This window comes from Actinomadura terrae, from assembly GCF_022751215.1.
In the GTDB taxonomy this organism is placed as follows: domain Bacteria; phylum Actinomycetota; class Actinomycetes; order Streptosporangiales; family Streptosporangiaceae; genus Spirillospora; species Spirillospora terrae.
Genome location: NZ_JAICDG010000006.1, coordinates 398,564 through 454,594, shown reverse-complemented (window position 1 = coordinate 454,594; position 56,031 = coordinate 398,564). Strand labels below are relative to the sequence as shown.

Genomic DNA, 56,031 nt, shown 5'->3' with positions numbered 1-56,031 from the left:
GGCCGCGACCAGCACCACGACCGCCGCCAGCGGGACGTTGAGCAGGAACACCCAGCGCCAGCCCGCCGCCTCCACCAGCCAGCCGCCCGCGAACGGCCCGACCGCCCCCGCGACGCCGCCGAGCCCCGACCAGGCGCCGACCGCGCGGGGCCGGTCGTCGGCGGCGAAGGACGCCTGGATGATCGCCAGCGATCCCGGCGTCAGCAGCGCGCCGCCGACGCCCTGGAGCGCCCGCGCGGCCACCAGCATCCCGACGTCCTGCGCGGCGCCGCACAGCACCGAGGCCACCGCGAACCACACCACGCCGACCAGGAAGATCCGCCGCCGCCCGTACCGGTCGCCGAGCGAGCCGCCGAGCAGGATGAACCCGGCGAGCGTCAGCGTGTAGGCGTTCACCGTCCACTGGAGGCCCGCCATGTCGGCGCCGAGGTCGTCGGCGAGCCTCGGCAGCGCGACGTTCACGACGGTCGAGTCGAGCATCGCCACGCTCGACCCGAGCACGGTCGCCAGCAGGATCCAGCGCCCCGGGGCGGTGCCCAGCCGGACGTCGGGCATCAGACGATCAGCTCGTCCACGAAGCACCACCGCCAGTCCTCGCCCGGCTCGAACGACCGGACGACCGGGTGCCCCTCCTTCTCGAAGTGCGCGGACGCGTGCTTGTTCGGTGAGGAGTCGCAGCAGCCCACGTGCCCGCAGCCGAGGCACAGCCGCAGGTGCACCCAGCGGGCGCCCTCGGCGAGGCACTCCTCGCAGCCGTCCGGGGTGTTCGGGGCGGGGTCCTCCACCGGAAGGGACCGCACATGCTCACAAGTCGCCATGACAGCATCGTCGCACGTCGCCCCTGGAAGATCACCCGCGCGGGGGGCGGCTCACCAGTGGTCGGGGCCGGACGGCTCGTCCTCGGGGCGCGCGGACCCCGCCAGCATCCGCAGGTCCGACTCGACCATCATCGTCACCAGGCCCTCGAAGGTCACCTCGGGCTCCCAGCCGAGCTGCTCGCGGGCCCGCTTCGGGTCGGCGCACAGCAGGTCGACCTCGGCCGGACGGGTGTAGCGGGCGTCCAGGACGACGTGGTCCTCCCAGTCCAGGCCGGCCGAGCGGAACGCGAACGCCACCAGCTCCCGCACCGACCGGGTCTGGCCCGTCCCGATGACGTAGTCCTCGGGCGCGTCCTGGGCGAGCATCAGCCGCATCGCGCGGGCGTAGTCGCCGGCGTAGCCCCAGTCGCGCCGCGCGTCCAGGTTCCCCAGGCGCAGCTCGCTCGCCAGGCCCAGTTTGATGCGCGCCGCGCCCAGCGACACCTTCCGCGTGACGAACTCCGCGCCCCGGCGCGGCGACTCGTGGTTGAACAGGATGCCGCTCACCGCGAACATCCCGTACGACTCGCGGTAGTTCTGCGTGATGTAGTGCCCGTAGCTCTTGGCGACCCCGTACGGGCTGCGCGGATGGAACGGCGTCCGCTCGTTCTGCGGCGTCTCGCGCACCATCCCGAACATCTCCGAGGACGACGCCTGGTAGAAGCGGATCTGCTCGCGGCCGGGCGTCCGGGACGGGCTGATGCCCGACACCACCCGGATCGCCTCCAGCATCCGCAGCACGCCCATGCCCGTCACCTCGGCGGTCAGCTCCGCCTGCTGCCAGGACATCGGCACGTAGGAGATCGCGCCCAGGTTGTAGACCTCGTCGGGCTCCACCCGCTCCACCGCCGAGATCAGGCTGCCCTGGTCGAGCAGGTCCCCGGTGGTGATCCGCACGTCGCCGATGTGCTTGCGCAGCCGCGACACGTGCGGGTTCGCCTGCCCCCGCACGAGCCCCCACACCTCGTACCCCTGCTCCAGCAGATGCTCGGCCAGGTACGAGCCGTCCTGCCCGGTGATGCCGGTGATGAGTGCTCGCCTGGTCAGCGGATCCTCCTGGCCGAATCGGTCGGACGCGGGGCCGCCGCGGGCCGAGGCCCCGCGGTGGGCGTGGCCTCTGAGGTTAGCGACACCGCGCGACCGTGACGAGCGAGGGGCTCGGTTGAACCGAACCGGCTTCTGGTTCGCGGGGGAGGCCCCGGATGTGCGACGGTGTGGTTCGTCATGAGCCATCCACTCCAGGCCCCGCTGCGGCTGAACGGGGACGACGTCGGCCCGCGGGCGATCATGGCGGTGGTGAACCGCACGCCCGACTCGTTCTTCGACAGGGGCGCCACCTACGCCTTCGACGCCGCCCTCGACGCGGCCGGACGCGCCGTCGCGGACGGCGCCGACATCATCGACATCGGCGGCGTCAAGGCCGGGCCCGGCGAGGACGTCGGCGTCGCCGAGGAGCTGCGCCGCGTCGTCGACCTCGTCGCCGCCGTCCGCGAGCGGCACCCCGGCGTCGTGATCAGCGTGGACACCTGGCGCGCCGAGGTCGGCGAGGCCGTCGCGCGGGCGGGCGCCGACCTGCTGAACGACACCTGGGGCGGGCCCGACCCGGAGCTGGCCGCGGTCGCCGCCGCGCACGGCATCGGCCTGGTCTGCTCGCACGCCGGGGCGCTCGACCCCCGCACCCGCCCGCACCGCGTCGGCTACGACGACGTCATGGCGGACGTGATCGGGCACGTCACCGCCGAGGCCGAGCGGGCGGTCGCGCTCGGCGTGGCGCGGGACGCGATCCTCATCGACCCCGCCCACGACTTCGGCAAGAACACCCGGCACTCGCTGGAGATCAGCCGCCGGCTCGGCGAGATGACCGCGACCGGGTGGCCGGTGCTGGTCGCGGTGTCGAACAAGGACTTCATCGGGGAGACCCTCGGCCGTCCCGTGGACCGGCGCGGCGCGGGCACGCTCGCGGTCCTCGGCGTCTCGGCCTGGCTCGGCGCCCGCGTCTTCCGCGTCCACGACGTCGCCGCCGCCCGCCGCGCCCTCGCCGCCGTCGGCCACCTCACCACGACCGCCCGGGACGGTTGAGCGCGGGCCCAGTGGTCTAGCGCGGGCTCATCGGGGGGCTGGAGCGTGCTGCAAAGTGGCCTCAGCCGTCACGCGGGCGCGTTAGCTGACCGGTGGGGGCGACGCCGGAGGCGAGCCCCCACCGGGAAGATCGCGAAGCGATTCCGCGCCCGCCAAGGCACGGTCACGTCCCGAGCCGCCAGGCGAGGGACGTGGGCCGGGACTTTGAAATACCGCCTCGCGCTGGCGGGCGCGGTAGGCGGCGACGTGCATGCGGTTGCCGCAGGTGCGGCTGTCGCAGTAGCGGCGGCAGCGGTTGCGCGACAGGTCGACCAGGACGCGCGAGCAGTCCGGCGCCTCGCAGGTGCGCAGCCGGTCGAACTCGCCCTCGGCGACGACGTAGGCGAGCGCCATCCCGCAGTCGGCCGCCAGGTGCTCGCCCATGGGCGCGCCGGGCGCGAAGAAGTGCACGTGCCAGTCGTAGCCGTCGTGGTCGGTCAGGTGCGGGGTGGTGCGGACCCCGCCCACCACCTCGTTGATCAGCCGGACCGCCGCGGGCACGTCGGGCGCCCGGAACACCGCGTGGAACCGCTCGCGCAGCCCGAGGACCCGCGCGAGGTCGGCCTCGGTCAGCTCGCCCACGCCGCTGAAGTCGTTGCGCTCCACGAACGCGCGCAGGTCGGGCAGCCCGGCGAGCCCCTCCTCGCCGTCCGTCGCGGCACTGGTGTTGACCAGGTCGACGACGACCGCGAGCGCCTGCTCGGTGTCATGAGTGAAGATCACGGTGACTCCAGTCTCGGGGACCGGGGCCGGCGGCTCCTGTGATGGCACCCCCGGCCCCCGGCGCGGTACGGGGGGTCGTGCGCCCGGCACTGCCGCCGGGGCCCGAAACGCGGCCCGACCTCCACCATATGACGCCCGGAACCCTCGTCCGCGCACACGCCGCCCGGACGGTTCCGCGCGCCGCGAAAGGGACCGTTCCATCGATCCATGCGCCCGCACGCGTATACCGGCGGCATTCCCGGAGAAGATCACGGACGTGGCAGCGGACCGGCTCTTCGTCGTGTTCCTGGTCGTCGCCGTGGTGGTACTGCTGACCCGCGGGCTGGCCGGGCGGCTGCGCGTGCCCGACGCGATCCTGCTCGTCCTGCTCGGGATGGGCGCCGGGTTCGTGCCCGAGCTGCCGGAGGTCGTCGTCGCGCCCGAGCTGGTGCTGTTCGGCTTCCTGCCGCCGCTGGTCTACCACGCGGCGTTCTTCACCGCGCCGCGCGAGGCCCGCGCTGACCTCGCCGCGATCGTCACGCTGGCGTTCGGGCTCACCACCGTCACCACCGTCGCGGTCGCCGGGACGGTGCACGCGCTGCTCCCCGGGCTCGGCTGGGCCGCCGCGCTGGCCTTCGGCGCGGCCGTCTCGCCCACCGACCCGGTCGCGGCGACCTCGGTGATGCAGCGGCTCGGCGCCCCGCCCCGGATGGTGACGATCCTGGAGGGCGAGAGCCTCATCAACGACGGCGCGGCGCTGACCGTCTTCGCGCTCGCCGTCGAGTCGCTCGACGGCGGGTTCACCCCCGCCCACGGGGCCGTGCGGGCCGTGCAGGTCGTGGCCGGGGGAGTGGCCTACGGGCTGGTGCTCGGCATCGTGATCCGCCGCGTCCGGCGCTCGATCAAGGACCCGGTCAGCCAGATCATCGTGTCGCTGGTCACGCCCTACCTCGCGTTCGTCCCGGCCGAGAACCTCGGCGTGTCCGGGGTGCTCGCCACCGTCGTCGCCGGGTTCTCGATCGGCACCCACGGGGAGGGCGTGCTCCAGCCCGCGTCCCGGCTGGTCGGCAACACCTTCTGGCAGATCCTCACGTTCCTGCTGGAGTCGGCGCTGTTCGTCCTGCTCGGCCTGGAGATCCGCGAGGTGCTCCGCCACCCCGGCGGGCACACCTGGGGCGAGATCGCGGTGACCACGCTCGCGGTGTCGGGCGTCGTGATCGGCGTCCGGCTGCTGTGGCAGCTCGGCGCCGGGCCCCTCGCCCGGCTGGCGCCCGGCGGGCGGGAGGAGCTCGGCATCCGCCAGCGCACCGTGATCGGGCTCGGCGGCATGCGCGGCGCGATCTCGCTCGCGATCGCGCTGTCGCTGCCCGCCGCCGTCGGGCCCGAGCGCGGCCCCCTCGTCCTGCTCACCGCGCTCGTGGTGCTGATCACGCTGATCGGCCAGGCGCCGCTGCTGCCGCTGCTGCTGCGCCGGTTCGGGCTGGTGGAGTCCGGCCGGCGCAGGCGCGAGTCGATGGTCGCGCGCAAGGCCGGGCTGAAGGCCGCGCTCGCGCGGCTGGAGGAGCTGGCCGAGGAGGACGAGGTGGACGAGCAGACCGCCGAGGCGTTCCGGCAGATGCTGGAGGTCCGGCTGGAGCGCGTCCGCTACCTCATCGACCGCGAGGGCGGGAGGGAGAAGGAGGCGCGCCCGCCCAACAGCCGCTACGTCCGCGCCGAGCTGGTGGAGGCCCAGCGCGCGAAGCTGACCGCGCTCTACCGCAAGGGGAGGATCGGCGCGGCCACGCTCCGCGAGGTCAGCCGGGAACTGGACTTCGAGGACCCGTTCGTGGTCGGCAAGGTCCGCTCCTAGCACGTTCCACCGGGTCGGCGGGGCTCGGCGGGGCGGGCGCTCAGCGGGCGTAGTGCGGGTCGGCGACCACGGGGTAGTAGGCGTCGGCGTGCTGGACGCGCATCGTGACGACCGGCCCCTCCATCACGTAGTCGGCCTTCACCTGGCGGAACATCGAGTCGCTCGCCCACGGGTTGTAGAGCCGCCCGACGGTCGCGCCGTAGCGCAGGTGGACGACGTCGTAGCCACCGGAGGGCATCGCCTCCAGCGCCAGGCCGTCGGGGAGGGAGAGCACGAAGCGGAACTCGGGCGGCGCCTCGGGGCCGTGGATGACCGTCAGCAGCCGGACCCCGTTGTCGGTCGTCTGCGCGACGATGTCGGTGTCGCGGTCCACGCCGACGAAAACCCGCAGGCTGGGCCGCAGCACCTGCGCGACCGTGTCGGACGCCGCGACGTCGATGCCGATGTGCAGGCGCTGCCCGTCCCTGGTCGGCACCCAGACGCCGTCCCGCGCGCGCTGGCCCCAGGCGACGTCCGGGTTCTCCAGCTCCTGGGGCTCGTTCTTCCCCCGCGCGACGAGAATCCTCGACGCCGCGTTCATCGCGGCGGCAGCCCCGTCCCGTGCATGCCTCATGCCGGGCCCCTCGCCTTCTTCCACACTCACGTGACGACGCGCGTGTCCTGGGTTTACCACGGGACGGCCCGACTGGGCGCCCGATGGTTCGCGGTCGGTGAGTTCGTGACTTTCGCCCCGTGCGTTGTTGGACCTTACACCACCCTTATACGCGCCGGTCGGGCGCCTATCGGCGGCCGCGGCGGCGCCGGTGGACGGCGGCCGGCAGGAAAATGATCAATGACCGGGGGATCGGCACGATGCGCGACTCGAACCCTCCGTACAGTGACCGTCCGCCGCCTGGCGGGGACAAAAAATACTTTGCCGGAATTCGCCGTCCTGGCCCATCATCGAACACGTCGGGAACGACGGTCCGAAGGGGTGAGCCACCGGTTAGGCGGCTGGTCTCCAAAACCAGCGGAAAGTGGGTTCGACTCCCTCCGCCCCTGCTGAGCGTGATCAACGGGCCTGTGGTGCAACGGAAGCACACTTCTCTTGCAAGGAAGCGATCAGGGTTCGATTCCCTGCTGGTCCACCCGGGCGGCCCGGCCGCCCACCGGGCGTTCCCGGCGCCGACGGGAGGGTTGGCCGAACGGTAAGGCAGCGGTTTCGAAAGCCGACGTCGAGGTGAAACTCGAAGGGGTTCGACTCCCTTACCCTCCGCAATTCCCGCGCTATGCGGGAAAAGGTCCGGTCCGCGGGTGAAGCGCGGTCACGCCGGGACGGCTTCGCCCCTGTGCGCCGTCTCGGTGAGGTCGGCGAGCACCTCGGCCAGCCGGTCCAGGCCGTCCGCGATCCAGGGCAGCGCCGCCGGGGCGGGGGAGGCGAGGGCGGCCAGGCGCTGCTCGTCGTCCTCCCCGTAGAGCAGGCTCGGCGCCACCCGCATGCGCAGGGCCTCCGGCGCGTCGCCGAACACGCTGCCGGGAAGGACGCCCACCCCGTAGCGCTCCAGCAGCAGTCCCGTGAGGTCGGCGGACGTCCGGACGCCGTGCCGCGCCCGCAGCCCCTCCCGGACCGGCCCGAGGTCGGGGTAGAGGTAGAAGGCCGCTTCCGGCCGCACCACCCGCGCCCCGGCGGCGGCGAACCGGTCGGCGACGGCGCCGGTGACGGCCGCGTGCAGGCGGCGGCTCCGGGCCACGTGCTCGACCAGCTCCGGCGGCTCCGCGAAGGCGTAGGCGGCGGCGTGCTGCATGGGGGCGGGCGCGCTCGACCACACCTCGCTCGCGACGCCGAGGACGCTGTCGCGCAGCGCCCGGCCGAACGGGCCCTCCGGCAGCCGGGCGACGCCCAGCCGCCAGCCGCCCGCCGCCAGGCTCTTGCTGAGCGCGGTCGTCACCACCGTCCGCTCCGGCGCGAACCGGGCGGGGGAGGGCACCGCTCGGTCGGGGGCGTGCACGAGGTCGCGGTAGATCTCGTCCGAGACGACGACGAGGTCCAGCTCCCGCGCCAGCGAGCACAGGCGGCGGACGGTGTCCTCGGACGCGAGGGTCCCGGTCGGGTTGTCGGGGAGCGTCACGACGACCGCCCGGACGGAGCGTCCCCGGGCGCGCGCCCGCGTCACCGCGTCGGCGAGCAGGCCGGGGTCGGGCACGCCGCCCTCGCCCGCGACCGTGGGCACGGGCACGGCCTCGGCGCCCGCCAGCGACGTCTGCGCGGCGTAGGACACCCAGCTCGGCGCGGCCACCACCACGTCCCCGCCGAGCGCGGTCAGCAGCGCGAACAGCAGCGGCTTGCTCCCGGGCCCCGCGACGACCGCGGACGGGTCGGTGGGCAGCCCCCGCCGGCTCCAGTACCCGGCCGCGGCGGCGCGCAGCGCGGCCGACCCGGCGACGGGGCCGTAGGCCCCCCGGCCGGAGGCCGCCTCCAGCTCGCGGGTCAGCGCGGGATGGATGGGGATGCCCGCCTCGCCGAAGCCCATCGGCAGGACCCGCACCCCCTGGCGTTTCTTGCGGGCGATCGCCTCGTTGACGGCGAGGGTCGCCGACAGCGGTACCGGGCGGGGCGCGAACGGCAGCGGCCGGGCGGGCGCGGCCGGGGTCAGGGCAGGCATCGAGAACTCCAGGCATGACGGAACGACGGGCGGACGGTGTGAAGAGATCCCCCGTGTGCGACCCCGGCCGGGTGTCGCTGTCATGCTTTCCCGCAATTAGCATCATCACAAGCGAGTCTCAGCGATGGTGACCGTAAGCTGGAGTGATGCTGGAGCTCCGCCGCCTGCGGCTTCTCGCCGAGTTCGCCCGGCGCGGCAGCATCGCGGCCACCGCCGCCGCCCTCGGCTACACCCCCTCGGCCGTGTCCCAGCAACTCGCCGCGCTGGAGCGGGAGGCGCGCCTCCCGCTGCTGGACCGCACCGCCCGCAGCGCCGAGCTGACCGACGCCGGGCGGCGCCTCGCCGCGCGCGCCGAGGAGATCCTCACGCTGGTCGAGGCGGCCGAGGCGGAGCTGTCGGCGCAGGCCGACACCCCCATGGGACGCGTGGTGGTCACCGCGTTCCCCACCGCCGCCGTCGCGCTCGCCCCCGCGCTGGCGCAGAGTCTCGGCGACCACCCCGGGCTGACGTTCGTGCTCCGGCAGACCCGGCCCGGCGACGGGGTCCGGCAGGTGCAGAGCGGCGAGGTGGACATCGCCCTCATCGACGACTGGACGGGCAAGGTCCCCGACCAGTCGCCCGCCGTCCTGGAGTTCTTCCACCTGCGCCGCGACCCGCTGGTCCTGGTCGTGCCGTCCTCGCACCCGCTGTCGGATCCGCGGCGGCCCGTCCGGCTGCACGAGCTGCGGGAGGAGCCGTGGATGGCGGCGCCGCCGGGCGAGCCGTCCCGGCAGGCCGTCGAGCGGCTCCTGGACACCGTCGGCGGCGCCCGCCCCGTCCCGTGGGAGTTCGAGGGCCTGCACACGATCCTCAGCCTCGTCGCGCGCGGCATCGGCATCACCGCCGTGCCCGCGCTCGCGCTCGCGGCCGGCGACCAGGGCGTGGCGGTCCGGCGCATCCCCGAGTGCACGCTCGCCCGCGAGGTGTACGCCGTCACGCGGAAGGCGAGCGTCGGCCGCCCGTCGGTGGCGGTCACGCTGCGTGCCGTCCACGCCGCCGCACGTGACGCCGAGCCCGCCCGCCCCCCGTCCGATCCGCCGTCCGATCCACCGGCGGAGCCGCCGTCCGGGACCGGCCCCTCCGGCGCCGCCTGAGGACGGTCCGGCCAGGTGGCCGAGCTGGGCGTTGACCGGATGCGGCCGGGGCCCGCGGCTTTGCCTCCCCGTGCCGAGACCGGGGAGCAAATCGGGCGTTTCCCTGCCAAAGCGGGTGGACGCGCGGCCCGCATCACGTACCGTGGTGCGAATCGTGACCACGACCGCGTTCATGTACACCGCCAGGCACACCGTCCATGCACACCGATCGGGGAGCGCTGCACTCGATGGAACGACCGGCGAGCACGCCCGCGGACCCGCCCCTCCCGGCGTCCGAGCGTCCCTCTGAGCCCTCCGCGCCGGACGCGGGGCCCCAGGAGACCGGGCCCGGGGGCTTCGAGCTGCCCCAGGTCAAGGCGCTGCTCCTGCACGCGCTGCCGCGCTTCGTCGAGGGCGTCATCGCGCCCGTCGCGGTCTTCTACGCCGCGCTCGTCCTCCTCGGGCTGAACGGCGCGCTCGTCGCCGCCGTGGCCTGGGTCTACGGCGGGATCGCCTACCGCTACCTGCGCGGCCACCAGGTGCCCGGGATGCTGCTGCTGGCCGCCGTCGGCGTCACCGTCCGCGCGGCGCTCGCCGCGGCCACCCACAGCGCCGTCGTCTACTTCCTCCAGCCGACGCTCGGCACGCTGATCGTGGGCATGTCGTTCCTGGCATCGGTGCCGCTCGGCCGCCCGCTGGCCAAGAAGCTCGCGAAGGACATGGCGCCGATCCCCGAGGCGTTCCTGCGGCACGAGCGGGTCCACCAGTTCTTCCTGCGCATCTCCCTGCTGTGGTCGATGGTGCTGTTCGCCAACGTGGTCATCAGCCTGTGGATGCTGTTCAACGAGTCGATCGGCATGTACCTGTGGTTCCGGACGGGCATCGTCGCCGGGCTCGGCGCGGTCGGCGTCGGCGTCTCGGTCTGGGGCTTCCGGCGCTGCCTCCGCCACGTCAACGCCGAGCCCGCGCGGGCCGGGACGACCTCCGCCTGACCCCGCCCGACCCCGCTCCCGCGGGCGCGCGGGCGATCACGAAATTCGGCCCGGCCGACTCCGAACTTTCGGGCTGTTCGGGACGTCTCCCCTAGTCAGATAGATTTTACCGCTACGGGTGGAATCTTTGGACATGGGGGAGATCGGTGGGAGTCAAGGGGCGGTTCGGACTGGTGGCGACCGGGGGCGCGGGCGCGGTGGCGCTGCTCGCGGCCGGCTGCGGGGGCGGCGGGGTGGGCAAGCTCGCCTCCGGCGACTCCAAGACCACCGTGACGATCACACCGGCCAACGGAACCGCCCAGGTCAGGCCGGACGGCACGATCGAGGTCAAGGCGTCCGGCGGCAAGCTGGACAAGGTCACCGTGCAGGGGAACCAGGGCCCGGCGATCACGGGGCAGCTGGCCGGTGACCGCAAGTCGTGGCGGTCCGGGCGGACGCTGACGCCCGGCGCGTCCTACACCGTCACCGCGCAGGCCCGCGACGGCAAGACCACGGCGACCAGCGCGTTCACGACGCTGAAGCCCGCCAAGACGCTGTCGATCACCGACATCACGCCGAACCTCAGCGGCGAGAAGGTCGGCGTCGGCATGCCGATCATGCTGCGGTTCAACCGCCCGGTCACCGACAAGGCCGCCGTGGAGCGCGCCCTCCAGGTCACCCCGGAGAAGCCGGTCGAGGGCGCCTGGAACTGGATCGCTCCCGACCAGGTCACCTACCGGACGAAGACGTACTGGCAGCCGCACCAGCGGGTCCGCTTCCAGGCGCGGCTGGCCGGGGTGAACGCGGGCGGCGGCGTCTACGGGGCCAAGGACGCCGAGCAGGTCATCACGATCGGCGCCGCGCAGATCACCACCGGGAGCATCGCCAAGCACCACATGACGGTGAAGCGGGACGGCCGGACGCTGCGCACGATCCCGTTCAGCGCGGGCAACGGGGAGACCCGCGAGTTCACCACGACCAGCGGCGTCCACCTGCTGATGGAGAAGGGGGACCCGGTCACGATGGTCTCCCCGGGCCGCAAGGAGGGCGACCCCGGCTACTACAAGCAGGTCGTCAACCACGCGGTCCGCTTCTCCAACAGCGGCGAGTACGTGCACTCGGCGCCGTGGTCGGTCGGGTCGCAGGGCTCGGCGAACGTCAGCCACGGCTGCCTCAACGTTAGCCCGTCCAACGCGAGCTGGTTCTACGGCATCATGCAGCGCGGCGATGTCATCGACCTCACCGGCACCGACCGGGAGCTGGAGCCCGACAACGGCTGGGGCCAGTGGCAGGTGTCGTTCGAGAAGTGGCGCCAGGGCAGCGCGCTCTCCTGACCCGGCTCGCCGCCGCGCCCCACACCCGCCGTGCGCCCAACTCACCGTGCCCCGAACTCGCGGCGCCCCAAACCGGTGACCCAGCGCACTCGGGAGACGTCCCGTTGCAACGCTTTGATCTCGGAGTAACGGTAAAAGCCCGGGTCATGGCATGATCGGCGGCTTTTGTCGCTAATGTCTCCCTGATAGACGGTGGGGTTCTGGAGGTTGAGGTGCAGCGGAGCGTGTCCGCAGGTGTCAAGGCCGGCGCTGGAGTGGCGGGGGCCGTGCTGCTCCTCGCCACGGCGGCCTGCTCCGGGGGAGAGAAGGACGACGGGGTCACCGTCGGCGGCAAGAACGACGCGGCGGCCCCGCAGGTGACGATCGACCCGGGCAACGGCAACGGCAAGGCCAGGCCGGAGGCGGGCGTCGTCGTGACGGCCACCGGCGGGAAGCTGGAGCAGGTCAGCGTCACGCTCAAGGGCAAGCCGGTCGACGGCGCGATGTCGGCCGACAAGACGAGCTGGAGGTCGCGGACGCTGCGTCCCGGCGCCCAGTACGCGGTGTCGGCGACCGCCAAGAGCCCGCAGGGCAAGGCGACGGCGGTGAACTCGAAGTTCACGACGCTCAAGGCCGCCAACGAGCTCGACATCGCCGACGTCAGCCCGAACGGCGGCGAGAAGGTCGGCGTCGGCATGCCGATCATCGTCACGTTCAACCGCCCGGTCGGCGACCGCAAGGCCGTCGAGCGGGCCCTGGAGGTCAAGTCGGCCAAGGCCGCGACCGGCGCGTGGTTCTGGGTGAGCGACACCCAGGTGATCTTCCGGACCAAGAACGGCGAGTACTGGCAGCCGAACCAGCCGGTCACCTTCACCGCGAAGCTCTCGGGCGTGAAGTCGGGCAAGCGGACCTACGGCGTCTCGGACTACACGCGCCGGTTCCGCATCGGCGACTCGCACATCATCACCGCGAGCACGAAGACCCACCGCCTGGTCGTGAAGAAGAACGGCCGGAAGGTCAAGAGCTGGGGCATCAGCGCCGGCCGCGGCGGCCGCGTCGTCAACGGCGTCGACACCTTCCTGACCACCAGCGGCATCCACCTGACGATGGGCAAGGAGAATCCGGCGATCATGACGTCGGAGTGGATGGGCGTCAAGCCGGACGACAAGAAGAACGGCGGCTACAAGGAGGTCATCCCGCACGCGGTGCGGATCTCCAACAGCGGCGAGTACATCCACTCGATGGCCGCGACCGTGTGGGCGCAGGGCCACCAGAACGTCAGCCACGGCTGCCTGAACTCCCCGCCCGCCGCCGCGCAGTGGTTCTACTCGTGGGCCTACCGCGGCGACCCCGTGATCATCACCGGGTCCAAGCGCGGCCTCGCGTGGAACAACGGCTGGAGCTTCTATGAGATGTCGTGGAACAAGTGGGTCAGGGGCAGCGCCCTCGACCGCACCGTGACCACGGCCTGAGGATCTCTGCCCGGCGGGGGCGCGCGACGCGTCCCCGCCGATCTCGCCTACCACCCCACCCGTCTCTCGCGCATCTGCTCGACCGGGCGGGAACAGGCCGGTTTCGGACGCGAGGCGGGCAGCGTGATTCCCCGTTCGATACCTCCGTCCCGGCCCCGGCAGGGGACAATCGGGCACTGCGGCAGTCGTCGGGGCGTCCCATCGCGGGCGGGCCCCGGAGAAGGTGGGGAGGACCGATGACCGGGTGCACCGTCACGTGCCGGGCCGAGGGCCCGCGCACCGTGATCACGCTGGCGGGCGAGCTGCACCTGGCCGCCGTGCAGCAGGCCGAGCGCGCCATCCGCGACGGGCGCCGCGAGCACGGCGAGCACCTGGTGTTCGACCTCGCGCCGCTGCTCTTCCTCGACTCCAGCGGGTTGAGCCTGCTGCTGCGCTTCTACCTCGCCGCCGAGGGACGCGGCGGCAGCGCGGCGCTGGCCGGGCCGGTGACCGAGCGGGTCGCCCGCGTCCTCCAGGTCACCAACCTCGACCAGCGCCTCACGATTTACCCGAGCCTGCCCGAGGCTCTGGCCGCCATGCCGGAGATCACCGGGGCCGACCCCGGCCGCTCCTGCGCGCCCTGAGCCGCCGCGGCGAGGCCCGGTGTACGGGCCCGGGGCCCGGGTTCAGGAGCGCAGGACGAGCCCGCGCACGAACGCCGCCTGCCCCGCGTGCTGGAGCCCGTCGGAGATCACGCTGATCAGCCGGACGGCGAGCGTGACCGGCGGGTCCCACGCCTCGTCCACCACGCGGCCGAGGTCGCCGTCGACCAGCGTGCCCGCGTAGGCGACGGCCCGGTCGTGGACCGCGTCGTGGTAGCCGGTCAGCAGCTCCGGTGATTCGACCCGGACGGCCGCGACCTCGGCGCTGGAATGCCCGTAACCCGTTTCGGACGGGGGGAAGGGCAGCCCGAAACGCGGTTCCCAGCCGTCCTCCGTCCACACCTGGGGCGTCCCGGCGACCTCGGCCACATGGTCGTCCTGGACCCGGGTGAGGTGCCACAGCAGCCAGGCGATCGAGTTGGCGTCGGGGTCGGCGCGGAAGTGGAGTTGCTCGGCCGTGAGCCCGTGGGCCGCGCTGTGGACCTCTTCCCGGACCCGGTCGAAGGCGTCGGTGAGCAGTTCGGCACTCGTCATTGGGCAGACGCTACCCCGGACCGGCGCCGGGCCGCGCGGGCGACGCTCCGTCCGCTCGTCGCCCCGTCGTGTCGGCGCAGGTGGGAACGCGGGTGGGGCGGGAGGCGCAAGAGGGCCCCGACGGGGTAGGTGAGCCGCATGAGCACACGAGCGCCGTCCGGCCCGGAGCGCCCCGGGCGCGGCTTCACCGCCGAACTCCGCGACGCGGTCACGCCGCGCTCGATGGCCCTGGTCGCGGGCGTGCTGGTCCTCCAGCTGGGGTTCATCCTGTCCTACATCGGGGCGTTCCACTCGCCGACGCCGCACCGCATCCCGGTCGCGGTGGTCGCCCCCGACCGGGTGGCGGGCCCGGTGGTGGCCCGCCTCAACGGGCTGGACGGGGACCCGGTCAAGGCGCGGACGTCCGGCTCCGAGCAGGACGCGCGGCGCGCGATCCTCGAACGCGACGTCGAGGCGGCGATCATCATCGATCCGCGCGGCGGCACCGACACGCTGCTGGTCGCCTCCGCCGGGGGCCCGGCCCTGTCCAGCACCGCCCAGCTGATCGCCGAACGGCTGGAGACCGCCGAGCACCGGCAGGTCCGGGTGGTGGACATCCGGCCGCCCGGCGCCGAGGACGGCCGGGGCCTGTCCTCGTTCTACCTCGTCATCGGCTGGATCGTCGGCGGGTACCTCGTCGCCGCGATCCTCGGCATCGCGGGCGGCGCCCGCCCGGCCAACCCGCACCGCACGCTGATCCGGCTCGGCGCGCTCGCCGTCTACGCGGTCGTGTCCGGGCTCGGCGGCGCCGTCATCGCCGGGCCGGTCCTGGGCGCGCTGCCCGGCCACCTGCTGGCGCTGTGGGCGATCGGCGCGCTGGTGGTGTTCGCGACGGCGGCGGCCACCGTCGCGTTCCAGGTCCTGTTCGGCATGGTCGGGATCGGGCTGGCGATCCTGGTGTTCGTCGTGCTCGGCAACCCGAGCGCGGGCGGCGCGTATCCGAAGCCGCTGCTGCCCGCGTTCTGGCGCGCGATCGGGGACTGGATCCCGACGGGCGCGGCGACGACGGCGGTGCGCAACATCGTCTACTTCTCCGGACACGACATCACCCGCGCCCTATGGGTGCTGGCCGCCTACGCCGTCGCCGGGGCCGCCGTCGCGTACGGGGCGTCCGCCGCCCGCCACCGCGCCGAGCCCCCGCCTAGCGGGGGCCCGCCTGGCGGGGACCGGCCTGGAGAGGGGCCCGCTCCCCGGGACGCGGCGCCTACGGCCCCGGCAGCCGGACCGTGACCTCCAGCCCGCCGCCCGGACGCGGCGCCGCCGTCACCGTCCCGCCGTGCGCGGTCGCGGTGGCGCGGACGATCGACAGCCCGAGCCCCGAGCCGCGGTCCGAGCGCACCCGGTCGTTGCCGAGCCGCCGGAACGGCTCGAAGATCGCCTCGATGTCGTAGCCGGGGACGGCCGGGCCGGTGTTGGACACGACGACCTCCGCCCACCCGTCCCGGCTCCGGGTGCGGACCGAGAGCTCGCCGCCGTCGTGGTTGTGCCGGACGGCGTTCTCGACCAGGTTCTGCACGAGCCGCTCCAGCAGGACGGGGTCGCCCGCGGTGGGCGCCGGGCCGAGCTCGCGGTCGGTGGTGAGGCCGCGGTCGCGGGCCTCGGCGGCGGCCTGGTCGAGGACGTGCGCGGCGACGTCCGCGAGGTCCACCGGGACGGGGTCCACCGGCACGTTCTCGGTGCCCGCCAGCGTCAGCAGCCCGTCGATGAGCCGCTCGTGCCGCCCGTTGACGACCAGCAGCGACTCGCCGAGCCGTTTGACGTCCTCGCTCGCGCCCGGGCGCCGCACCGCGACGTCGACGAGCGTCCGGTTGATGGCGAGCGGGGTGCGCAGCTCGTGCGAGGCGTTGGCGACGAACCGGCGCTGGCCGTCGAACGCCCGCGCGAGCCGGCCGAGCATCATGTCGAAGGTGTCGGCCAGCTCCCGGACCTCGTCGCCGGGCCCGGCGTAGGCGATCCGCTCGGTCAGGTCGTGGCTGCGCGCCACCCGCCGCGCCGTCTCGGTGATCATGTGGACGGGCCGCAGCGCCCGGTCGGCGAGCAGCCAGCCGAGCCCGAGCGCCGCCGCGCCGACCAGCCCGAGCGCGATCGCGCCCCGGGTGAGCAGCGCGTCGAGCGTCTCGCTCTGGGAGTTCGCCGCCGCCTTGCGCACCTCGCCCTGGAACTTCTGGGCGCTGATGGAGGCCCCGGGCGGCTCGGCGGGCGTCACCTCGCCCGGGAGCGGAGCCGCGCCGGCCCGCGCGAAGACACGGTCGGTCTGGCCGCCGCCCGCCGGCTCGTGGAGGCTGTTCTCGACCAGCAGGTAGGTCAGCCCCAGCAGGACGGTCCCGGCCGCCAGGAAGAGCCCGGTGAACAGCAGCGCCAGCCGCATCCGGATCGTCGGCCGCAGCCGCTCGGCGGGCCCCGTCATGGAATCCGGTACCCCACTCCCGGGACGGTCTCGATGACCGGTGGGTCGCCGAGCTTGCGGCGCAGCTTCATCAGCGTCACCCGGACCGTGTTGGTGAACGGGTCGGTGTGCTCGTCCCACACCTTCTCCAGCAGCCGCTCGGTGGACACGACCGCCCCGTCCGCGCGCAGCAGCTCGGCGAGCAGCCCGAACTCCTTGCGCGCCAGCTGGACGCGGCGGCCGTCGCGGTGGACCTCCCGGCGGGCGGGGTCCAGCCGGACGCCGCGGCGCTCCAGCGTCGGCGGCGCCGCCGGGCGGGCCCGCCGGCCGAGCGCGAGGATCCGCGCCACCAGCTCCTCGAACGCGAACGGCTTGGTCAGGTAGTCGTCGGCGCCGAGCCGCAGCCCGTCGACCCGCGCGGGGACGGCCGCGGCGGCGGTGAGCATCAGCACCCGGACGAGCGCGCCCGGCCCCGCCACCGCCCGGCACACCTCGTCGCCGTGCACGACCGGCAGGTCCCGGTCCAGGACGAGCACGTCGTAGTCGTTGACCCCGAGCCGCTCCAGCGCGGCGTCCCCGTCGTAGACGACGTCCACGGCCAGGGCCTCGGCCCGCAGGCCCTCGGCGATCGAATCGGCGAGCATCCGCTCGTCCTCGGCGATCAGTACGCGCACCTCTGCCGCCCCCACATCACGCTCGTCGTCTGCCGGATCAGCTTCGTGCAGCGGGCGTAACGCCGGCATAACGCGAGTGGTTACGGCGGGGTTATCGCCGCGCCGCTGGACTGGCGTGCGCCGCCGGAAGAGGTCCGGCGCGACGAACAGGAGGCCCATCCGATGCGACGACGGACGTTCGCGGCGCTGGCCCTGGTACCGGTGCTCGCCCTCGGGGCGCAGGCGTGCGGGGGAGGCGACGGCGGTACGGGCGGGAAGAGCACCGCCAAGGCCGTCAGCGACCAGGAGAGGATGCGCAAGTACGCGCAGTGCATGCGCGACCACGGCGTGGAAATGGACGACCCGTCCGGGGACGGCAAGCTCACCATGAAGATGTCGGCGCCGCCCGGGCAGGGCAAGGACAGGTCCGACGGCGGCTCGGGGCCGATGGACGAGGCGCAGCGCGCATGCCGGAGCCTGATGCCGAACGGCGGCAAACCCCCCAAGCCGAAGCCGGAGGAGATCGCGAAACAGCGGGCGTTCTCCAAGTGCATGCGCGACAACGGCGTCCCCCGGTTCCCCGACCCCGCACCCGACGGCGGCATCCTCCTGAAGGCCGGGAAGGGGACGGGGCTCGACCCGCAGAGCCAGACGTTCAAGAACGCCGAGAAGGCGTGCCGGAAGTACGCCCCGGGGGAGAAGTCGTCCTCCACGTCCCAGGGCGACGGGAATTGAGCAGGACGCGCGTCGCCGCCCTGAGCGCGGCGGGGGTGGTCGTGGCCGGCGGCGCGGGGCTCGCCGCCGCCGGGCTCGGCGGCGGGGAGGGGCCCGCCGCCGCCCGCGGGAATCTGCCGCCCGCCACCGCGCCCGTCGAGCGGACGACGCTGGTCGAGACCCAGCGGGTGGACGGAACGCTCGGCTACGGCACCGCGCGCACCGTCACCGCCGCCGGGCGTGGCACGCTGACCTGGATCGCCGGGCCGGGGACGGTGATCGCGCGCGGCCGTCCGGCGTACCGGGTCGACAACGAGCCCGTGCCGCTCCTGTACGGCCGCCTGCCGCTCTACCGGACCCTCGCCGAGGGGGTCAGAGGCCCGGACGTCCTCCAGCTCGAACGGAACCTGCGCGCCCTCGGCTACACCGGGTTCACCGTCGACACGAGCTTCGGCTCCGGCACCGCCGCCGCCGTGAAGCGCTGGCAGGACGACCTCGACGTCGCCGAGACCGGGACGATCGCGCCCGGCGCCGTGCTGGTCGCCCCCGGCGAGATCCGGGTGGCCGAGCGCAAGGCGGCCGTGGGCGACCGCACCGGCGGCCCCGTCCTGACCTGGACGGGGACGACCCGGGTCGTCGAAATCGACCTGGACGTGCGGTACCAGCGGCTCGCCAAGGAGGGTGCGGAGGTGGAGATCCAGCTGCCGGACGGCGGCACCACCAGGGGCCGCGTCAGCTCCGTCGGGAAGGTCGCCAAGCAGGGACGCGACGACGACGACCCGACGACGGTCCAGGTCACCGTCGCCGTAAGGGGACAGCGCTCGCTCGGCTCCTACGACAAGGCGCCGGTCGAGGTGGGCCTCACCGCGGGCCGGCACGCCGGCGTGCTCGCCGTGCCGGTCGCGGCGCTGCTCGCGCGGGGCGACGGCGGCTACGCGGTGCAGGTCGTCCGGGACGGGGCGGTCCGCGCCGTCCCGGTCGAGACGGGCGTGTTCGCCGGCGGGAAGGTCGAGGTGTCCGGCGCCGGGCTGGCGGAGGGCATGAAGGTGGGGGTGCCCGCATGAGCGCGGTCGTGGAGCTGCGCGAGGTCAGCAAGACCTACGCGGGCGGGGTCACGGCGCTGGACGCGGTGTCGCTCGGCGTCGGGGCGGGCGAGCTCGTCGCGATCGCCGGGCCGTCGGGCTCCGGCAAGTCGACGATGCTGCACCTGCTCGGCACCCTGGACCGGCCGAGCGCGGGGACGGTCCTCGTCGAGGGGCGCGACGTTTCCCAGCTGAGCGACCGGCGGCTGTCGGCGCTGCGCGCCCGCGCGATCGGGTTCGTCTTCCAGCGGTTCCACCTCGCCGGGGGCGTCAGCGCGCTCGACAACGTCGCCGACGGGCTGCTGTACGGGGGAGTGCCGCTCGCGCGGCGGCGCGCCCGCGCCCGCGAGGCCCTGGAGCGGGTGGGGCTCGGGCACCGCCTCCGGCACCGTCCGCACGAGCTGTCGGGCGGGGAGCGGCAGCGGGTCGCGATCGCCCGCGCGGTGGTCGGCGGGCCGGCGCTGCTGCTGGCCGACGAGCCGACCGGCGCCCTCGACTCCGCCTCGGGGGCCGGAGTCCTGGCGCTGCTGCGCGAGCTGGCGGAGGCCGGCACCACGGTCGTGCTGATCACCCACGACCGGGACATCGCCGCGATGGCGCCCCGCCAGGTGGGGATGCGCGACGGACGGATCGTCCGCGACACCGCCCATGCGGACACGCGGACGGAAGCACGGGCGGAGGCGGGACGGTGAGGCGGATCGTGCCCGCGCGCCTCGGCCCCCGGGACGTCCTGCGTGTCGGCGCGGCGGGGCTGCGGGCCCGCCCGGCGCGGGTGTTCCTGTCCGCGCTCGGGATCGCGATCGGCATCGCCGCGATGGTCGGCGTCGTCGGGATCTCCACCTCCAGCCGCGCGCAGCTCCAGGCCACCCTCGACCGGCTCGGCACCAACCTGCTGACCGCCGGACCGGGTCGGGACCTGTTCGGCGGAGACGCGCGGCTGCCCGTGGAGGCGGTCGGGATGGTCGGCCGGATTCCCGGGGTCGAGTCCGCGTCGGCCACCGGCAGGGTCGGGAGCGTCCACGTCTACCGCAACGACCGCATCCCCGAGGCGGAGAGCGGCGGGATCACCGTCCTCGCGGCGCGGCTGGACCTGCCCCGCACGATCGGGCTGCGCGTCGCGGCGGGCGCCTGGCTCAACGCCGGGACGGCCCGCTACCCCGCCGTCGTCCTCGGCGCGGAGTCCGCCGCGCGCCTCGGCGTGTCCACCCCGAACACGCAGGTGTGGCTCGGCTCCCGCTGGTTCACCGTCGTCGGCGTGCTCGACCCCGCCGAGCTCGCGCCGGAGCTGGACTCGGCCGCGCTCGTGGGCTGGGACGCGGCGCGCGCGCACCTCGGCTTCGACGGGCACCCCACCACCGTCTACACCCGCGCGCGCAAGGACTCCGTCGGCGCGGTCCGGGACCTGCTGGCCGCGACCGCCAGCCCGCAGGCGCCGAACGAGGTCGAGGTGAGCCGCCCCTCGGACGCCCTCGCGGCCGAGCACGCCGCGGACCGGGCCTTCACCGGCCTGCTGCTCGGCCTCGGCGCGGTCGCGCTGCTGGTCGGCGGCGTCGGCGTCGCCAACACGATGGTGATCTCCGTCCTGGAGCGGCGCGCCGAGATCGGGCTGCGCCGCTCCCTCGGCGCGACCCGGGGGCAGATCAGGCTCCAGTTCCTCACCGAGTCGCAGCTGCTGGCCGCGCTCGGCGGGGTGGGCGGCGTCGTGCTCGGCGTCGCGGTCACGGCGGTGTTCGCGGTGACGCGCGGCTGGCCGACGGTGGTGCCGCCGTGGGCGATGGCGGGCGGCGTCCTCGCGACGCTGGTCATCGGCGGTGTCGCGGGCCTGTACCCGGCGATCCGCGCCGCGCGCCTCGCGCCGACCGAGGCCCTCGCCACCCCGTGACCGCCCTGCCGGAGACGCTGTCGGCGACGCCTGTCGGCGACGCTTGGGGCTTGACCTTGACGCCGGGGTCAGGCCCTAGCGTCGCCTGCGTTCCGCGAACGATCGGGAGGAGACGCGAGCCATGGGGTCGGGAGCGCTGGAGGGCAAGGCCGTCATCGTCACGGGCGGGGGCACGGGGATCGGCAGGGCGGCCGCGCTGCGGTTCGCGGGCGAGGGCGCCCGTGTGCTGGTCGTCGGCCGGACGGAGGCACGGCTCAAGGAGGTCGCCGGGGAGGCGCCGGGCATCGAGGTCCAGGTCGCCGACGTGGCCGAGGACGGCGCGGCGGCGGGCATCGTGGCGGCCGCGGTCGAGGCGTTCGGACGGGTCGACGTGCTGGTGAACAACGCGGCGATCATCCGTCCGGCCGAGCTGGGCGCGATCGACCGCGACGGGGCCGAGCGCCAGTTCGCCACCAACCTGCTCGGCCCGCTGTTCCTCGCGCAGGAGGCGCTGCCGCAGCTGGAGCGGACCCGCGGCGCCATCGTCAACATCACGTCCATGCCGGCGGGGCGGGGATGGCCGAACAACACCGTGTACGGGGCCGGCAAGGTGGCGCTGGACTTCATGACGCACACGTGGGCGATGGAGCTGGCGCCGCGCGGCATCCGGGTGGTGTCGGTGGCGCCCGGTGTGACCCGCACACCGGTCCTCGAACACGCGGGTTTCACGCCCGAGCAGGTCCAGGCGGTGGGGACCGAGCTGGTTCAGCACATTCCGCTGAGCCGGATCGCCGAGCCGGAGGAGGTGGCGTGGTGGATCGTCGCCGCCGCCCGCCCCGAGGCCGGCTACGTGACCGGCTCGGTGATCCGGGTGGACGGGGGCATCGGCATCGCCTGAGCGGGACGCTGGTGCGAGGGAGGTGGGGCGATGCTCATCGGCGAGCTGGCGGCGGCGGCCGGGACGACCACCCGGGCCCTGCGGTACTACGAGCAGCACGGCCTGCTGCATTCCCGGCGGGCGGGCAACGGCTACCGCCACTACGACGCGCGGGCCGTGACGCGCGTCCGCAACATCCGGCGCCTGCTCGCGCTCGGCTTCACCAGCGACGACGTCCGGCGGTTCCTGCCCTGCCTCGACGACCACGACCTGACCGAGCAGCGCTGCGCCGCGAGCGTCGAGTTCGTCGCGTCGAAGCTGGCGGCCCTCGACGAGCGGATCGCCGAGCTGAACGCCATCCGGGGCGAGCTCAAGGGCTTTCTGGACAACGCCGGGGAGAGACCCGCGATGACCGGCTGACCCGCGCCTATGCGAACATATGTTCGTGTCCGCGCCCACGATCCTGCACGCCGACCTGGACGCCTTCTATGCCTCGGTCGAGCAGCGCGACGACCCCGCCCTGCGGGGCCGGCCGGTGATCGTGGGTGGCGGCGTGGTGCTGGCGGCCAGCTACGAGGCCAAGGCGTTCGGGGTGCGGACCGCGATGAGCGGCGGCCAGGCCCGGCGGCTGTGCCCGCGCGCGGTCGTGGTCCGGCCCCGGATGGCCGCCTACAGCGCGGCGAGCAGGGCGGTGTTCGCGCTGTTCCGGGCGACGACGCCGCTGGTGGAGGGGTTGTCGATCGACGAGGCGTTCCTCGATGTCGGCGGGCTGGCGGCGGCCCCCGACGCGGTCGCGGCCCGGCTGCGGCGGGAGGTCGCCGGGGAGGTCGGGCTGCCGATCACGGTCGGGGTCGCGCGGACCAAGTTCCTCGCCAAGGTGGCCAGCGGCGTCGCCAAGCCCGACGGGCTGCTCGTCGTCCCGCCGGACGGCGAACTGGAGTTCCTGCGCCCGCTGCCGGTCCGGCGGCTGTGGGGCGTCGGGCCCGCCACCGCCGCCAGGCTCGCCGGCTACGGGATCACCACGGTCGGCGGCGTGGCGGACATGCCCGAGGCCGCGCTGGTCGCGCTGCTCGGCCCCGGCGCGGGCCGCCACCTGCACGCGCTCGCGCGGGGCCGCGACCCGCGCCCGGTGCGCACCGGGGCCCGGCGCCGCTCCATCGGCGCCCAGCGGGCGCTCGGGAACCGCCCCCGCACGCCCGAGGAGCTGGACGTCATCCTCGTGGGCCTCGCCGACCGGCTCGGCGGGCGGCTGCGGAAGGCGCACCGGGTCTGCCGCACGGTCACGCTCCGGGTGCGGTTCGGCGACTTCGCCCGGGCGAGCCGCTCGCGGACGCTCCCGCAGGCCACCGCCGAGACCCCGGTGATCCTCGACGTGCTGCGCGGCCTGCTCGCGGCGGCCGCGCCGATGATCGAGAGCCGGGGCCTGACGCTGCTGGGCGCGTCGCTCGCGAGCCTGCACGACGACCGGGCCGTCCAGCTCGCGCTGCCCTTCGAGCGGGGCCGCGCGGTGGACGCGGCGGTGGACGGCGTCCGGGACCGGTTCGGCTCCTCCGCGATCACCCGGGCGGTGCTGCTGGGCCACGACCCGGGACCGCAGATGCCGATGCTCCCCGACTGAGGCGTCAGGCGAAGTCGCCCCGGTGGTCGCGGGCCCACGCGGCGAACGTCCGGGCCGGGCGTCCGGTGATCTCCTCGACGGCCCCGGTCGGCGGGAGCGGCGCGTGCACCGCGTCTGCGGCATGCCGGACGAGCGCCTCGGCCACCTCGGGCGGCCCCCACCGCGCCAGGTCGCGGCGGTATTCGTCCAGATCCTGGATCTCGAAGCCCAGGCGGCGGCCGAGCGCCTCGCCGATCAGCTCGGCCTGCCTGCGGCGCGTCAGCGTCTCGGGGCCGGTCAGGACCGGCGTGCCGCCGTGCCGCCCGGTGCCGGTGAGGACGGCCAGGGCCACTGCCGCGACGTCCGCCTCGTGGACGGGCGCCGACCGCGACTCGGGGAACGGGTCGCGGACCACGCCCGCCGCGCGGATCGTCCCGGCCCACTGAAGGGTGTTGGACGCGAACCCGCCCGCGCGCAGGAACGTCCACGGGACCCCCGAGGCGGCGACGGCCCGCTCGGCGGCGCTGTGCATCCGGGCGATCGGGTCGGCCGAGGACGCGGACGCGCCCACGGCGGACAGCAACACGATGTGCTCGGCCCCCGCCTCGGCGGCGGCCCGGGCGAAGCCGTCCAGGCCGCCCCGGTCGGCGTAGGCGAACACCTTGCGGGCGCCCTTGAGCGCCGGGCCGAGCGTGCCGGGGTCGGCGAGATCGGCCGCGACCACTTCCACCCCCGGCGGAAGGCTTGCGGCGGACGGGTCGCGCCCCGCCGCGCGGACGTCGTGACCCCCCTCCAGCAGCCGGTGGACGAGGCTCCGCGCGATCTTCCCGCGCGCTCCGGTGACCAGGATCGTCATGGCCCCCAGGCTGCCGCCGTCCGGCGCGGGCGGGGTAGGCACGGCCGGGCCTGGGACCCGCGATACCACCCCCGGCGGGGGCAGAATGGGCGGATGGACAGGGGCGAGCTGGCGGGGTTCCTGCGGAGCCGGCGGGAGCGCGCCGATCCGCGCGCGGCTGGTCTCGCGCCCGGCGGGCGGCGGCAGACCCCTGGGCTGCGGCGCGAGGAGGTCGCGCTGCTGGCGGGCATCTCGGTCGACTACTACGTCCGGCTGGAGCAGGGCCGAGGGCCGCGGCCGTCCGGGCAGGTGCTCACCGCGCTCGGCCGCGCGCTGCGGCTGTCGGGCGACGAGGCCGACTACCTGCTGGGCTTCGCGGGACGCCCGCCGCCGCGCCCGTCCCGGGAGGTGCCGGGCAACGTCCTGCGGCTGCTGGAGCGGCTCGACGCCGTCCCCGCCATGGTGATCAACGCGTGCTACGACGTGCTGGCCTGGAACCGGATGCTCACCGCACTGATCGGCGACCTCGCCGGCGTGCCGGCCGAGCGGCGCAACACGCTGCGCTGGCTGTTCTCCGGCCCGCTGCGCGACGACAGGCGCGCGCTGGCCCGCAGATGCGTCGCGGACCTGCGCGCGAGCGGCCGCTACCCGGACGACCCGGGCGTGCGGGAGATCGTGGACGAGCTGTCGGCGGCCAGCCCCGAGTTCGCCGCGCTGTGGGCGGCCCGCGAGGTCGAGGTGCAGCGGACGCTGACCAAGCGCGCCGTCCACCCGGTCGTGGGGGAGCTGGAGCTGGACTGCGAGATCCTGCCGGTGCCGGGGCTCGACCAGCGGGTCGTCCTGTACACGGCCGCGCCGGGATCGCCGTCGCGGCGGGCGCTGGAACTGCTCCGCGACGGCTAGCGGACCGGAAAGTGGAGACCCGGCCCCGCACATCCTGCGGGACCGGGTTGTCTGATGGGGAGCGGGTGGGTCAGGACGGCTCGACGATGCCGAGCCCGTCGGCGCCGACCTGGACGGCGGACTCGTCCAGCGCGGCCTCGGAGATCGGCTGGATGCGGCCGTCCAGGTCGAGGACGGGGGAGGCCTCCTTGTACCAGGACTCGATCACCGCGTTGCCCCAGAAGTCGCGGCGGCGGTCGTCGTGCACGTTCCACCGGTACGTCTCGTGGTCGGGGTCGCCGGTGTAGTAGTCGGAGGTGTAGATCTCCACCCGGTGCCCGTCGGGGTCGCGCAGGTAGACGTAGAAGGCGTTGGACACCCCGTGCCGCCCCGGCCCCCGCTCGATGTGGTGCTCCTTGCCGAGCGACCCGAAGATGTCGGCGGTGCGCAGCACCTGGTGCGACTCGTGCGTGGCCATGCCGATGTGGTGCAGGCGGGGGCCCGCGCCGCCGGTGAAGGCCACGTCGTGCACGGTCTGCTTGCGGAACATCCAGGCCGCGTACAGCTCGTGCTCGTCGCCCTCGATCGTCTCCGAGCAGCCGAAGCCGAGCGAGCGGTAGTGGTCGTAGGCGGCGGGGATGTCGGGCGTGCAGATGTTGAAGTGGTCCAGCCGGGCGATCTGGGCGCCCTTGTGCAGGTCGTAGCGCTGGATGAGGCGCTCCCCGCGGGCGATGTCGTGGAAGAACTCCACGGTGAAGCCGAGCGGGTCCACGACCCGGACCGCGTCGCCGACGCCGTGCGTGCCCGTCCCCGCCGGGACGCGCCGGACGGGCCGCCCGAGCTCGGTGAAGAACCGCTCGGCCCGGTCGACGTCCTCGGGGGCGCGCACCCGGTAGGCGAGGTGGTCCAGCGCGGCGACCGGCCCGGCCCGCAGCACCAGGGAGTGGTGGGTCAGCTCGTCCGTGCCGCGCAGGTAGAGGGTCTCGGCGTCCTCGTGCTGGACGTGCAGGCCCAGCATGTCGACCCAGAACCAGCGGGACTTCGCCAGGTCCGTCACCGCGAGCTGCGTGTAGGCGGAGCGGATGACGTCGGGAGGTGTGCTCATGGGTGCTCCTAGGCGCCGAAGCGGGGCGTGTGCACCTCGCCCAGCATGACGTGCACGATCTTGGACTCGGAGAAGAAGTCGATGCTGTGCGCGCCGCCCTCGCGTCCGAGTCCCGAGTCCTTCACACCGCCGAAGGGAGTGCGCAGGTCACGGACGTTGTGCGAATTGACCCAGACCATACCCGACTGGACGGCGTGCGCGATGCGGTGGCCCCGTCGCAGGTCGCTCGTCCACACGTAGGCGGCGAGGCCGTAGCGGGTGGCGTTGGCCAGGTCGATCGCCTCGTCCTCGCCGTCGAACGCGGCGACGGCCACAACCGGCCCGAAGATCTCCTCCTGGAAGATCCGCGCGTCCCGGGGGACGTCGCTGAACACGGTGGGCTGGAGGTAGTTGCCCTCCGGCAGGTGCGCGGGGCGCTCGCCGCCCGCGACCAGCTTGGCCTCCCGCTGCCCGATCTCCACGTACTCCAGCACCCGGGCGTAGTGCTCGGGGTGGACGAGCGCGCCGACCTCGGTCGCCGGGTCCGACGGCGGCCCGACCCGCACCTTCTCGGCCCGCTCGGCGAGCCGGCGGGTGAACTCCTCGTAGACGGGGCGCTCCACCAGCACGCGGGAGCCCGCCGTGCAGCGCTCGCCGTTCAGCGAGAACACCCCGAAGATCACCGAGTCGAGCGCCGCGTCCAGGTCGGCGTCGGCGAACACCACGACGGGCGACTTGCCGCCGAGCTCCATGGACAGCGCCTTCAGGCCGTCCGCGGAGCAGCGCATGATGTGCCGGCCGGTGTCGGTGGAGCCGGTGAACGACAGCAGCGGCACGTCCGGGTGGTCGACGAGGGCCTGCCCCGCCTCCTCGCCGATGCCGTGCACGATGTTGACCACGCCCGCCGGGACGCCCGCCTCGGTGAAGATCTCCGGCCACAGGCCCGCCGACAGCGGCGTCCACTCGGCGGGCTTGAGCACGAGCGTGCAGCCCGACGCGATCGCCGGGGCGAGCTTCCAGCTCTCCAGCATGAACGGGGTGTTCCACGGCGTGATCAGCCCGGCCACGCCCGCCGGGGTGCGCACGACGTAGTTGAGCTGTTGATCGCCGACCCGGAACGCCTCCTCGCCGAGCGCGACGATCACGTCGGCGAAGTAGCGGAAGTTCTCGGCGGCGCGGCGGGCCTGGCCGCGCGCCTGGGTGATCGGCAGCCCGGAGTCGAACGACTCGAACTCGGCGAGCCGGTCCTCGCGCGCCTCGACGGCGTCGGCGATGCGGGTCAGGATGTTCGCCCGCTCCCGGTTGCCGAGGGCCGCCCAGGCGGGGAAGGCGGCGCGGGCCGCGGCGACGGCCTTGTCCACGTCGGCGGGGCCGCCCGCCGACGCGGTGGCGTAGCGGGTGTTGGAGACGGGGTCAATGACGTCGAAGACCGCTCCGCCGGCGCTGTCGGCGAACTCGCCGCCGATCCAGTGCCGGATGTGCTCCGGCAGGCCGTCGGGGCGGGCGGGTGCAGAGGGGACGGGCATCGATGCTCTCTTCCGGTTCGGTGGCGGGACGGCGCGGCCGCGGGTCAGATGCCCGCGGCGAGGTCGCCGCCCTGGTCGAGCAGTGCGCGGATGCGCACGAGGGCTTGCTCGGACGGTGCGGCGAGCGGCGGCCGGACGTGCCCCGAGGGGATCCGGCCGCGCTGCTCCAGCACCCACTTGGCGGGCGCCGGGTTGGTCTCGACGAACAGCAGGTCCACGAGCGGGTGCAGCCGGTAGTGCAGGTCGCGGGCGCCCTCCTGGTCCCCGGCCGTCCACAGCTCGTACATCCGGGCGACGGCGGCGGGCGCGAGGTTGGCGACGGCGCTGACGAACCCGGCGCCGCCGAGGGCGAGCAGCGGCAGGCACAGCAGCTCGATCCCCGACCACACGAGCAGCTCGGGCCCGCACGCGTGCAGCACGCGGGAGAAGTGCTCGAAGTCCTTGGTGGTCTCCTTGATCCCGACGATGTTGTCGAAATCGGTGAACAGCCGGCGGACCGTCTCCGGCGCGATGTCCACCGACGTCCGGGACGGGACGTTGTAGACGACCAGCGGCAGGTCGGGGAACTCGCGCGCGACCGTCGCGTACCACTGGTAGAGGGCCTCCTGGGTGGGCCGCGCGTAGTACGGCGTGATCACCAGGGCGGCGTCGGCGCCGGCGTCGCGGGCGGCGGCGGTGACCTCCAGGGTCTCCTCCAGCTTCGCCGATCCGGTGCCGGGCAGGAAGGGGACGCGGTCGCCGACCTCGTCGGCCGCCGTGCGGATGGCCGCGATCCGCTCGGCGACGGTCTGGCTGCTGGGCTCGCCGGTGGAGCCGCCGAGCGAGATCCCGTGCGAGCCGGACTCCAGCTGCCAGCAGATCAGCCCGCGCAGCGCGTCGTGGTCGACGGCGCCGTCGGCGGCGAAGGGGGTCACGACGGGCGCGATGGACCCGCGGATCGTGGACGGGTCGGTGCGGAACTTCACGTCTGCTCCTCGGTCGGTGGAAGGTCGGTGGGGGAGGGGAGGCCGGTCAGCGGCCGCCCTCGCGGCGCCAGGCGTCGTAGGCCTCGCGCCAGCGGGGGCCGAGCGGGTAGAGGCCCTCGACGGGCTCACCGGCCGCGACGCGCTCGGTGATGAAACGTTCCTGCGCCTCCTGCTCGACCGAGTCCGCGACGAGGTCCGCGACGAGGTCCGGGGGGATCACGACGACGCCGTCGGGGTCGCCGACGAGGATGTCGCCGGGCTGCACCAGCGCGCCGCCGCAGGCGATCGGGACGCCGGTGTCCCACGGGACGTGGCGGCGGCCGAGCACGGCGGGGTGGGCGCCGGCGTGGAACACCGGCAGCCCGAGGCCCGCGACCGTGGCGCTGTCGCGCAGGCCGCCGTCGGTGACCACCCCGGCCGCGCCGCGCACCTTGGCGCGCAGCGCGAGGATGTCGCCGATCGTGCCGGACGAGGGGTCCCGGCGCGCGTCCATGACCAGCACCTGGCCGGGCCGCAGCTCCTCGATGGCGCGCTTCTGCGCGTTCATGCCGCCGCCGCGCGCCTTGAACAGGTCCTCGCGCAGCGGCAGGTACCGCAGCGTGTGCGCGGTGCCGACCATCTTCGCCGCGCCGTCGGCCGGGTGGACGCCGTCGATGCTCATGTGCTGGAAGCCGCGCTTGCGGAGCTGGGAGCTGAGCGTGGCGGTCGACAGCCCCCGCAGCGCCTCGGCGGTCGCGGCGTCCAGGGCGGGCTCGGGGGTGAAGGAGGGGCCCCAGGCGTCGGAGCGGACGGCGTCGTCCACGCGGGGCATCGCGCCCCAGGTCGCCAGCGGCTGGTCGGCGACGGTGATCGTGTTGCTGAGCCGCCCGGTGGTGGCCTCGCCGGTGCCGACCTCGACCTCGACGGTGTCGCCGGGAGCGGCCACCGAGGCGCCGCCGGGGGTGCCGGTCAGGATGACGTCGCCGGGCTCCAGCGTCACCAGCCGCGACAGGTCGGCGACCAGCGTCGCGAACGGGAACAGCAGCGTGTCGGTCGTGTCGTCTTGGACCACCTCGCCGTTCACCCACGTCCGCACCCGCAGCGCGGCCGGGTCGAGGCGCCGCGCGTCCAGCAGCCGGGGGCCGATCGGGGTGAACCCGTCCGAGCCCTTGGAGCGCAGGTTGGAGCCCCGGTCGGCGTAGCGCAGGTCGTGCACGCCCGCGTCGTTGGCCGCCGTCACCCACGCGACGTGCTCCCAGGCGTCCTCGGGGGAGACCCGCCGCGCCTCGCGGCCGATGACCAGGGCGATCTCGCCCTCGAAGGTCATCAGCTCGCAGCCCGCCGGCCGGACCAGCGGGTCGCCGGTCCCGGCGAGCGAGGACGGCGGCTTGAGGAAGTACGAGGGCTCGGCCGGAATCCTGCCGCGCTCCCTCGCCCGCGACGGGAAGTTGAGGTGCACGGCGATGATCTTCGAGGGCCGGTTGCCCAACGGGTGCGGCACGGAAGCTCTCCTGTGAGGGGACGGAAGCAAACCTCGCGGAACGAGATCAGAGTAAATCGTATATGAAGTCATGCACGATGACGAGGGTGCAATGCGAGTGACTTCGATCGTTCCAACCAGGCGGGTACGCGCGACGGGACGGAGCGTCTCCGTACAGTATGATCGCAAATCGTATGCGAAATCCTCTAGGAGGTGCTTGTAGGATGCCTGACACCGCAGGTCTCGCCGTGCGCACGCTGACCCCGGACGCCCCCGTCGACGCGCCGCCGGTGCTGCTCGTCCACGGCTTCGGCTCCGACGGCGCCGGCGACTGGATCGACACCGGCCTCGCCGCCGCGCTGACGGCCGCCGGCCGCACCGTCATCATCCCCGACCTGCGCGGGCACGGCGCGAGCCCGGTCCCCGCGACCGCCGCGGAGGCGACCGCTCCGGCCCTGGCCGCCGACCTGCTGGCCGTCCTGGACGCGGCCGGCGCCACGACGTTCGACATCGCCGGCTACTCGCTCGGCGCCCGCGTCGCGTGGGCCGTCGCCGAGGCCGCGCCGGAGCGGGTGGAGCGCAGCGTCCTCGGTGGGCTGAGCCCCGCGGAGCCCTTCACCGCCGTCGACATCGAGGCCCTGCACCGCGCCGTCAAGGAGGGGGCGGAGGCCCCCGACCCGTTCACCGCGGCGATCGCGGGCATGGTCTCCGCGCACGGCGACCGCGCCCCCGGGCTCGCGCTGTGTGTCGAAGGCCTCCGCGACACCCCCTTTGCGGGCGGCGCCTGGGATGCGAAGGTTCTTCCCGTCTTCGTCGTCGGCGAGAATGATGAGCTGACACGAGGAATCGACGGCCTCGCCGGGTCGCTCGGCGCCCGCCTGGTCACCGTGCCCGGGGCGCACCACGAGGTGCTCGGGGGCCCGCACTTCCGCGACACCGTCCTGGACGTGCTGGCGAGGTGAGGGGACCGTTGGGAGTCGGGGGTTCGGGGCACAGGATGAGGAGAACCGGGTGAGTGCGAAGAAGCAGGACCAGACCAAGACCAAGGAGTCGAAGGCCGAGTTCTGCTACGAACTGTTGCGGTCGCGGATTCTCGCGGGCACCTACGTGCCGGGCTACCGGCTGGTCATCAACCAGCTCGCCCAGGAGACCGGCGTCAGCACGATCCCGCTGCGCGAGGCGCTGCGCCGCCTCCAGTCCGACGGCCTCGTCGAGGTCGTCCGCAACGTCGGGGCGCGGGTCGCGGTCTTCGACGCCGAGCAGGTCGAGCACACCCTCCAGATCCTCGCGCGGCTGGAGGGCTACGCGACGGCGATCTCCGCCCCGCACATGGCGCCGGCGCAGATCACCCGCTCCCGCAAGATCAACGACCGGATGGTCGAGGCGCTGGACGAGTTCGACCCGACGGCGTTCACCGCGTTGAACCGGGAGTTCCACTTCTCGATCTACGAGCACTGCCCGGACGCGCACCTGCGCGCCCTCCTCGAGGCGGAGTGGACGCGCCTGGACCACATGCGCCGCTCCACCTTCACCTACGTCCCCGGGCGCGCCCGGCGGTCGGTCGTCGAGCACGGGCACATCCTCGACCTCATCGCCAAGGGCGCCGAGCCGTCGGAGATCGAGCGCATCGCCTGCGCGCACAAGAACGCGACCGCCGACGCCCTCCACAGCGCCCACCCCGGGTCCCCGCACCCCCAGATCTGAGGTCGTCTCCGCCTCCCGCACCGGGAGACGGGCTCGAAAACAAACACGCCGTTCCCGCCGGGCGAGGGTGGGGAACGGCGCGTTCGTTTTTTCGGGGGCGGTCAGGTGAGCAGCTGCCCGCCGTCCACCTGGACGACCGCGCCGGTGATGTGGTCGGCCTGCGCGGAGGCGAGGAAGACCACGAGCGGGGCGATGTCGTCGGTGGTGGCGATCTTGCCGAGCGGGATCCGGGACTCCCACGCGGCACGGGCCTCGGCGTTCTCCATGAGGCCCGCCGTCATCGGGGTGTGCACCGGGCCCGGCGCGACCCCGTTGACCCGGATGCCGTGGCCCGCGAGCTCCAGGGCGCTGGTGCGGGTCAGGGCGTCCACCGCCGCCTTGGTGGCCTCGTAGTGGCCGAGGCCGGCGGTCGGCTGCCGGGCGCCGATCGAGCTGATGTTGACGATCCGGCCCCGGACGCCGCGCTCGATCATCTGGTTCGCGACGGCCTGGGTGACGGTGAAGGTGCCGCGCAGGTTCACCGCGACGACCGTGTCGAAGACCTCCATGGGCAGCGACACCAGCGGCCCGCCGCCCGCGACGAGGCCGGCGTTGTTGACCAGGACCTCGATCGGGCCCACGGTCTCGGCTACCTGCGCCACCCCGGCCGCCACCGAGGCGGCGTCGGTGATGTCCACGGTCACGGAGAGGGCGTCGAGCTCCTTGGCGGCGCGGGCGGCCGCCTCGGCGTCCCGGTCGGCGATCACCACGCGGTCGCCGGCGGCGGCGAACGCGGCGGCGACACCGCGGCCGATGCCGCTCGCGCCGCCCGTGACGAGGACGACGCGGCCGCTCATCGCGCCTCCGCGATGATGATGCGCGGGCTGCCGGGCAGCGCGCGGGTCTCGACCGGCTCCCAGCCCGCGGCGGTCAGCCAGCCGCGCACCTCGTCCTCGGGGTAGACGACGGTGCCGTCGATGACCAGGTACTCGCCGGCGTGCACGGCGTCCAGGACGCGCTGCTCGGGGTCGGAGTCGAGGAAGAAGTCGAGCAGGACGAGCGTCGCGCCGGGCGCGGCGGCGCGGCGGGCGCGCTCGACGATGGCCTTGTTCTGCTCGGCGTCGAAGCGGTGCACGACGTGCTCCAGCAGGACGAGGTCGAAGCCCTCGGGGACGTCGCCGGTCAGCGGGTCGGACTGGACGACGTCGATCCGGTCGCCCACGCCCGCGTCCTCCAGCACCTTGCGGGCGAACTCGACCAGCTCGCCGCCCGACAGGAAGGTGCCGTGCGCCTTCTCGGCCGAACGCAGGGCCTCGGCCAGGAACGAGCCGGACAGGCCGCCGAAGTCCAGGATGCGGGAGAAGCGGGTGAAGTCGAAGTTGTCCGCCAGCATCCTGGCGTGCAGGGCGTTGTAGGTCATGACGCCGCCGAGGAACGTCTGCATCCGGTCGCCGCCGAGGTCGAGCTTCTGCGGCTCGGCCGTGCGGCTGGTGTCGGCGAACCCGAGCCAGTGCCCGTAGCTGATCGCGTCGAGGAAGGCCAGGAACGGCCGCAGGTCGGTCTCCTGCGTGCCGCCCGCCAGGTAGGCCGAGGTCGCGGGGGTGTTGGCGTACCGCCCGTCCGCACGGGTGAGCAGGCCGAGGCCCGCCATCGTGTCGGCGAGGATCCGGGTGGTGCGCTCGGGGATTCCGGCCCGCTCCGCCAGCTCGGACGCGGTCGCCGGGCCGCCGGCGAGGGCGGCGAACAGGCCCGCCTCGCTCGCCGCGAACAGCTGCTTGGCGGCCATGTAACCGGTGGCGACGCCGAGAATGGCGGACGGGTCGGTTCCCGGGGCGGGATGCGACATGAACATGTCTCCTTCGCGGTAAAGAATATGCCAGATGCTATACGATCAGCAGTGTCAACGGCCAGGGCGCCGCCCGCGCCCGATCACCCTCATCGGAGGTCAGCGATGGAGTTCGCAGAACGGGCGCCGAGGCGGCGGCTCGGCGTGGACGGCCCCGAAGTCCCGCTCCTGGCGCTCGGCTCCTGGAACACCTGGGACCGGATGGACCGCGAGGACGCGGCGCGCCTCGTGCGGCTCGCGGTGGACCGGGGCGTCGACCTGTTCGACGTCGCGCACTACAACTTCGGCCCGCACGCCGAGAACGCCGTCACCGACGTCCTGTTCGGGCAGGCGGTCGACGACGCCGGGCTGGCGCGCGAGGACTACCTGATCTGCGGCAAGCTCTGGCTCTGGGACTACCCCAATTCCTCGTTCGCCGAACAGATGAAGGTCTCGCTCGGCCGGATCGGCACCGACCACGCCGACATGGTCGTGCTCGGCGACTTCATGGAGCGCCCCGACCTGCACACGGTGGTCACCGAGGTCGCCGAGCTGGTGCGCGCCGGGCGGTTCACCCACTGGGGCGTCAACAACTGGTCGGCGGGCGACGTGCTGTTCGCCTGCCGGTTCGCCGCCGCCGAGGGCCTCGTGGCGCCCTCCTTCGCGCAGTTGAAGTACAGCATCGCGCGCCGCTCGGTGCCCGAGGGCGAGCCGTGGTCGAACCTGTTCGAGCACGAGGGCCTCGGCCTCCAGGCCTCCGACGTGCTGGAGGGCGGCATCCTCGCCGGGCGGCTCGAACCCGAGCGCAAGATCGGCGCCGACCCGGGCGGCATCCGGGACAAGATCCGCGCCGCCTACCCCGAGCTGCGCCGCGCCGCCGACCGCTTCGGTGCCACGCCCGCGCAGGTCGCGATCGCCTTCACGCTCGTCCACCCCGCCGTCGCGAACGTGCTGGTCGGGGTGAGCCGGGTGGCGCAGTTCGAGGACAACATGGCCGCCCTCGGCCTGGCCGCCCGCCACGGCGACGCGCTGCGCGACGCCGTGGCCGGGCTGTGGCTCGACCGGGACGTGGTCGACCCGGCGGCCTCCTGGGGCACCGACGCGCCGGTGCCCCGCTGAGCCGCCGCCCGGTGCGGTTAGGCCCCGTGCGGTTAGGCCCGGTGCGGTCGACTCCGGTGTGCTCAGGCCTCGTGGACGACCCGGCCGTCCAGGAGGGTCATCGCCACCGGCACCGAGGGGAGGGCCTGCGGCTCCACGTCCAGCAGGTCGCCGTCCAGGACGCACAGGTCGGCGAGCTTGCCGGTCTCGATGGAGCCCTTCTGGTCCTCGGCGCCGTCCTGCCACGCCGGGGTGATCGTGTAGGCGCGCAGCGCCTCCGCGACCGCGAGCCGCTGGGCCTCCCCGCGGACCGCGCCGTCGAGCCCGCGGCGCGTGACCGCGGCGGCCAGCCCGGCGCGCCAGTCGGGGGTGAGCACCGGCGCGTCGGAGCTGAGGCACAGCCGCACGCCCGCGTCGAGGGCGTCCCGGGTGGGCCAGGCGTCGCGCAGCGCGCCCTCGCCGAGCGCGCCGGCGAGCATCGGCTCGGTCGCGACCGGGATGCCCGCCTGGGTGTTCAGCCCGATCCCGGCGGAGGCGAGGACGGTGAGCGTCGCGGGCGCGAGGAGGTCGCCGTGGATGACGTAGTGCCGGGCGTCGCGGCCGTCCCTGGCCAGCGCCGCGGCGAAGGCGTCCGCCACGACCCGCGTCGCGCGGTCGCCGGTCGCGTGCACGCCGATCTGGTGCCCGGCGTCGTGCGCCGCGTCGATCATCGTGCGCAGCGCCGCCTCGCGCTCCCCGTCCGACACGCCGTCGATCAGCAGCGACCCGTGCGAGCCGTCGGTGTAGGGACGGTCGGTCCAGGCCGTGCGCATCGGCGGGATGCCGTCGGCGAAGATCTTCACGCCCGCGACCCGGAACCGGCCCGGGACGTCGGCCGGCGGCTTGAAGTCGCGCAGGCCCTCGGTGAACCCGGCGGCCGAGCTGCGCCCGTCCAGCTCCCCGAACAGCAGCAACGCGGTGACGCGGGCCTTCAGCAGCCCCTCCGCGGCCAGGTCGGCGTAGTCGCGCAGCGCGGCCGAGCCGAAGCAGCCGCTCGGCCCCTCGTCCTCGCCGGGGCCGAGGCCGGGCTCGGTGTAGCTGGTGATGCCGAACGAGGCGAGCAGGTTTGCGGTCTTCAGAATCGCCTTGCGCCGTTGCTCGGCGCCCTCCAGCCGCGTCGGCGCGTCGTGGGTGTGGCCGCCCGTCCCGGCGAGCTGGTCCATGAGCAGACCCGGCCACATCAGGCCGAGCCAGACACCGTGCAGGTGCGAATCGTTGATGCCCGGAAGCACGGAACGCCCCTCCAGGGGGATGAGCCGCGTACCCTTTCCGACCAGGGGAGCTATCTCGCTCGCGGTGCCGACGCGCGCGATCCGCCCGGCGCGGATTGCCACCGCCTCGGCGACGCGGTCGCGGGCGTCGACGGTGTGGACCCTTCCGCCGGTGAGGACGAGATCTGCCGTCGTGGATTCCTCGCTCATATCGCGCTCCAAGTCTGGACACCGTCGATGGGATGCAATTAACGTACACGGAATCAGATACGATTTTGGAGTGCCCGGCCCGCTTGGGCGGGTACACCGGGCCTTCGGAGGTAAACGATGCCCCTGGATCCCGAGGCGCAGCGGATCATCGACCGCACCCCCGCCGAGGACCCGAACGCCGGGGCTCCGCTCGACGTGGCCAGCATGCGCGAGCAGTTCCGGCTGATGTGGACGCTGCCCGAGGACGAGCGGCCGCCCGTCGGCTCCGCCGTCGACACCACGATCCCCGGCCCCGCCGGGGACATTCCCGTCCGCGTCTACACGCCCGAGGGTGAGGGGCCGTTCCCCGCGTTCGTCTGGTTCCACGGCGGTGGCTGGACGATCGGCAGCCTGGAGGAGAACGAGTACTCCTGCCGCAAGGTCTGCGCCATGGCGGGCGCCGTCGTCGTCTCCGTCGACTACCGGCTCGCTCCGGAGGACCCCTTCCCGGCCGCGGCCGACGACGCCTACGCCGCCGTCACCTGGGTCGCCGCGCACGGCGCCGACATCAACGCCGACCCCGCGCGCATCGCCGTGGGCGGCGAGAGCGCGGGCGGCAACCTCGCCGCCGTGGCCGCGCTCAAGGCCCGCGACCTCGGCGGCCCCGCGATCGCGCTCCAGGTGCTGGTCTCGCCCGTCCTCGGCCACCCCGACGACGGCCGCGCCTCCTACGCCGACTTCTCCGAGGGCTTCTTCCTCTCCAAGTCCAGCATGGACTGGTTCTTCACGACCTACCCGTCCGACGCGCGCGACCTGGACGACCCCTACCTGCTGCCGCTGCGCGCCGACGACCTCTCCGGGGTCGCGCGGGCGCTCATCCTCGAAGCCGAGTGCGACGTGCTGCGCGACGAGGGCGAGGAGTACGCCAGACGGCTGGAGGAGGCCGGGGTGCAGGCCGAGCTCGTCCGCTACGACGGCATGATCCACGCGTTCTTCGGCCCGCTCGCCACCGAGCTCTCGGTCGCGAAGGACGCGCACGCGCGCACCGCGGCCGCGCTGCGCTCGGCGTTCGGCGGCGAGGGATGACCGTTCCGGCTCTCGCCCTGGAGGGCGTCGGCGTCGACCGGGCCGAGGTGCCGGTGATCAACGACGTCACCCTCGACGCCGCACCGGGCGCGGTGACCGTCATCCTCGGCGCGAACGGCGCCGGCAAGACCACGCTCATGGACGGCATCGCGGGCCTCGCCAAGGTCAGGTCCGGCACGATCAAGCTGGACGGCACGCCGATCGAGAAGCTCGCCACCTTCCGGCGGGCCAGGGCGGGCCTCGGCTACGTCGAGCAGGCCCGCACCACGTTCCGGACGCTGACGGTCGAGCAGAACCTGCTCGTCTCCCAGTCCGGCGACGGCGATCTCGGCACCGTCTACAAGCTGTTCCCCGAACTGGAGAAGCGCCGCAACCTGCAAGCGGGCTACCTGTCGGGCGGCGAGCAGCAGATGGTCGTGCTCGGCCGCGCGCTGGTGACGGCGCCCAAGGTCGTCCTGATCGACGAGATGTCGCTCGGGCTCGCGCCGCTGGTCGTCCGCCGCCTCATGACCACGGTCGGTGAGCTGGCCTCGATGGGGATCGCGGTGGTGCTCATCGAGCAGTTCGCGAACCTGGCGCTGGCCGCCGGAGACCATGCGCACGTGCTGCGCAAGGGCGGCGTCGTGTTCTCCGGCCCCTGCTCCGAGCTGCGCGGCGACGACGAGCGGCTGCACCGGCTGTACTTCGGCGGGCCGCCCCTGACCACCCCGACCCAGAGCACCACCGGGCCGGAAGAGAGCGAAAGCCCATGAACCTCGTCGACAAGCGCGGCCTCGCCATCGGGCTCGGCCTCTCCGTGCTGGCCTGCGTCGCCCTTCCGGCGGTGCTGTCCCCGTACTGGATCTACCTCGCGATCAGCGCCGTCGTCAGCGCCGTGATCATGCAGAGCTTCGGCGTGATCGTCGGGCGCGTCGGCATCATGTCGCTGTGCCAGATGTCGTTCGCCGCGATCGGCGCGTGGGTCGTCCTGCGGCTCAACGTCGCGGACGCGCCGGGCGGGTTCTTCGTCTGGCTGGTCCTCGGCGGCCTCGCGGCGGTGCCCGTCGGCGTCGCCATCGGCCTCCCGGCGCTGCGCATCCGCGGCGTCAACCTCGCCGTGGTCACGTTCGGGTTCGCCGTCTCGGCCGACATCGTGTGGAACGCCAACCCGTTCCCCGGCGCCAAAGAGCTGAAGATGCTGGACCGGCCGGAGCCCTTCGTCTCCGACGAGTCCTACTTCGTGTTCACGGTGATCGTATTCACGGTGCTGGCGGTCGCGCTCGGCATGATCGGCAAGTCCCGGCTCGGCCTGTCGTGGTACGAGCTGCGCCACTCCGAGCGGTCCGCCGCCTCGCACGGCGTCTCGGTCGCCCGCAGCAAGCTCGCCGCGTTCGCGATCAGCGCGTTCGTCGCGGGCATCGGCGGCGGCCTGCTGGCCGGGCAGCTCAGCCTCGTGGTGCCGAGCAACTTCGCGATGGGGCAGTCCCTCGCGCTGTTCGCCGTCGCCATCATGATCGGCCCGCACCACCCCGAGGGCGCGATCATGGGCGGGATCTTCGGCGCGATCATGCCGACGATCATGGAGAAGGTGTCGCTGCCGCAGGACTTCGGCGGCGTGCTGTTCGGCGTCGGCGCCCTGCTGGCCCTGCGGAGCGGGCTGAGCCAGACCGACCTCACCCGCATGCGCAAGCGCGAGCGCGGCGCCCGCAAGCTGCTGAAGGACGGCGAGGAGGCCAGGGAGGCCAAGGAGGCCGAGGGCCCCGGGGCCACGGCCGTGCCCGTCCCCGCCCGGCGCGCCTCCGCCGACCGCAAGCCGTGCCTGGACGTGCAGGGGCTGACCGTCCGCTTCGGCGAGGTCGTCGCGCTCGACTCCGTCGACCTGACCGTCCCCGAGGGCGCCGTCGTCGGGCTCATCGGCCCCAACGGCGCAGGTAAATCCACCTTCATCTCCGCCGTCACCGGTTTCGTGGCGGGGTACGGGGGGACGGTGGAACTCGCGGGGAAGCGGCTGGACAAGCTCGGCCCGAGCGTGCGGGCCAAGCGCGGCCTGCGCCGCACCTTCCAGACCACCGCGATCGCACCGGAGCTCACCCAGTACGAGTACCTGGCCATCGGCGCCGGGCGGCGGCTGTCGCTCGGCGAGGCCGACGAGCTGCTGGAGTTCTTCGGCTGCCCGCCCGGCGAGGTCCCGGTGTCCATCGTCGACGCCGGCACCCGCAGGCTGCTGGACGTGGCCGCCGCGATCGCGGCCCGGCCCAAGGTCGCGCTGCTGGACGAGCCGGCCGCCGGGCAGTCGGCCGCCGAGTCGCTCCGGCTCGGCGACCGCCTCACCCGGGTCCCCGAGGCGTTCGGCGTCTCGATCCTGCTCGTCGAGCACGACATGGAGCTCGTGCAGGCGACCTGCGAGGAGGTCACCGTCCTGGACTTCGGGCACGTGATCGCCTCCGGCCCCACCGCGGACGTCCTCGCGGACGCCGCCGTACGGGCCGCCTACCTCGGTGCCGCGGACGTACCCGCGACCTGACCACCCGCGACCAGTCACCCACACCCATCCCACCCCGCAAAAAACAAGGGCCTATTGCGATGAAACGCACATACATCTCCGTCGCGGCGGTCGCCGCGCTCACCCTCTCGCTGACCACCGCCTGTAACGACTCCGGCGGCAGCGACGGGCCGATCAAGGTCGGCGCGATCAACGGCATCACCGGCCTGTTCCAGACCCCGGAGGTCCCGAAGGCCGTCAAGGCGGTCTTCGAGGAGGTCAACGCCGCCGGCGGCATCAACGGCCGCAAGCTGGAGCTGATCAGCAAGGACGACGCGATGGACCCCTCGCGGTCCGGGCAGGCGGCCCGCGAGCTGATCCAGTCCAACAAGGTCGTCGCGCTCGCCGGCTCGTCCAGCGCCGTGGACTGCGGGCTGAACCGCGCCACCTACAGCAAGAACAAGGTCGTCTCGATCCCGGCCGTGGGCGTCGACCCGGCCTGCTTCACCAGCCCGAACATCGCGCCGGTCAACCCCGGCCCGTACGCGCTGACGACGGCGATGCTGTACTACGCGTCCGAGACGCTGAAGCGCGACAAGGTGTGCATCGACTACACCGTCCTGCCGGGCAGCGGCGGCGGCATCGAGGGCGCCATCAAGAAGTGGACCGAGATCACCGGTAAGACCCTCGCGCACAAGAACCTCGCGGTGGGCCAGGGCGACCCGACCCGCTACCTCGTCGCGGACAAGAACGCGGGTTGCCAGGCCGTCCTGTACAACGCGACGGTCGGCCCCTGGTTCGCGCAGGCCCGCACGCAGGGCATGCAGAAGACCGACTTCATCCTCGCGGCCAACAGCTACACCGACGCCAACGCCAAGACGATCCCGCCGGACATGACGGCCTACGCGGGCACCGAGTGGCAGCCCTACACCGACCCGACGCTGCCGGGCAACGACCGCTGGGCCAAGCTCGTCGAGAAGAACGGCATCCAGAAGACGGCGTTCAGCCAGGGCGCGGTCATGGCGGCGGACGTGTTCGTCCAGGTCCTCAAGACCATCAAGGGCGACATCACCCGCGAGTCGGTGACCAAGGCGTTCAAGGAGATGAAGCCGGTCAACTACCCGATGGTCGGCACCCCGTACGTGTTCGGTCCGGGCAACGAGCACAACCCCATCCAGGGCAGCCGCTTCGTCAAGGCCGACAAGGGCGGCTGGAAGGTCCTGCCCGGCGGCTTCACCGTCCCGGGCAAGAACTGAGCCCCGTTCGCCAGGGCGCGCGCGGCCACCGCGCGCGCCCGGCCCCACCCGGAGGAACCCGATGGTGAACTCTGTGATCGCCGGGCTGACGAGCGGCGGCGGCTATGCCCTGCTCGGCCTGTGCGTGGTCCTGTGCTACCGGCTGGTCGCCGTCGTCAACTTCGCGATGACCGCGGTCGGCGCGATGGGCGCGTTCATAATGGTGTCGCTCACCGACAAGGGCTGGAACGTCTGGGTCGCCCTGCTGATCGGCGCCCTGTCGGCGGCGCTGCTGTCCGGGCTGCTCGGCGCGGCGCTCGTCCGCTGGTTCGCCGGGCACCGGGAGCGGACGAAGGCGGCCGTCACCGTCGCCCTGTTCGTCGCGCTCAGCGCGATCGGCCTGCGGCTGTTCGGCGGCAACAGCACCGGCGCGCACCGCTTCCCGAACCCGTTCGGCGACCCGGTCTTCACGGTCGGCAGCGTCGTCGTCCCGCAGTCGGTGCTGGTCTCGCTGGCGTTCGCGGTGCTGATCACTCTCGCCGTCGGGCTGCTGCTCACCCGGACGCGGATCGGGCTGAAGTTGCAGGCGCTGTCGGAGCGGCCGAGCACCGCCGAGGTCGTCGGCATCCCCGCGCCGCGGCTCGCCGTCGGCGTCTGGGCCGGCGTCGGCGCGATCACGATGCTGGTGATCGTGCTGGTCGCGCCCCGCCTGGGCGGCGACTTCGGCGCCCTGTCCGGGTTGATCAGCACCGCGCTCGCGGTCGCGATGGTCGGCGCGTTCCGGAGCCTGCCGCTGACCCTCGCCGGGGGCCTGATCCTCGGCTGCCTGGAGGGCATGTCGTCCTCCGTGGACTCCATCCAGAAGTACCAGGGCGTCGTGCCCTTCCTGGTGATCCTCGTGCTCCTGTGGTGGCGCAGCCGCCGCGAGGTCTGGGACACCGCCCACAGCAGGTAACGAGACGAGGAGACGTCCCATGCCGGATCTGACGTCGACCAGGGCGGCGGTGCTGCGCGAGCACGGCGCCGTCCTGAGCATCGAGGAACTGCCGCTGCCCGCCGAGTGCGAGCCTGGCGCGGCCGTCGTCCGCGTCGACTGCGCGACGCTGTGCGCGACGGACGTGCACCTGTGGTCGGGGGCCATGTCCTTCCCGGACATGCTGCCTATCGTGCTCGGCCACGAGATGATGGGCACCGTGTGCGCGGTCGGACCGGGGACGCGCGACGCGCTCGGCCGCACCGTCAAGGTGGGCGACCGCATCGGCTGGTCGGAGTCGGTGTGCGGGCACTGCTACGGCTGCACCGTCCTGCGCAACCCCGTCGCCTGCGCCGAGCGCGGCTACGGGTTCCTCCAGCGCGCCGACCGCCCGCCGTACGCCACCGGCGGCCTCGCCGGGCACAACTACGTGACGCCGGGCGCGCTGAAGGTCGTGCTGCCCGACGACGTGAAGGACACCTGGGCCGCCGCCGCGGGCTGCGCGGTCAAGACCGTCCTGCACGCCTTCGACCGGGCCGGGGGAGTGCGGCCCGGGTCCGCCGTGGTGGTGCAGGGCGCGGGCGCGCTCGGGATCGTCGCCACCGCCGTCGCCCGCGTCGCCGGCGCCGGCAAGGTGATCACGATCGGCGCGCCCGACCAGCGCCTCGAACTCGCCCGGGGCTTCGGCGCCGACCTGACCATCGGGTTGGACGGCGACGCCGACGCCCGGCAGGCCGCGGTCATGGAGGCGACCGGCGGGCGCGGCGCCGAGCTGGTGCTGGACCTCGCCGGCGCCCCCGGCGTGGGCGCCGAGGCCGTCGGCATGGCCGCGTTCGGCGGCCGGTTCGTCATCGTCGGCAGCACCGGACCGCAGCCCGAGCAGCTCGCGCTCGGCGCGATCATGGGCAAGGAGCTGAACGTCCTCGGCTCGCTGAACGGCGACGTCGGCGACTACTACCGCTCGGTCGAGTTCCTGCGGACGTTCCAGGACCGCTTCGCCTGGGACGAGCTGTTCAGCGCCCCGGACGGGCTCGACGGGGCCTCCGAGGCCCTCGCTGCCATGCAGCGGCAGGAGCAGGTCAAGGCCGTCATCCACCCACACCGATGAGGAACACCGTGTCCACCAGCATTCCCCGCCGCCGTCTCGGCTCGGCAGGCCCCGAGGTGGGGGTCCTCGCCCTCGGCTCCTGGCACACCTACGACCGGATGGACTTCGGCGACGCCGTCGCGATGCTCCGCCACGCCGTGGACTCCGGCATCAACATGTTCGACGTCGCCGTCTACGGGATGCCCGGCCACCCGCCGGTGTTCACCGACGTGCTGTTCTCGGCGATGGTCCGCGCCGCCGGGATCGAGCGCGAGGACTACCTGCTGTCGGCCAAGCTGTGGCTGGAGGGCTACCCCGAGCACTCCATGCGCGACCAGCTCACCAACGCGCTGTTCCGCGCGGGCGTCGACCACGCCGACGTCGCCGTCCTCGGCGACATCCGCAGCGACGACCTGGATCTGCGGGGGCTCGCCGAGGACCTCGCGGATTTGGAGCGCGAGGGCCTGCTCGGCTGCTGGGGCGTCAACAACTGGTCGGCCGCCACGATCCTGGAGATCCGCGAGCACGCGCTCGCCGCCGGGTCGCCCGGGCCGCAGCTCGCCCAACTCAAGTACAGCCCGTGCCGGCGCGCCATCCCCGACGGCGAGCCGTTCGAGGAGGTCTTCGCGGCGGGCGTGTCGATGCAGGCCTCGGACGTGCTGGAGGGCGGCATCCTCGCCGGCAAGTCCGGCGCGTCCCGGCAGATCGGACGCGACCCGGGCGAGATCCGCCCGCGCATCCAGGACGCCGCCAAGGGCATCGCGGAGCTGGCGAGGGAGCTGGACGCGACGCCCGCGCAGCTGTGCATCGCGTTCACGCTCACGCACCCGTCCACCAGCACCGTGCTGTTCGGCTCGACCAGCATGGAGCAGCTCACCGGCAACATCGCCGCGCTGGACGTTCTGGAGCGGGTGGGCGCCGACCGCCTCCGCTCGCTGATGGAGCCGTTCTGGGTCGACCGCGGCATCGTGGACCCGCAGGGTCCCTGACCGCGGTCTCACCGGGCCCCCGCGGGCCGGCGGGGGCCCGGTGACCAGAGCGCGCACGCCCGTCGATGGTGCGGCCGCGGGCCGCCTCAGCCGACGAGCGGCACCTCGCCGCGGGCGGTCGGCGGGGCCTCCCGCACCCAGCCCCGGTGCCGCCTGCCGGTGACCTCCAGCCGGACGAGCGGATGGTAGGCGCGCGCGTCGATCCCCTCGTACCCGTGCCGGACGATCGACTGGTAGATGTCCTCCGACACCACGAGCACCAGCGGCGCCCGCGCCGACCGCAGCGCGTCCTTGGCCTCCGGGCAGTCCAGCAGCCGGAACGCGACGTCGAGCGCCTCCCCGAAGCTGCCCCGCCCGTCGCTCTGCACCTCGCCCGCGTGTACGACGACGCGGATCCGCATCCGCCGGTCGCGCCCCGGCCCGAGTGTCAGCCCCGCGTTGTGGCCGGCCAGCAGCTCCGCCAGGGTCGGCACCACCGCGTGCAGCAGCAGCGTCTTCGGCACCTCGTCCATCGGGCGGACGAGGACGAGCGCGCCGTCGCCCCGGTCGACGAACTCCTCCCGGTGGCGCTCCTCGATGCCCGCCCGCGTGAAGGCCTCCTCCAGCAGCCGGTACAGCGTCCCGCGCAGCTCGGCCTTCACCGGGTCGGTGCGGGTGGCCGAGCCCTCGATGTCCACCGCCATGATCGTCCGGTAGCGCGGGCGGACCCCCGCGGGCGGCGGGCGCCGCGCCCTGACCCGCCGCGCCTTCGCCACCGTGAGGACCGGCGCGTCATATCGCTCCGCCATCTCGTGATCCATTCCCCCGTGCTCCTTTCCCGCGGCTCCCCTTCGCAGTTGTCCCGAGCGTCGCAAAGGCCGGTGGCCCTGGCAATCCAGGCGAACCCGGGCCCGTTTCCGGGGTTTTCCCGGTCGTTCGGCGCCCCTTTCGAAGTCATTGGACGGCGGCGCGAATTCGCATTTCTCACAGAAGTGCGTCCCGGGTCAAGGGGAACCGGTCCCGGGCCGTCCCGGGACCCGGGGGGCACCGGTCCCGGCCCGGCCGCGCATCGATCGGATAACGGCCCGCGCGGGACGCCCCGGTGTCCACGACACTTCGGGCGAGCCTCCGGACGCGGGCGGTGACGGCGTGCCCGCACCCGGGAAAGCACGGGCCCGACCCCCGTGGGTTTCCGGTGGCAGGACCGGCCCGCCGTCCCGAACATGGACAGGGTGGTCGTGGTGATATCCGGCCCGCGGCGGCGCCGCACGCCCCCGTGGTTCGGCCCCGAGGCGAGGCGCGCGCTCGTCGCCGGGCTCGCGGTGGCGGCGCTGGCGCTCGCGGCCGGATGGCCGTACTGGCGCGGCCACCCGGCCGCCGCCGCGGTCACGCTCGCCGCCTGCGCCGCGATCGCGGCCGAGGGCGTGCTGCTCGCGACCGGCGGGCGCACCCGGCGGACGGGCCTGTCGTTCGTGGCCGCCTCCGCCGCGTGGGCACTGAACTGGTTCGCGAGCTGGGACGCCGGGGTCGGCCCGATGATCTCGCCGTACGCGCAGGCGGAGTTCTACCTCGCGCTCGGCGTCGGCGTGCTGCTGTACCCGACCGGGCGGCTGGAGTACCGCGCGGACCGGATCTGGACGGCCGCCGCCTGCGTCGTCCTCGTGGCGTGCCCGACGGCGCTGTGGCTGACCTCCGAACCGGAGTGGGCGGCGTTCCGCGGCGACTCGGTGTGGTGGCCCGCGCCGTTCCCCGACCTCGGGCTGTTCCGGATCGTGCTGCGGGTGTCCTCCGGGCTCTACCTGCTGCTCGCGCTGTCGTTCGCCGCCGTGCTGCTGCTCCGGCTGCCCCGGCTGGGACGGCTGGGCCGCGTCCTCACCCTGCCGGTGACGATCGCGCTGGCGTTCGTCGGGGTGTCGGCCGCGCTGACCCAGAAGCCCGTCATGGAGGCGTCGGTCCCGCTGGACGCCCTCCTGGACGTGTACGCGGTGCAGGGCGCGGTCGCCGGGCTCGTCCCGCTCACCCTGCTCGCGTCGGGGCTGCGCGTCCGGCTCGGGGAGCTGGCGGTCGCGGGCCGGATGCTGCGGCTGACGGCGCCGGTGACCGTGGAGCGCGTCCGCGACGCGCTGCGGGACGTCCTGCACGACCCGTCGCTCGACCTGTGGTTCTGGGCGCCCGCGGAGGAACTCTACGTCGACACCGGCGGGCGCCCCGCCGACCTCGCCGCGGACGCCGGGCCCGGCCGCTGGCGGCGGACGGTGCTGACGCCGTCCGGCGACCCCCTCGCGGTCGTGGAGCTCGGCGGGGCGCTGCGCGACCACGGCTCGCTCGTCGAGGCGGCGCTCGCGGCGGGCGGCCGCGCCCTGGAGAACGCGCGGCTCCAGGCGACCGTGCACGCCAACCTGGAGCAGGTCCGCTCCGCCTACGAGCGGCTCGTCCGGGCCGAGGCGGTCGAGCGCGAGCGGCTCGCCCGCGACCTGCACGACGGCGCGCAGCAGCGGCTGCTGGCGCTCGGCGCGATGCTCGGCACGCTGGAGGCGGTGACGGCCGACGGCACGGTGCGCGAGCACGCGCGGACCTGCCGGAGCGAGCTGATGGAGGCGCTCGCCGAGCTGCGGGCGCTGGCCCGCGAGGTGCGGCCGGCGCTGCTCGTGCAGGGCGGCCTCGCCCCCGCGCTGGAGGTCGTCGCCGAGCGGATCGGCACCCGCGTCCGGCTGGAGGTCGCCCCGGAGCGCTACTCCAGCGAGATCGAGTCGACGCTCTACGCCGTCCTCTGCGAGGCGATGTCGTACGCTGTCGAACACGCACGGGCGGCGACCGTGACCGTGCGGGTCCGGCCCGAGGGGGCGCGGCTGGTCGCCGAGGTCAGCGACGACGGCGGGAGCCCCGGCGACCCCGCCGCCGACCTCGCGGGCCTGTCCGGGCGGATCCGGGCGCTGCGCGGGCAGGTGACGGTGGACGGGGATCCCGCGAGGGGCACGACGGTGAGGATGGTCCTGCCATGCGGGTAGCCGTGGCCGAGGACAGCGGGATCTTCCGGCAGGCGCTGGTCACCCTGCTCACCACGGTCGGCATCGAGGTCGCGGTGTCGGCCGCGTCCGGCGAGGAGCTGCTGGCCCGCGTCGCGGGCGACCCGCCGGACGTCGCGATCGTCGACCTGCACATGCCGCCCACCCACACCAACGAGGGCGTCGTCGCCGCGCGGCGGCTGCTGGAGCGGCACGCGGGCCTCGGCGTGCTCGTCCTGTCGGCCTACAACGAGACCCCGCAGGCGATGGAGCTGTTCCGCGACCAGCCGCGCGGCGTCGGGTACCTGCTGAAGGACCACGTCACCGACGTCGAGAACCTGCGCTCGGCGCTGGAGCGGGTGATGCGCGGCGAGGTCGTCATCGATCCGGACGTGGTGAGCCGCCTCGTCGAGGCCCGGCACCGCGAGCACGAGCTGGCGCGGCTGTCGGAGCGGGAGCGCGGCGTGCTCGCGCTGATGGCCGAGGGGCACTCCAACGCGGGCATCGGCAGGCGGCTGCACCTGTCCGCGCGGACCGTCGAGGACCATGTCCGGTCGATCTTCACGAAGCTGGGCATCACCTCCTCGGCCACGGGCGGCCCCCAGGACAGCAACAAGCGCGTCCTCGCCGTCCTGACCTGGCTGCGCGCCGCCGAACCGCGCTGACGGGCGGCGCCGGCGGGCCGCGCCGAGGGCCCGCCTCCGCGGTCCCGCGCATCAATCGGGTAACGAGCCTTAGCGTGAACGGCGGGCGTCGGAAAGACTGACGGTGCGAGTCCGGTCGCTCAAGGTGACCCGCTCGCGGCCCCCGCCCTCCCGTGTGCCGAGGTCCCTGCGCGGGCCTCGACATGGAGGGGGCGCCGGTGAGGTCCGTGCCCGGCCGGCGGACGCCGCTCTGGTTCGGCGCGCGGGTGCGCTGCGCGGCCGGCGTGGGCGCGGCCGTCGCCGCTGGCTCGGTCGTCTGCGGCTGGCCGTACTGGCGCGAGGCCCCCGGCGCCGCCGCCGTCACCGCGGCGTGCTGCGGCGGGTTCGCGGTCGCGGGCGGCGTGCTGGCCGCCGGGCGGTCCGGGCGCCGGACCGGGCCGCTGTTCACCGTCGCCTCCGCCGCCTGGGCGGTCACCTGGACCGCGAGCTGGGACACCGGCGCCGCGCCGCTCGTCTCGGTCTTCGCGCAGTCGGTGTTCTACCTCGCGGTCGGCACCGGCGTGCTGCTGTACCCGTCGGGTCGCCTGAGCGCCACCGCCCGGCTCTGGACGGCGGCCGCCGCGCTGGTGCTGCTCGGCGGGCAGGTGCTGCTGTGCGTCACGTCCCGGCCCGAGTGGAACGGCTTCGCGCCGTCGGCGACCTGGCCCGCGCTGTTCCCCGACCGCGCGGTCTTCGACGGCTCGCTGCGCGTGCTGACGGGGTCGCTGGTCGGCCTCGGCGGGTTCCTGGTCGCGATCCTCCTGCGGCGGCTGCCGCGCACGAGCCGGCTGGAGCGCGCGTTCACCGCCCCGGTCGTCGCCGCGATGGCGGTGGCCGCCGCCGGTGCCGTGGCGAGCCAGGGCTCGATCGCCGGCGGCGACGTCCGGCTGGAGGACGTGCTGCGCGTCTACCTCGTCCAGGGCGTCTGCGCGACCGTGCTGCCGCTCGCCTTCCTCGGTACCGCGCTGCGGGGCAGGCTCGCCGAGCTGACCGTCGCCGAGCGCATGCAGCGCCTCTCCGACCCGCTCACCGTCGAGAAGGTCCGCGACGCGTTACGCGGGGTCCTGCGCGACGACACGCTCGACCTTTGGTTCTGGTCGCCCGGGGAGGCGGCCTACGTGGACGAGGCCGGGCACCGCGCCCCGCCGGGCCCCCGCGCCCCGGGCCGCTGGCGGCACGAGATGCGCTCGTCCGGCGGCGCGCCGCTCGCCCTCGTCGAGTTGGCCGCCGCGCTCCGCGACCACGAGCCGCTGGTCGAGGCCGCCCTGGCCGCCGGGGGACGCGCGCTGGAGACCGTGCGGCTCCAGGCCACCGCCCAGGCGCACCTGGAGCGGGCCCGCGCCGCGCGGGAGCGCCTCGTCCGCGTGCAGGCGGCCGAGCGGGAGCGGCTCGCCGCCGACCTCCAGCGCAGCGCCCGGCGGCGGCTGCGCGCGCTGGAGGCGATGCTGGCGGCGCTGGAGGCGGCCGCCGCCGAGCCGTCCGCCCGCGCCCAGGCCGCCGCGTGCCGCCGGGAGCTGGCCGAGGCCGTCGCCGAGCTGGACGACCTGGCGCGCGGCGTGCACCCGGCGATCCTTGCCGACGCCGGTCTGCGCCCCGCGCTGGAGCTGGTCGCGGCCCGCGCCCCGGTGCCGGTGCGGCTCGACCTGCCCGCCCGCCGCTTCCCGCCCGAGATCGAGTCCACGCTGTACTTCGCGCTGTGCGAGGCGGTCGCGAACGCCGTCAAGCACGCCCGGGCCCAGCGCGTCGACCTGGAGGTCCGCGCCGGTCCCGAGCGGATCGTGGCCCGCGTCCGCGACGACGGCGTCGGCGCCGCGGCGGCGGTCCCGGGCGGCGGCCTCGCCGGGCTCACCGACCGCGTCGGCGCGCTGCGCGGCCGGGTCGAGGTCCAGAGCCCGCCCGCCGCCGGGACGATCCTCACGATCACCCTTCCCGTCCGGTCTCCTGCGGGGGGACGACCCCCCACACCCCCCGGAACGGCCTAGTGATCCGCGCGTCCGGGTTCGGCCGCGCGGGCGCGCCGTCCACGCCGAAGGAGGATGCTCGGCCCACGGACGGACGAGCTGCGAGGACACGATGCTGAACGCCGATAAGGGCGAGGACGACGGCACGGACGAGGGCGCGGTCGAGGTGAGCGGCCCGGAGGGCCCGCCGCGCCGGATGCGGCCGGGCGAGCGGCTCACGTTCGGCCGGGGCCCGGGCGTCGACCTGGCCTTCGGCGAGCGGAACCGCTGGATGTCGCGCCGGGTCGGGGAGATCACGGTCGAGGACGGCGGCGTGCGGCTGGTCAACCTCAGCGCCAAGCACGCGCTGGTCGTGGAGGCCGGGACGGTGGGGGAGGACCCCGGCAGGACCCGTCCCGAGCCGGTGCGGCTGCGGCCGCGGCTGCCCGGCGACCCGGCCGAGGCGTGCGTGCTGACGGCCGGAAGCGCGCTCGTCGGGTCCGCGCTGATGATCCGGGAGAACCGGGCCGTGCACGTGCGGCTGCCGGGGCTCGGGCCGAGCGGGGAGCCCGTCCTGCCCGCCCCGAGCGGGAGCCGGTCGAGCACGGTCGCCGGGATCACGATGAACCCCGAGACCCGCCAGTTCATGGTCGCGCTGCTGCTGTGCGCGCCGTGGCTGCGGGACGCCTCGAAGGTGGCGCGGCTGCCGACCGTCCCCGAGATCGGCAGGCAGGCGCTGGAGCTCACCGAGGCGCACTACCTGCTGCGGGTGGTCGACCGGGAGCCCCGCCTCCAGGAGCTGCTCACCGGGAAGGTCAACGACCATCTGAAGGCGCTGACCAAGAAGCTGGTCGCGCGGACCCTGCTCCCGGCGGAGGGGACGATCGGGCACACCGCCGTCGCCTCGGCGCTGATCCACTACGACATCCTCGGGCACCGCCACCTCGCGCTGCTGGAGGACGTGTACTGGAGGCGCGTGCAGGCCAACAAATGGTCCTCCTGCATGGACGACGCGTCCGCTCCCTGATCGGGGAGCAGAGCGCGCGGCCCCTTCCGGCGGACCCTGGGACGCGTCGGAACGGGCGAACCAGCAGGAGGAGACGATGTCCCGGAAAATCCGGATCCGCCGGGTCCACGGCGCGGCCGCCGTCATCGCGGTCGACCTTCTCACCCGCGTCGGCCTCATCGTCGCGGCCGTCGCGATGGCCGCCGGGGCGGGCGAGGCCGCCTTTCCCTTCGGCCACGCGTACTGGATCGTGGCCGCGCTGAGCGCGGTGCCCCGCGCCGGTGTCGTGGTGCACGTCGACCGCGAGGCCGGGGACAGGTGAGGCAGGCCAGGTAAGGCAGGGCGGTTGACGCCGGTGACCGGGTGCCCGGTCACCGGCGTTGCCTGCTTCACCGGCGGAGCCGCCGCAGGGTGAGGAACGCCGCGAGGCAGCCCTGCGCGGCGAGGACGAGCAGGCACAGCGCCCAGACGGGCGCGCTGTGCTCCCACAGGACGTCGGGGCCGCCGTCGCCGCGTCCGAGGTCGACGGTCGAGGCGAGCGCCGCGAAGCCCCACCGCGCCGGCAGCAGGCCGGCGGGCCCCGCCAGCAGCGGCTCGCCCGACAGCGGGACGAGCCCGCCGCACAGCGGGAGCTGGAGCGCGGTCACGGACGCGACCACGGGCAGCACCCACTCGGGCGCGGGCACGTGCACGGCGACCGCCATGCCGAGCAGCGCGCACACGACGCCGGTGAGCGCGAGCGCGACGGCGATCTCCGGTGTGCCGAGGCCGGGCAGCGCCGCGCCGGAGGGCCCCGGGCGCACGGCCCGCAGCAGCACGACGGCCAGCACCGCCTGCGCCGCCGCCACCCCGCCGAACACCGCGACCTTGGCGAGCAGGTACGCCTCGGGCAGCAGCCCGGCGGCCCGCTCGCGCGCGTACACGGCGCGCTCGGCGGCCAGGTCCCGCGCGGCGGGCAGCGCCGACGCCGCGGCCACGCCGAGCACGAGCACGAGCAGGGCGCGGCGGGCGCCGCCGCCGGGGACGGCGAGTCCCGACTCGTCGGCGACGCCCAGCGCGAGCAGCGTCAGCAGCGGCGCGACCAGTGCGATCAGCGCCGTCCCCGCCGGGTCGGCGGCCATCAGCCGGAGCCGCCGCCGCGCGAGGACGCGCGCGTCGCGCAGGGCGCGGCGCCGCACGGCCGGGTCGCGCACGACGGCGCCCGCCGGGACGGCCGGTGGCGGGAGGGGCTGCGGGGCGGCGGTCCCGAGGAGCCCTGAGCGGGCCTCGGCGACCTTCGCCAGGTGGTCGAACACGTCGGCCCACGCGGTGGAGGTGAACCGGCGGCGCAGCCCGGACGGCGGCCCGTGGTAGGCCTCCTGCGCGCCGGGCGCCAGCACCAGCACCGAGTCGCAGCGGTCCAGCTCGCAGGGCTCCCGGGTCGCCAGCACGACCTGCCGGCCCGCGTCGGCGAGCCGCCGCAGCAGCCGCACCATCTCGCGCGCGCGGCCGGGGTCCAGGCCCGCGAGCGGCTCGTCCACGAGCAGCAGCGACGGGTCGGTGATCAGCTCGCAGGCGATCGCGAGCCGCCGGCGGCGGTCCTCGTCCAGCGCCGACACCCGCAGGTGCGCGGACTCGCCCAGCCCCGTCTCGGCCAGCACGCCCGCGACCGCCGCCGCGCGCCCGGCGCCGCCGATGTCGCGGGGACGGCGCAGCTCGGCCGCGTAGGACAGCACCTGCCGGACGGTGAGCCGCGGATGGCTCTCGGCCTCGTGCGCCACGACCGCGATCCGCGCGCGGACCTCGGCGTTGGCGTGCACGTCCTGGCTCTCGTAGCGGACGCGGCCCGCCGCCGGGCGCCGCCGTCCCGCCAGCAGCGCCAGGAGCGTCGACTTCCCGCAGCCCGCGGGCCCGACGACCGCCAGCAGCGACGGGCCCGCCAGCCGGAGCGTCAGGGCGGGCGCTGGGGGCTCGCCGCCGCCCGCGCGCCGCGCCGGGGTCAGCACGGCCAGGCCCGACGCCTCCAGCCCCGTGTCGGGGGTCGCGGGCAGGAAGTGCAGCCGGTCGGCGATCCGGACGAACCGGGTGCGCCCGCACGTCAGCACGTCCCCGTCCCGCAGCGGCGCGCGGGTCGCGCGGTCGCCGTTGACGAACGTCAGGTTGGCGCTGCCGAGGTCCTGGACGACGTGCCCGCGCGGCCCGAGCACGATCCGCGCGTGGGCGCGGGAGACGAGCGGGTCGTCCAGCACGACGGTGTTGCCGCGGCCGCGCCCGATCGTCAGGCTCCGCCCGAGCGGCACCGGCTCGTGGGACGCCCCCTCGGCGTCCGCCGCCGCGTCGAGGCCGCCGGTCGCGCCGGGTTCGGCGAGGTCGGCGACGAACTCGACGACCGGGCCGTCGCCCGCGTCCCCGAGCCGGACGGCGAGCCCGGCGCCGACGGGCCGCGCGGTGAGCCGCGTCCCCTCGTGCCAGGTGCCGTTCTCGCTGTCGAGGTCGCGGACCACCCAGCCGCCGTCCGCGCCGTCGCCCCGCACCAGCTCCAGGTGCCGCCGCGACACGCGCGCGTCGGCGAGCACGACGTCGCATCCGGCGCCGCGCCCGACCAGCACCCGGTCGCCGGCGGCGAACTCGCGGGCCCGCCCGGCGGCGGTCACGGTGAGGCGGCCCGGCCGGTCCCGGGGCGCGCTCACCCGCCCGGCAGGGTCGGGTTCGGCGACTCGGTGGAGGGCGGCACGTACCCCGCCGCCGCGACGAGCTGGGCGTCGCCGAGCACGAGCGTCCCGCCGTCGCAGCGGGACGCGTCGCCGCCGCTGAACGTCCACCGCAGCGTGAGCCGCAGCACGCCGCGCACGTCGACCTCGAGGTCCTGCGACTTGCCGAGCGTGGTGGTGATCGACTTCAGCTTGCGGGCGTCGCCGTAGAACTCGACGGTCACCTGCGTCTTGGCGGCGGCCGAGTTGTCGTCCACGCCCGCGAGCCCCTGCAACCGGGTGTAGTGCTGGCCGAGGTCGTACTCGACGGTGCCGGTCTCGTTGCCGCAGGGCGAGCCCTCGACACCGATCGCGTGCAGCTGCGGGTGGCCCGACAGCCGCAGCTTCGCGGCCTCGGTGCCGGTCTTGATCCGGTCGCCGGCGCTGGGCTCGATGTCGGCGAGGTACTGGATCGCCTGCTTGGAGGAGACCGTCAGCTGGAGCGTGGTGGGCAGGTCGGCGCCGGGCTTCGGGTCCTGGTCGAGCACGACGCCGTCGGGCGAGCCGGGCGGCGCCGCCTCCCGGCGGATCTGCACGCCGACCGACGACGGCAGCAGCGCGCGGGCCTGGGCCTCCGGCAGCCCGACGAGGTCGGGGACCTGGTTCGGCCCGTAGGACGCGCGCGCCCTGCTGGGCGACGGCGTCGCCGGAGGGTCGCCGCCCTCGCTCTTCGCGATGGGGGTGACCGGGGCCGGGCCGGGGTTCTCGCCCGAGCCGGGGTCGCGGGTGGCCGCGTACCCGCCCGCCGCGACCGCGCAGACCACGGCGGCGGTGACGGCGGCGATGGCGAGCGAGCGCCGCCGCCGTCCGCGCCGGCCCCCGCTCCCGGTGCCGCCGGACTCGCGCCCGGGGTTGCGCATCGACAGTGCGGTGTCGGCGTCGTGCAGGGCGGCGACCGGCTCGGGCGGCTCGGTCAGCGTCTCGGCGGCGGGGACCGCCTCCAGGTCGCGGGCGAGCGCCTCCAGCAGCATCGCGACGCGTCCCGCGGGCCCCGGACGGGCCGCCGGGTCCTTGGCGAGCAGCGCGACGATCAGCTCCCACAGCGCGCCGGGCATGCCGGGCGGCCGGCCGGGGGCGCTGTGCCCGTGCCGCTGCAACATGACCAGCATGGACTGGTCGGCGAACGGCGTCACGCCGCAGCACATCTCGTAGAGCATGATGCCGAGCGCGTACAGGTCGGTGGCGGGCGTCGGCGGCTGCCCGTCGGCCAGCTCCGGCGCGATGTAGGGGGCGGTGCCGACGAGCATCGTCGACTTGCTGCCGGTCTGCTCGGCGATGCGCGCGATGCCGAAGTCGGTCAGCCGGACGGCGGGCGGCGTCCGGCGGGTGTCCAGCAGCACGTTCTCGGGCTTGACGTCGCGGTGCACGACGCCCGCGTCGTGGACGGCCGCGAGCGCCGAGGCGGTCTCGGCGGCGACCGTGCAGGCGTCGCCCGGACGCATCGCGCCGTGCGCGGCGAGCGGCGCGCGCAGGTCCGAGCCCTCGACGAGGTCCATCACGATCGCGAGCGTCGCGCCCTCCACGACGAGGTCGTGCACCCGCACCAGGTGCGGGTGCACGACCTCGCGGAGGATCGAACCCTCCCGCAGGAAGCGGTTCACGGTCTCCGGGTCGCGGGCGAGGGTGTCGTGCAGGAGCTTGAACGCGAGCCGTTCGCCCTCGTGGGTCCGCCCGCGCCACACCTCGCCGGTGGCGCCGCGCCCGATCACCTCTTCAAGGATGTACTTGCTGCCCAGAGGGCCTTTCACCGCGGGACTCCTAGGAATTGCCGAGCCGGGGGGAGCCAGAACGCGGCAATTCTCGCACCGCCGCAGTTTTCCCCGGTGACGTTCCGTGGTCCCCGCTGGTGCGATGACCGACTGCGGTCAGCGGCGCGTTGATTAATGCCCACTTTTAGATATAAGTCAGGCGCTCAACGGGATTAAGGAAAACGCGGCCAAGATCCTTTCATGGTGATCTTTCTGAGGATCTTGTCAGCCGATATCGCGGCGGCGGAAGGCGAGCAGCCCGGCCGCCGAGGCCGCCACCGCCACGGCGGTGAGGGCGATCAGGGGCAGCATCGAGAACGTGCCGCCCGGGACGTTGGGGGTGTGGGTGAAGGGCGAGACGTCCATGACGGGCTGGGGGAGCTTCAGCAGCGGCCCCATCTGGCCGAGCATGAGGCACACCGCGAGCACGCCCCATCCCGCCTGCGCGGCCCGCGGCAGCACGCCGAACAGCAGGACGGTCGCCCCCGCGACGACCCACACCGCCGGGAGCTGCGCGAGCGCGGCGCCGAACACGCGGGGGAGCTGGCCGCCGAGGTCGCCCGAGCGCAGCCCGTGCCCGAACCCGACGGCGAGCCCGGTCGCGGCGAGCATGACCACCGTGCCCGCGATCGTGACCGCGAGCTGCGACAGGGCCCACCGCAGCCGCCCGACGGCCGCCGCGAGCACCGGTTCGAGCCGCTGCCCCGACTCCTCGGCCCGCAGCCTGAGCACGCCCTGCACCGCGTAGGCGGCGGTGAGCAGCGCCATCAGGCCCATGGCGGTGGACAGGAACGCGTCGACGACGCCGTCCTGCCGGCCCAGCTCCCGCAGGCTCTTCAGCGTGGAGTCACTGTCGCCGACCAGGTCGCTCACCCCGTCGGCGATGCCGCCGAT

General features: G+C 74.4%; 52 protein-coding genes and 3 tRNA genes (2 of these 55 only partly in view). 34 read left to right on the top strand and 21 right to left on the bottom strand.

Annotation, left to right across the window (positions count from 1 at the left end):
* The 3 genes in view from K2F47_RS33990 to K2F47_RS33980 are tightly spaced (at most 51 nt apart) and all read right to left on the bottom strand, a layout consistent with a single transcriptional unit that may run on beyond the window.
* Positions 1-555, bottom strand: the start of a protein-coding gene (locus K2F47_RS33990) for an MFS transporter (protein ID WP_242910233.1). Its footprint begins 996 nt before the window's first position; the window shows 555 of its 1,551 coding nt (coding positions 1-555); it begins with the start codon at positions 553-555; its stop codon lies beyond the left edge, outside the window.
* The gene (locus K2F47_RS33985) at positions 555-818 is read right to left on the bottom strand and encodes a ubiquitin carboxyl-terminal hydrolase 14 (protein WP_242910232.1); all 264 of its coding nucleotides are present in this window, start codon (positions 816-818) and stop codon (positions 555-557) included. The genes K2F47_RS33990 and K2F47_RS33985 overlap by 1 nt, the downstream gene beginning before the upstream one ends.
* Positions 819-869: 51 nt before the next feature.
* Positions 870-1,904: a GDP-mannose 4,6-dehydratase gene (locus tag K2F47_RS33980; protein ID WP_242910265.1), complete on the bottom strand. Its 1,035-nt coding sequence runs from the start codon at positions 1,902-1,904 to the stop codon at positions 870-872.
* A gap of 177 nt (positions 1,905-2,081) precedes the next feature.
* Between K2F47_RS33980 and folP the strand changes: the two genes are divergently transcribed.
* Complete coding sequence (gene folP / locus K2F47_RS33975; RefSeq protein WP_242910231.1) at positions 2,082-2,936, top strand: dihydropteroate synthase; 855 nt, start codon at positions 2,082-2,084, stop codon at positions 2,934-2,936.
* 81 nt (positions 2,937-3,017) lie between these two features.
* Here folP and K2F47_RS33970 read toward each other — a convergent pair whose 3' ends face one another.
* A complete protein-coding gene (locus K2F47_RS33970) occupies positions 3,018-3,698 on the bottom strand; it encodes a CGNR zinc finger domain-containing protein (RefSeq protein ID WP_242910230.1) in 681 nt (226 codons plus the stop codon).
* A gap of 256 nt (positions 3,699-3,954) precedes the next feature.
* Between K2F47_RS33970 and K2F47_RS33965 the strand changes: the two genes are divergently transcribed.
* Positions 3,955-5,526: a Na+/H+ antiporter gene (locus tag K2F47_RS33965; RefSeq protein ID WP_242910229.1), complete on the top strand. Its 1,572-nt coding sequence runs from the start codon at positions 3,955-3,957 to the stop codon at positions 5,524-5,526.
* Between the two features lie 40 nt (positions 5,527-5,566).
* Here the strand turns inward: K2F47_RS33965 and K2F47_RS33960 are convergent, their stop codons facing one another.
* Positions 5,567-6,139 (bottom strand): hypothetical protein, encoded by a 573-nt coding sequence (locus K2F47_RS33960; RefSeq protein ID WP_242910228.1) that lies wholly within the window; start codon positions 6,137-6,139, stop codon positions 5,567-5,569.
* A 356-nt stretch (positions 6,140-6,495) separates the two neighbouring features.
* Here K2F47_RS33960 and K2F47_RS33955 point away from each other — a divergent pair.
* The 3 genes from K2F47_RS33955 to K2F47_RS33945 all read left to right on the top strand — a co-directional run bounded on the left by K2F47_RS33955 (position 6,496) and on the right by K2F47_RS33945 (position 6,781).
* A tRNA-Trp gene (locus K2F47_RS33955) sits at positions 6,496-6,567 on the top strand.
* Between the two features lie 15 nt (positions 6,568-6,582).
* Positions 6,583-6,653 (top strand) — tRNA-Ala (locus K2F47_RS33950).
* Positions 6,654-6,696: 43 nt separating this feature from the next.
* Positions 6,697-6,781, top strand: a tRNA-Ser gene (locus K2F47_RS33945).
* 49 nt (positions 6,782-6,830) lie between these two features.
* Here the strand turns inward: K2F47_RS33945 and K2F47_RS33940 are convergent.
* A complete protein-coding gene (locus tag K2F47_RS33940) occupies positions 6,831-8,168 on the bottom strand; it encodes a pyridoxal phosphate-dependent aminotransferase (RefSeq protein WP_242910227.1) in 1,338 nt (445 codons plus the stop codon).
* A 146-nt stretch (positions 8,169-8,314) separates the two neighbouring features.
* Between K2F47_RS33940 and K2F47_RS33935 the strand changes: the two genes are divergently transcribed.
* The 5 genes from K2F47_RS33935 (at position 8,315) to K2F47_RS33915 (ending at position 13,659) form a co-directional block, all read left to right on the top strand.
* Positions 8,315-9,301 carry a LysR family transcriptional regulator gene (locus tag K2F47_RS33935; RefSeq protein ID WP_242910225.1) on the top strand — a complete coding sequence of 329 codons (987 nt, stop codon included), beginning with the start codon at positions 8,315-8,317 and terminating at the stop codon, positions 9,299-9,301.
* Positions 9,302-9,528: 227 nt separating this feature from the next.
* Complete coding sequence (locus K2F47_RS33930; protein WP_242910224.1) at positions 9,529-10,272, top strand: VC0807 family protein; 744 nt, start codon at positions 9,529-9,531, stop codon at positions 10,270-10,272.
* Between the two features lie 146 nt (positions 10,273-10,418).
* Positions 10,419-11,585, top strand: a complete 1,167-nt coding sequence (locus K2F47_RS33925) for a L,D-transpeptidase (RefSeq protein WP_242910222.1) — start codon at positions 10,419-10,421, stop codon at positions 11,583-11,585.
* 224 nt (positions 11,586-11,809) lie between these two features.
* Positions 11,810-13,036, top strand: coding sequence for a L,D-transpeptidase (locus K2F47_RS33920; RefSeq protein ID WP_242910220.1), 1,227 nt, complete (start codon positions 11,810-11,812; stop codon positions 13,034-13,036).
* Positions 13,037-13,272: 236 nt separating this feature from the next.
* Positions 13,273-13,659, top strand: coding sequence for an STAS domain-containing protein (locus tag K2F47_RS33915; protein ID WP_242910218.1), 387 nt, complete (start codon positions 13,273-13,275; stop codon positions 13,657-13,659).
* Between the two features lie 42 nt (positions 13,660-13,701).
* Here K2F47_RS33915 and K2F47_RS33910 read toward each other — a convergent pair whose 3' ends face one another.
* A complete protein-coding gene (locus tag K2F47_RS33910) occupies positions 13,702-14,211 on the bottom strand; it encodes a mycothiol transferase (protein ID WP_242910216.1) in 510 nt (169 codons plus the stop codon).
* 138 nt (positions 14,212-14,349) lie between these two features.
* On the opposite strand from K2F47_RS33910, the gene K2F47_RS33905 reads away from it, so the two are divergent.
* Positions 14,350-15,480, top strand: coding sequence for a DUF3533 domain-containing protein (locus K2F47_RS33905; protein ID WP_242910214.1), 1,131 nt, complete (start codon positions 14,350-14,352; stop codon positions 15,478-15,480).
* Here K2F47_RS33905 and K2F47_RS33900 read toward each other — a convergent pair.
* Positions 15,455-16,657 (bottom strand): sensor histidine kinase, encoded by a 1,203-nt coding sequence (locus K2F47_RS33900; protein ID WP_242910212.1) that lies wholly within the window; start codon positions 16,655-16,657, stop codon positions 15,455-15,457. The two genes, K2F47_RS33905 and K2F47_RS33900, sit on opposite strands and share 26 nt — an antisense overlap.
* The gene (locus K2F47_RS33895) at positions 16,654-17,310 is read right to left on the bottom strand and encodes a response regulator transcription factor (RefSeq protein ID WP_242910211.1); all 657 of its coding nucleotides are present in this window, start codon (positions 17,308-17,310) and stop codon (positions 16,654-16,656) included. Before K2F47_RS33895 ends, K2F47_RS33900 begins: the two co-directional genes overlap by 4 nt.
* Before the next feature lie 162 nt (positions 17,311-17,472).
* On the opposite strand from K2F47_RS33895, the gene K2F47_RS33890 reads away from it, so the two are divergent.
* From K2F47_RS33890 to dinB, 7 genes are all read left to right on the top strand, one after another.
* Complete coding sequence (locus tag K2F47_RS33890; protein ID WP_242910209.1) at positions 17,473-18,024, top strand: hypothetical protein; 552 nt, start codon at positions 17,473-17,475, stop codon at positions 18,022-18,024.
* The gene (locus K2F47_RS33885; RefSeq protein WP_242910207.1) at positions 18,021-19,067 is read left to right on the top strand and encodes a peptidoglycan-binding protein; all 1,047 of its coding nucleotides are present in this window, start codon (positions 18,021-18,023) and stop codon (positions 19,065-19,067) included. The genes K2F47_RS33890 and K2F47_RS33885 overlap by 4 nt, the downstream gene beginning before the upstream one ends.
* The gene (locus K2F47_RS33880; protein ID WP_242910205.1) at positions 19,064-19,777 is read left to right on the top strand and encodes an ABC transporter ATP-binding protein; all 714 of its coding nucleotides are present in this window, start codon (positions 19,064-19,066) and stop codon (positions 19,775-19,777) included. Before K2F47_RS33885 ends, K2F47_RS33880 begins: the two co-directional genes overlap by 4 nt.
* Positions 19,774-20,967 carry an ABC transporter permease gene (locus K2F47_RS33875; protein ID WP_242910203.1) on the top strand — a complete coding sequence of 398 codons (1,194 nt, stop codon included), beginning with the start codon at positions 19,774-19,776 and terminating at the stop codon, positions 20,965-20,967. Before K2F47_RS33880 ends, K2F47_RS33875 begins: the two co-directional genes overlap by 4 nt.
* Before the next feature lie 121 nt (positions 20,968-21,088).
* Positions 21,089-21,844, top strand: a complete 756-nt coding sequence (locus K2F47_RS33870; protein WP_242910201.1) for an SDR family NAD(P)-dependent oxidoreductase — start codon at positions 21,089-21,091, stop codon at positions 21,842-21,844.
* Between the two features lie 30 nt (positions 21,845-21,874).
* The gene (locus K2F47_RS33865; protein ID WP_242910199.1) at positions 21,875-22,243 is read left to right on the top strand and encodes a MerR family transcriptional regulator; all 369 of its coding nucleotides are present in this window, start codon (positions 21,875-21,877) and stop codon (positions 22,241-22,243) included.
* A 19-nt stretch (positions 22,244-22,262) separates the two neighbouring features.
* Positions 22,263-23,441 carry a DNA polymerase IV gene (gene dinB, locus K2F47_RS33860; protein ID WP_272497814.1) on the top strand — a complete coding sequence of 393 codons (1,179 nt, stop codon included), beginning with the start codon at positions 22,263-22,265 and terminating at the stop codon, positions 23,439-23,441.
* Between the two features lie 4 nt (positions 23,442-23,445).
* Here the strand turns inward: dinB and K2F47_RS33855 are convergent, their stop codons facing one another.
* A complete protein-coding gene (locus K2F47_RS33855) occupies positions 23,446-24,276 on the bottom strand; it encodes an NAD(P)H-binding protein (protein ID WP_242910195.1) in 831 nt (276 codons plus the stop codon).
* A gap of 93 nt (positions 24,277-24,369) precedes the next feature.
* On the opposite strand from K2F47_RS33855, the gene K2F47_RS33850 reads away from it, so the two are divergent.
* Entirely contained in the window at positions 24,370-25,158 is a 789-nt protein-coding gene (locus K2F47_RS33850; RefSeq protein WP_242910193.1) for a helix-turn-helix transcriptional regulator, read from the top strand.
* A 70-nt stretch (positions 25,159-25,228) separates the two neighbouring features.
* Here K2F47_RS33850 and hpaD read toward each other — a convergent pair whose 3' ends face one another.
* The 4 genes from hpaD to K2F47_RS33830 are packed head-to-tail and all read right to left on the bottom strand — an operon-like array spanning position 25,229 to position 30,192.
* A complete protein-coding gene (gene hpaD / locus K2F47_RS33845) occupies positions 25,229-26,242 on the bottom strand; it encodes a 3,4-dihydroxyphenylacetate 2,3-dioxygenase (protein ID WP_242910191.1) in 1,014 nt (337 codons plus the stop codon).
* An 8-nt stretch (positions 26,243-26,250) separates the two neighbouring features.
* Positions 26,251-27,747: a 5-carboxymethyl-2-hydroxymuconate semialdehyde dehydrogenase gene (hpaE, locus tag K2F47_RS33840; RefSeq protein ID WP_242910189.1), complete on the bottom strand. Its 1,497-nt coding sequence runs from the start codon at positions 27,745-27,747 to the stop codon at positions 26,251-26,253.
* A gap of 44 nt (positions 27,748-27,791) precedes the next feature.
* Positions 27,792-28,712 (bottom strand): 4-hydroxy-tetrahydrodipicolinate synthase, encoded by a 921-nt coding sequence (gene dapA, locus K2F47_RS33835; RefSeq protein ID WP_242910187.1) that lies wholly within the window; start codon positions 28,710-28,712, stop codon positions 27,792-27,794.
* Positions 28,713-28,758: 46 nt separating this feature from the next.
* The gene (locus K2F47_RS33830; RefSeq protein ID WP_242910185.1) at positions 28,759-30,192 is read right to left on the bottom strand and encodes a fumarylacetoacetate hydrolase family protein; all 1,434 of its coding nucleotides are present in this window, start codon (positions 30,190-30,192) and stop codon (positions 28,759-28,761) included.
* Positions 30,193-30,395: 203 nt separating this feature from the next.
* On the opposite strand from K2F47_RS33830, the gene K2F47_RS33825 reads away from it, so the two are divergent.
* Positions 30,396-31,133, top strand: a complete 738-nt coding sequence (locus tag K2F47_RS33825; protein WP_242910184.1) for an alpha/beta fold hydrolase — start codon at positions 30,396-30,398, stop codon at positions 31,131-31,133.
* A gap of 49 nt (positions 31,134-31,182) precedes the next feature.
* A complete protein-coding gene (locus K2F47_RS33820) occupies positions 31,183-31,875 on the top strand; it encodes a GntR family transcriptional regulator (RefSeq protein WP_242910183.1) in 693 nt (230 codons plus the stop codon).
* Positions 31,876-31,976: 101 nt separating this feature from the next.
* Here K2F47_RS33820 and K2F47_RS33815 read toward each other — a convergent pair whose 3' ends face one another.
* Positions 31,977-32,711: an SDR family NAD(P)-dependent oxidoreductase gene (locus K2F47_RS33815; RefSeq protein ID WP_242910182.1), complete on the bottom strand. Its 735-nt coding sequence runs from the start codon at positions 32,709-32,711 to the stop codon at positions 31,977-31,979.
* Complete coding sequence (locus K2F47_RS33810; protein ID WP_242910181.1) at positions 32,708-33,700, bottom strand: methyltransferase; 993 nt, start codon at positions 33,698-33,700, stop codon at positions 32,708-32,710. Before K2F47_RS33810 ends, K2F47_RS33815 begins: the two co-directional genes overlap by 4 nt.
* A 105-nt stretch (positions 33,701-33,805) precedes the next feature.
* Here K2F47_RS33810 and K2F47_RS33805 point away from each other — a divergent pair, with 105 nt between their 5' ends.
* Complete coding sequence (locus tag K2F47_RS33805) at positions 33,806-34,798, top strand: aldo/keto reductase (protein ID WP_242910180.1); 993 nt, start codon at positions 33,806-33,808, stop codon at positions 34,796-34,798.
* Positions 34,799-34,860: 62 nt separating this feature from the next.
* Here K2F47_RS33805 and K2F47_RS33800 read toward each other — a convergent pair whose 3' ends face one another.
* A complete protein-coding gene (locus K2F47_RS33800; protein ID WP_242910179.1) occupies positions 34,861-36,237 on the bottom strand; it encodes an amidohydrolase in 1,377 nt (458 codons plus the stop codon).
* A gap of 117 nt (positions 36,238-36,354) precedes the next feature.
* Here K2F47_RS33800 and lipP1 point away from each other — a divergent pair, with 117 nt between their 5' ends.
* The 7 genes from lipP1 to K2F47_RS33765 all read left to right on the top strand — a co-directional run bounded on the left by lipP1 (position 36,355) and on the right by K2F47_RS33765 (position 44,047).
* On the top strand, positions 36,355-37,302 hold the full coding sequence (lipP1, locus tag K2F47_RS33795; RefSeq protein WP_242910177.1) for a LipP1 family hormone-sensitive lipase: 948 nt from the start codon (positions 36,355-36,357) through the stop codon (positions 37,300-37,302).
* Positions 37,299-38,054 carry an ABC transporter ATP-binding protein gene (locus K2F47_RS33790; RefSeq protein WP_242910175.1) on the top strand — a complete coding sequence of 252 codons (756 nt, stop codon included), beginning with the start codon at positions 37,299-37,301 and terminating at the stop codon, positions 38,052-38,054. The genes lipP1 and K2F47_RS33790 overlap by 4 nt, the downstream gene beginning before the upstream one ends.
* A complete protein-coding gene (locus K2F47_RS33785; protein ID WP_242910173.1) occupies positions 38,051-39,805 on the top strand; it encodes a branched-chain amino acid ABC transporter ATP-binding protein/permease in 1,755 nt (584 codons plus the stop codon). Before K2F47_RS33790 ends, K2F47_RS33785 begins: the two co-directional genes overlap by 4 nt.
* A 59-nt stretch (positions 39,806-39,864) precedes the next feature.
* The gene (locus K2F47_RS33780) at positions 39,865-41,019 is read left to right on the top strand and encodes an ABC transporter substrate-binding protein (RefSeq protein WP_242910171.1); all 1,155 of its coding nucleotides are present in this window, start codon (positions 39,865-39,867) and stop codon (positions 41,017-41,019) included.
* A gap of 61 nt (positions 41,020-41,080) precedes the next feature.
* On the top strand, positions 41,081-41,953 hold the full coding sequence (locus K2F47_RS33775; RefSeq protein WP_242910169.1) for a branched-chain amino acid ABC transporter permease: 873 nt from the start codon (positions 41,081-41,083) through the stop codon (positions 41,951-41,953).
* Positions 41,954-41,972: 19 nt separating this feature from the next.
* Positions 41,973-43,079 (top strand): zinc-binding dehydrogenase, encoded by a 1,107-nt coding sequence (locus K2F47_RS33770; protein WP_242910167.1) that lies wholly within the window; start codon positions 41,973-41,975, stop codon positions 43,077-43,079.
* Positions 43,080-43,087: 8 nt separating this feature from the next.
* On the top strand, positions 43,088-44,047 hold the full coding sequence (locus K2F47_RS33765; protein ID WP_242910165.1) for an aldo/keto reductase: 960 nt from the start codon (positions 43,088-43,090) through the stop codon (positions 44,045-44,047).
* Positions 44,048-44,133: 86 nt separating this feature from the next.
* Here the strand turns inward: K2F47_RS33765 and K2F47_RS33760 are convergent, their stop codons facing one another.
* Complete coding sequence (locus K2F47_RS33760; RefSeq protein ID WP_242910163.1) at positions 44,134-44,835, bottom strand: hypothetical protein; 702 nt, start codon at positions 44,833-44,835, stop codon at positions 44,134-44,136.
* Positions 44,836-45,249: 414 nt separating this feature from the next.
* On the opposite strand from K2F47_RS33760, the gene K2F47_RS33755 reads away from it, so the two are divergent.
* From K2F47_RS33755 to K2F47_RS33735, 5 genes are all read left to right on the top strand, one after another.
* Positions 45,250-47,034, top strand: coding sequence for a sensor histidine kinase (locus tag K2F47_RS33755; protein ID WP_242910162.1), 1,785 nt, complete (start codon positions 45,250-45,252; stop codon positions 47,032-47,034).
* A complete protein-coding gene (locus K2F47_RS33750) occupies positions 47,025-47,696 on the top strand; it encodes a response regulator transcription factor (RefSeq protein WP_242910161.1) in 672 nt (223 codons plus the stop codon). Before K2F47_RS33755 ends, K2F47_RS33750 begins: the two co-directional genes overlap by 10 nt.
* Before the next feature lie 197 nt (positions 47,697-47,893).
* Entirely contained in the window at positions 47,894-49,696 is a 1,803-nt protein-coding gene (locus K2F47_RS33745) for a sensor histidine kinase (RefSeq protein WP_242910160.1), read from the top strand.
* Positions 49,697-49,787: 91 nt separating this feature from the next.
* The gene (locus tag K2F47_RS33740) at positions 49,788-50,681 is read left to right on the top strand and encodes an FHA domain-containing protein (protein WP_242910159.1); all 894 of its coding nucleotides are present in this window, start codon (positions 49,788-49,790) and stop codon (positions 50,679-50,681) included.
* Positions 50,682-50,757: 76 nt separating this feature from the next.
* Complete coding sequence (locus tag K2F47_RS33735) at positions 50,758-50,982, top strand: hypothetical protein (protein ID WP_242910158.1); 225 nt, start codon at positions 50,758-50,760, stop codon at positions 50,980-50,982.
* 67 nt (positions 50,983-51,049) lie between these two features.
* On the opposite strand, the gene K2F47_RS33730 is transcribed toward K2F47_RS33735, so the two are convergent.
* From K2F47_RS33730 to K2F47_RS33720, 3 genes are all read right to left on the bottom strand, one after another.
* Positions 51,050-53,329, bottom strand: coding sequence for an FHA domain-containing protein (locus K2F47_RS33730; protein ID WP_242910157.1), 2,280 nt, complete (start codon positions 53,327-53,329; stop codon positions 51,050-51,052).
* A complete protein-coding gene (locus tag K2F47_RS33725) occupies positions 53,326-55,137 on the bottom strand; it encodes a protein kinase domain-containing protein (RefSeq protein ID WP_242910156.1) in 1,812 nt (603 codons plus the stop codon). Before K2F47_RS33725 ends, K2F47_RS33730 begins: the two co-directional genes overlap by 4 nt.
* 225 nt (positions 55,138-55,362) lie before the next feature.
* Positions 55,363-56,031 carry the final stretch of an ABC transporter permease gene (locus tag K2F47_RS33720; RefSeq protein WP_242910154.1) on the bottom strand. 966 nt of this gene lie beyond the right edge of the window, so only the last 669 of its 1,635 coding nucleotides appear in the window; its start codon lies beyond the right edge, outside the window; the stop codon is at positions 55,363-55,365.

Bases quoted from the DNA above. Each gene is read 5' to 3' on its own strand.
- lipP1 (WP_242910177.1), top strand. From the start codon at position 36,355: ATGCCCCTGGATCCCGAGGCGCAGCGGATCATCGACCGCACCCCCGCC.
- K2F47_RS33900 (WP_242910212.1), bottom strand. From the start codon at position 16,657: ATGACGGGGCCCGCCGAGCGGCTGCGGCCGACGATCCGGATGCGGCTG.
- K2F47_RS33930 (WP_242910224.1), top strand. From the start codon at position 9,529: ATGGAACGACCGGCGAGCACGCCCGCGGACCCGCCCCTCCCGGCGTCC.
- K2F47_RS33755 (WP_242910162.1), top strand. From the start codon at position 45,250: ATGGACAGGGTGGTCGTGGTGATATCCGGCCCGCGGCGGCGCCGCACG.
- K2F47_RS33865 (WP_242910199.1), top strand. From the start codon at position 21,875: ATGCTCATCGGCGAGCTGGCGGCGGCGGCCGGGACGACCACCCGGGCC.
- dinB (WP_272497814.1), top strand. From the start codon at position 22,263: ATGTTCGTGTCCGCGCCCACGATCCTGCACGCCGACCTGGACGCCTTC.
- K2F47_RS33890 (WP_242910209.1), top strand. From the start codon at position 17,473: ATGCGACGACGGACGTTCGCGGCGCTGGCCCTGGTACCGGTGCTCGCC.
- K2F47_RS33850 (WP_242910193.1), top strand. From the start codon at position 24,370: ATGGACAGGGGCGAGCTGGCGGGGTTCCTGCGGAGCCGGCGGGAGCGC.
- K2F47_RS33905 (WP_242910214.1), top strand. From the start codon at position 14,350: ATGAGCACACGAGCGCCGTCCGGCCCGGAGCGCCCCGGGCGCGGCTTC.
- K2F47_RS33815 (WP_242910182.1), bottom strand. From the start codon at position 32,711: ATGAGCGGCCGCGTCGTCCTCGTCACGGGCGGCGCGAGCGGCATCGGC.
- K2F47_RS33760 (WP_242910163.1), bottom strand. From the start codon at position 44,835: ATGGCGGAGCGATATGACGCGCCGGTCCTCACGGTGGCGAAGGCGCGG.
- K2F47_RS33940 (WP_242910227.1), bottom strand. From the start codon at position 8,168: ATGCCTGCCCTGACCCCGGCCGCGCCCGCCCGGCCGCTGCCGTTCGCG.
- hpaD (WP_242910191.1), bottom strand. From the start codon at position 26,242: ATGAGCACACCTCCCGACGTCATCCGCTCCGCCTACACGCAGCTCGCG.
- K2F47_RS33880 (WP_242910205.1), top strand. From the start codon at position 19,064: ATGAGCGCGGTCGTGGAGCTGCGCGAGGTCAGCAAGACCTACGCGGGC.
- folP (WP_242910231.1), top strand. From the start codon at position 2,082: ATGAGCCATCCACTCCAGGCCCCGCTGCGGCTGAACGGGGACGACGTC.
- K2F47_RS33915 (WP_242910218.1), top strand. From the start codon at position 13,273: ATGACCGGGTGCACCGTCACGTGCCGGGCCGAGGGCCCGCGCACCGTG.
- K2F47_RS33960 (WP_242910228.1), bottom strand. From the start codon at position 6,139: ATGAGGCATGCACGGGACGGGGCTGCCGCCGCGATGAACGCGGCGTCG.
- K2F47_RS33935 (WP_242910225.1), top strand. From the start codon at position 8,315: ATGCTGGAGCTCCGCCGCCTGCGGCTTCTCGCCGAGTTCGCCCGGCGC.
- K2F47_RS33810 (WP_242910181.1), bottom strand. From the start codon at position 33,700: ATGTCGCATCCCGCCCCGGGAACCGACCCGTCCGCCATTCTCGGCGTC.
- K2F47_RS33775 (WP_242910169.1), top strand. From the start codon at position 41,081: ATGGTGAACTCTGTGATCGCCGGGCTGACGAGCGGCGGCGGCTATGCC.
- K2F47_RS33785 (WP_242910173.1), top strand. From the start codon at position 38,051: ATGAACCTCGTCGACAAGCGCGGCCTCGCCATCGGGCTCGGCCTCTCC.
- K2F47_RS33985 (WP_242910232.1), bottom strand. From the start codon at position 818: ATGGCGACTTGTGAGCATGTGCGGTCCCTTCCGGTGGAGGACCCCGCC.
- K2F47_RS33790 (WP_242910175.1), top strand. From the start codon at position 37,299: ATGACCGTTCCGGCTCTCGCCCTGGAGGGCGTCGGCGTCGACCGGGCC.
- K2F47_RS33910 (WP_242910216.1), bottom strand. From the start codon at position 14,211: ATGACGAGTGCCGAACTGCTCACCGACGCCTTCGACCGGGTCCGGGAA.
- K2F47_RS33800 (WP_242910179.1), bottom strand. From the start codon at position 36,237: ATGAGCGAGGAATCCACGACGGCAGATCTCGTCCTCACCGGCGGAAGG.
- K2F47_RS33780 (WP_242910171.1), top strand. From the start codon at position 39,865: ATGAAACGCACATACATCTCCGTCGCGGCGGTCGCCGCGCTCACCCTC.
- K2F47_RS33825 (WP_242910184.1), top strand. From the start codon at position 30,396: ATGCCTGACACCGCAGGTCTCGCCGTGCGCACGCTGACCCCGGACGCC.
- K2F47_RS33870 (WP_242910201.1), top strand. From the start codon at position 21,089: ATGGGGTCGGGAGCGCTGGAGGGCAAGGCCGTCATCGTCACGGGCGGG.
- hpaE (WP_242910189.1), bottom strand. From the start codon at position 27,747: ATGCCCGTCCCCTCTGCACCCGCCCGCCCCGACGGCCTGCCGGAGCAC.
- K2F47_RS33770 (WP_242910167.1), top strand. From the start codon at position 41,973: ATGCCGGATCTGACGTCGACCAGGGCGGCGGTGCTGCGCGAGCACGGC.
- K2F47_RS33855 (WP_242910195.1), bottom strand. From the start codon at position 24,276: ATGACGATCCTGGTCACCGGAGCGCGCGGGAAGATCGCGCGGAGCCTC.
- K2F47_RS33740 (WP_242910159.1), top strand. From the start codon at position 49,788: ATGCTGAACGCCGATAAGGGCGAGGACGACGGCACGGACGAGGGCGCG.
- K2F47_RS33750 (WP_242910161.1), top strand. From the start codon at position 47,025: ATGCGGGTAGCCGTGGCCGAGGACAGCGGGATCTTCCGGCAGGCGCTG.
- K2F47_RS33735 (WP_242910158.1), top strand. From the start codon at position 50,758: ATGTCCCGGAAAATCCGGATCCGCCGGGTCCACGGCGCGGCCGCCGTC.
- K2F47_RS33805 (WP_242910180.1), top strand. From the start codon at position 33,806: ATGGAGTTCGCAGAACGGGCGCCGAGGCGGCGGCTCGGCGTGGACGGC.